This is a genomic window from Maribellus maritimus (genome assembly GCF_022267315.1).
GTDB lineage: Bacteria > Bacteroidota > Bacteroidia > Bacteroidales > Prolixibacteraceae > Draconibacterium > Draconibacterium maritimum.
Map to the genome: position 1 here is coordinate 1 of NZ_JAIKLE010000006.1, position 57671 is coordinate 57671.

The 57671-nt window shown below is 38.5% G+C and carries 49 protein-coding genes, 2 tRNA genes and 1 riboswitch (1 of these 52 running past the window's edge); of the genes, 25 read left to right on the top strand and 26 right to left on the bottom strand.

What is annotated here, in order from left to right:
* Positions 1-103 precede the first annotated feature (103 nt).
* From K5G00_RS07120 to K5G00_RS07130, 3 genes are all read right to left on the bottom strand, one after another.
* Entirely contained in the window at positions 104-1009 is a 906-nt protein-coding gene (locus K5G00_RS07120) for a glycyl-radical enzyme activating protein (RefSeq protein WP_238765446.1), read from the bottom strand.
* Positions 1010-1187: 178 nt separating this feature from the next.
* A complete protein-coding gene (gene hypD, locus K5G00_RS07125) occupies positions 1188-3644 on the bottom strand; it encodes a trans-4-hydroxy-L-proline dehydratase (RefSeq protein ID WP_238765447.1) in 2457 nt (818 codons plus the stop codon).
* A 226-nt stretch (positions 3645-3870) separates the two neighbouring features.
* Positions 3871-5244 (bottom strand): transglutaminase-like domain-containing protein, encoded by a 1374-nt coding sequence (locus K5G00_RS07130; protein ID WP_238765448.1) that lies wholly within the window; start codon positions 5242-5244, stop codon positions 3871-3873.
* 186 nt (positions 5245-5430) lie between these two features.
* Here K5G00_RS07130 and K5G00_RS07135 point away from each other — a divergent pair, with 186 nt between their 5' ends.
* The 7 genes from K5G00_RS07135 to K5G00_RS07165 all read left to right on the top strand — a co-directional run bounded on the left by K5G00_RS07135 (position 5431) and on the right by K5G00_RS07165 (position 11215).
* Positions 5431-6732, top strand: coding sequence for a pyridoxal phosphate-dependent aminotransferase (locus tag K5G00_RS07135; RefSeq protein WP_238765449.1), 1302 nt, complete (start codon positions 5431-5433; stop codon positions 6730-6732).
* Between the two features lie 43 nt (positions 6733-6775).
* Entirely contained in the window at positions 6776-7183 is a 408-nt protein-coding gene (locus K5G00_RS07140) for a DoxX family protein (RefSeq protein WP_238765450.1), read from the top strand.
* 263 nt (positions 7184-7446) lie between these two features.
* Positions 7447-7884 (top strand): thioredoxin family protein, encoded by a 438-nt coding sequence (locus tag K5G00_RS07145; RefSeq protein ID WP_238765451.1) that lies wholly within the window; start codon positions 7447-7449, stop codon positions 7882-7884.
* Between the two features lie 6 nt (positions 7885-7890).
* On the top strand, positions 7891-8874 hold the full coding sequence (locus K5G00_RS07150) for an FAD:protein FMN transferase (protein ID WP_238765452.1): 984 nt from the start codon (positions 7891-7893) through the stop codon (positions 8872-8874).
* Positions 8871-9080 (top strand): DUF4266 domain-containing protein, encoded by a 210-nt coding sequence (locus tag K5G00_RS07155; RefSeq protein WP_238765453.1) that lies wholly within the window; start codon positions 8871-8873, stop codon positions 9078-9080. The genes K5G00_RS07150 and K5G00_RS07155 overlap by 4 nt, the downstream gene beginning before the upstream one ends.
* 9 nt (positions 9081-9089) lie before the next feature.
* Positions 9090-10565 carry a DUF3570 domain-containing protein gene (locus tag K5G00_RS07160; protein ID WP_238765454.1) on the top strand — a complete coding sequence of 492 codons (1476 nt, stop codon included), beginning with the start codon at positions 9090-9092 and terminating at the stop codon, positions 10563-10565.
* A 41-nt stretch (positions 10566-10606) separates the two neighbouring features.
* The gene (locus tag K5G00_RS07165) at positions 10607-11215 is read left to right on the top strand and encodes a methyltransferase family protein (RefSeq protein ID WP_238765455.1); all 609 of its coding nucleotides are present in this window, start codon (positions 10607-10609) and stop codon (positions 11213-11215) included.
* On the opposite strand, the gene K5G00_RS07170 is transcribed toward K5G00_RS07165, so the two are convergent.
* From K5G00_RS07170 to K5G00_RS07215, 10 genes are all read right to left on the bottom strand, one after another.
* Entirely contained in the window at positions 11205-11804 is a 600-nt protein-coding gene (locus K5G00_RS07170; RefSeq protein WP_238765456.1) for a hypothetical protein, read from the bottom strand. The genes K5G00_RS07165 and K5G00_RS07170 overlap by 11 nt on opposite strands.
* Positions 11779-12405 (bottom strand): outer membrane beta-barrel protein, encoded by a 627-nt coding sequence (locus tag K5G00_RS07175; RefSeq protein ID WP_238765457.1) that lies wholly within the window; start codon positions 12403-12405, stop codon positions 11779-11781. Before K5G00_RS07175 ends, K5G00_RS07170 begins: the two co-directional genes overlap by 26 nt.
* An 8-nt stretch (positions 12406-12413) precedes the next feature.
* Entirely contained in the window at positions 12414-12938 is a 525-nt protein-coding gene (locus K5G00_RS07180; RefSeq protein WP_238765458.1) for a hypothetical protein, read from the bottom strand.
* A 17-nt stretch (positions 12939-12955) separates the two neighbouring features.
* Positions 12956-13405: a hypothetical protein gene (locus K5G00_RS07185; protein ID WP_238765459.1), complete on the bottom strand. Its 450-nt coding sequence runs from the start codon at positions 13403-13405 to the stop codon at positions 12956-12958.
* A 31-nt stretch (positions 13406-13436) separates the two neighbouring features.
* Positions 13437-14153: an SIMPL domain-containing protein gene (locus K5G00_RS07190; protein WP_238765460.1), complete on the bottom strand. Its 717-nt coding sequence runs from the start codon at positions 14151-14153 to the stop codon at positions 13437-13439.
* 75 nt (positions 14154-14228) lie between these two features.
* Positions 14229-14900, bottom strand: coding sequence for a DUF2461 domain-containing protein (locus tag K5G00_RS07195; RefSeq protein ID WP_238765461.1), 672 nt, complete (start codon positions 14898-14900; stop codon positions 14229-14231).
* The gene (locus K5G00_RS07200; RefSeq protein WP_238765462.1) at positions 14900-15763 is read right to left on the bottom strand and encodes a TolB-like translocation protein; all 864 of its coding nucleotides are present in this window, start codon (positions 15761-15763) and stop codon (positions 14900-14902) included. Before K5G00_RS07200 ends, K5G00_RS07195 begins: the two co-directional genes overlap by 1 nt.
* 71 nt (positions 15764-15834) lie before the next feature.
* On the bottom strand, positions 15835-16689 hold the full coding sequence (locus K5G00_RS07205; protein ID WP_238765463.1) for a helix-turn-helix domain-containing protein: 855 nt from the start codon (positions 16687-16689) through the stop codon (positions 15835-15837).
* Positions 16690-16770: 81 nt separating this feature from the next.
* Positions 16771-17430: a 3,4-dihydroxy-2-butanone-4-phosphate synthase gene (gene ribB / locus K5G00_RS07210; RefSeq protein WP_238765464.1), complete on the bottom strand. Its 660-nt coding sequence runs from the start codon at positions 17428-17430 to the stop codon at positions 16771-16773.
* 76 nt (positions 17431-17506) lie between these two features.
* A riboswitch (FMN riboswitch) is annotated at positions 17507-17626 on the bottom strand.
* Positions 17627-17675: 49 nt separating this feature from the next.
* Positions 17676-19322 (bottom strand): amidohydrolase, encoded by a 1647-nt coding sequence (locus K5G00_RS07215; RefSeq protein ID WP_238765611.1) that lies wholly within the window; start codon positions 19320-19322, stop codon positions 17676-17678.
* 227 nt (positions 19323-19549) lie between these two features.
* Here K5G00_RS07215 and K5G00_RS07220 point away from each other — a divergent pair, with 227 nt between their 5' ends.
* The 16 genes from K5G00_RS07220 (at position 19550) to K5G00_RS07290 (ending at position 35692) form a co-directional block, all read left to right on the top strand.
* The gene (locus K5G00_RS07220; RefSeq protein WP_238765465.1) at positions 19550-19885 is read left to right on the top strand and encodes a hypothetical protein; all 336 of its coding nucleotides are present in this window, start codon (positions 19550-19552) and stop codon (positions 19883-19885) included.
* 98 nt (positions 19886-19983) lie between these two features.
* Positions 19984-21261, top strand: coding sequence for a glutamyl-tRNA reductase (gene hemA, locus K5G00_RS07225; protein ID WP_238765466.1), 1278 nt, complete (start codon positions 19984-19986; stop codon positions 21259-21261).
* Positions 21258-22184 carry a hydroxymethylbilane synthase gene (hemC, locus tag K5G00_RS07230; RefSeq protein WP_238765467.1) on the top strand — a complete coding sequence of 309 codons (927 nt, stop codon included), beginning with the start codon at positions 21258-21260 and terminating at the stop codon, positions 22182-22184. Before hemA ends, hemC begins: the two co-directional genes overlap by 4 nt.
* Positions 22184-22951, top strand: coding sequence for a uroporphyrinogen-III synthase (locus K5G00_RS07235; protein ID WP_238765468.1), 768 nt, complete (start codon positions 22184-22186; stop codon positions 22949-22951). The genes hemC and K5G00_RS07235 overlap by 1 nt, the downstream gene beginning before the upstream one ends.
* An 18-nt stretch (positions 22952-22969) precedes the next feature.
* Positions 22970-23938, top strand: coding sequence for a porphobilinogen synthase (gene hemB / locus K5G00_RS07240; protein ID WP_238765469.1), 969 nt, complete (start codon positions 22970-22972; stop codon positions 23936-23938).
* A gap of 71 nt (positions 23939-24009) precedes the next feature.
* Positions 24010-25305, top strand: a complete 1296-nt coding sequence (gene hemL, locus K5G00_RS07245) for a glutamate-1-semialdehyde 2,1-aminomutase (RefSeq protein WP_238765470.1) — start codon at positions 24010-24012, stop codon at positions 25303-25305.
* 3 nt (positions 25306-25308) lie between these two features.
* Positions 25309-26355, top strand: coding sequence for a uroporphyrinogen decarboxylase (hemE, locus tag K5G00_RS07250; protein ID WP_238765471.1), 1047 nt, complete (start codon positions 25309-25311; stop codon positions 26353-26355).
* Positions 26356-26472: 117 nt separating this feature from the next.
* Positions 26473-26787 (top strand): DUF6787 family protein, encoded by a 315-nt coding sequence (locus K5G00_RS30165; protein WP_394800859.1) that lies wholly within the window; start codon positions 26473-26475, stop codon positions 26785-26787.
* Positions 26774-27676, top strand: coding sequence for an oxygen-dependent coproporphyrinogen oxidase (gene hemF, locus K5G00_RS07255; RefSeq protein WP_238765472.1), 903 nt, complete (start codon positions 26774-26776; stop codon positions 27674-27676). The genes K5G00_RS30165 and hemF overlap by 14 nt, the downstream gene beginning before the upstream one ends.
* 146 nt (positions 27677-27822) lie before the next feature.
* Complete coding sequence (locus K5G00_RS07260; protein ID WP_238765473.1) at positions 27823-28161, top strand: hypothetical protein; 339 nt, start codon at positions 27823-27825, stop codon at positions 28159-28161.
* Between the two features lie 63 nt (positions 28162-28224).
* A complete protein-coding gene (locus tag K5G00_RS07265) occupies positions 28225-30327 on the top strand; it encodes a TonB-dependent receptor (RefSeq protein WP_238765474.1) in 2103 nt (700 codons plus the stop codon).
* Positions 30328-30338: 11 nt separating this feature from the next.
* A complete protein-coding gene (locus tag K5G00_RS07270; RefSeq protein ID WP_238765475.1) occupies positions 30339-31601 on the top strand; it encodes an MFS transporter in 1263 nt (420 codons plus the stop codon).
* Positions 31602-31611: 10 nt separating this feature from the next.
* Positions 31612-32988: an oxygen-independent coproporphyrinogen III oxidase gene (gene hemN / locus K5G00_RS07275; protein ID WP_238765476.1), complete on the top strand. Its 1377-nt coding sequence runs from the start codon at positions 31612-31614 to the stop codon at positions 32986-32988.
* Position 32989: 1 nt separating this feature from the next.
* Complete coding sequence (hemG, locus tag K5G00_RS07280) at positions 32990-34354, top strand: protoporphyrinogen oxidase (protein ID WP_238765477.1); 1365 nt, start codon at positions 32990-32992, stop codon at positions 34352-34354.
* Positions 34351-35373, top strand: coding sequence for a ferrochelatase (gene hemH, locus K5G00_RS07285; protein WP_238765478.1), 1023 nt, complete (start codon positions 34351-34353; stop codon positions 35371-35373). The genes hemG and hemH overlap by 4 nt, the downstream gene beginning before the upstream one ends.
* A 10-nt stretch (positions 35374-35383) precedes the next feature.
* On the top strand, positions 35384-35692 hold the full coding sequence (locus K5G00_RS07290) for a hypothetical protein (RefSeq protein ID WP_238765479.1): 309 nt from the start codon (positions 35384-35386) through the stop codon (positions 35690-35692).
* Between the two features lie 22 nt (positions 35693-35714).
* Here the strand turns inward: K5G00_RS07290 and K5G00_RS07295 are convergent, their stop codons facing one another.
* The 6 genes from K5G00_RS07295 to K5G00_RS07320 all read right to left on the bottom strand — a co-directional run bounded on the left by K5G00_RS07295 (position 35715) and on the right by K5G00_RS07320 (position 42960).
* Complete coding sequence (locus K5G00_RS07295) at positions 35715-38156, bottom strand: glycoside hydrolase family 2 TIM barrel-domain containing protein (protein ID WP_238765480.1); 2442 nt, start codon at positions 38154-38156, stop codon at positions 35715-35717.
* 31 nt (positions 38157-38187) lie between these two features.
* Positions 38188-39552 (bottom strand): NAD-dependent succinate-semialdehyde dehydrogenase, encoded by a 1365-nt coding sequence (locus tag K5G00_RS07300; RefSeq protein ID WP_238765481.1) that lies wholly within the window; start codon positions 39550-39552, stop codon positions 38188-38190.
* 132 nt (positions 39553-39684) lie between these two features.
* On the bottom strand, positions 39685-40071 hold the full coding sequence (locus K5G00_RS07305; protein ID WP_238765482.1) for a hypothetical protein: 387 nt from the start codon (positions 40069-40071) through the stop codon (positions 39685-39687).
* Positions 40072-40648: 577 nt separating this feature from the next.
* Positions 40649-42316, bottom strand: a complete 1668-nt coding sequence (locus K5G00_RS07310) for a capsule assembly Wzi family protein (protein WP_238765483.1) — start codon at positions 42314-42316, stop codon at positions 40649-40651.
* A gap of 324 nt (positions 42317-42640) precedes the next feature.
* Positions 42641-42712, bottom strand: a tRNA-Arg gene (locus K5G00_RS07315).
* Between the two features lie 175 nt (positions 42713-42887).
* Positions 42888-42960 (bottom strand) — tRNA-Met (locus K5G00_RS07320).
* Positions 42961-43145: 185 nt separating this feature from the next.
* On the opposite strand from K5G00_RS07320, the gene K5G00_RS07325 reads away from it, so the two are divergent.
* Entirely contained in the window at positions 43146-44489 is a 1344-nt protein-coding gene (locus tag K5G00_RS07325) for a Gfo/Idh/MocA family protein (RefSeq protein ID WP_238765484.1), read from the top strand.
* Between the two features lie 36 nt (positions 44490-44525).
* Here the strand turns inward: K5G00_RS07325 and K5G00_RS07330 are convergent, their stop codons facing one another.
* Positions 44526-46613 carry an alpha-galactosidase gene (locus K5G00_RS07330; RefSeq protein ID WP_238765485.1) on the bottom strand — a complete coding sequence of 696 codons (2088 nt, stop codon included), beginning with the start codon at positions 46611-46613 and terminating at the stop codon, positions 44526-44528.
* A gap of 65 nt (positions 46614-46678) precedes the next feature.
* Positions 46679-47983, bottom strand: coding sequence for a S28 family serine protease (locus tag K5G00_RS07335; protein ID WP_238765486.1), 1305 nt, complete (start codon positions 47981-47983; stop codon positions 46679-46681).
* Between the two features lie 97 nt (positions 47984-48080).
* Here K5G00_RS07335 and K5G00_RS07340 point away from each other — a divergent pair, with 97 nt between their 5' ends.
* A complete protein-coding gene (locus K5G00_RS07340; RefSeq protein ID WP_238765487.1) occupies positions 48081-48656 on the top strand; it encodes a peptidylprolyl isomerase in 576 nt (191 codons plus the stop codon).
* A 46-nt stretch (positions 48657-48702) separates the two neighbouring features.
* Here K5G00_RS07340 and K5G00_RS07345 read toward each other — a convergent pair whose 3' ends face one another.
* The 5 genes from K5G00_RS07345 to K5G00_RS07365 all read right to left on the bottom strand — a co-directional run.
* On the bottom strand, positions 48703-50094 hold the full coding sequence (locus K5G00_RS07345; RefSeq protein WP_238765488.1) for a RagB/SusD family nutrient uptake outer membrane protein: 1392 nt from the start codon (positions 50092-50094) through the stop codon (positions 48703-48705).
* Positions 50095-50175: 81 nt separating this feature from the next.
* On the bottom strand, positions 50176-53211 hold the full coding sequence (locus K5G00_RS07350; RefSeq protein ID WP_238765489.1) for a SusC/RagA family TonB-linked outer membrane protein: 3036 nt from the start codon (positions 53209-53211) through the stop codon (positions 50176-50178).
* Between the two features lie 445 nt (positions 53212-53656).
* Positions 53657-54418 (bottom strand): hypothetical protein, encoded by a 762-nt coding sequence (locus K5G00_RS07355; protein ID WP_238765490.1) that lies wholly within the window; start codon positions 54416-54418, stop codon positions 53657-53659.
* An 18-nt stretch (positions 54419-54436) separates the two neighbouring features.
* Positions 54437-56020, bottom strand: a complete 1584-nt coding sequence (locus K5G00_RS07360) for a RagB/SusD family nutrient uptake outer membrane protein (protein WP_238765491.1) — start codon at positions 56018-56020, stop codon at positions 54437-54439.
* Positions 56021-56032: 12 nt separating this feature from the next.
* A protein-coding gene (locus K5G00_RS07365; RefSeq protein ID WP_238765492.1) for a SusC/RagA family TonB-linked outer membrane protein crosses the window boundary here: on the bottom strand, positions 56033-57671 show its 3' portion. The gene runs 1517 nt beyond the window's last position; 1639 of the gene's 3156 nt are visible here — the last part of the coding sequence; the start codon falls outside the window, past its right edge; its stop codon occupies positions 56033-56035.

Genomic DNA, 57671 nt, shown 5'->3' on the forward strand with positions numbered 1-57671 from the left:
CTGTCCAAAAAGGATTTTGTATTCGGGTAGGTATCTGAGAAATTTTTCAAATACTCAACTCTTCAAATACATAATCAGACTTTTGGGACAGCCTCTTTTATTTTTAACCCCCAACTTCAACTTCCAAACTGAAAGAATTAAATATCTCAATTGCTTTTTGAATTTCCTGCTCTGAAGGTTCATCCATTTCACCGGCATTGTAATCCAGTTCCAGCTTTTGGTATTTTCCGGTAGCAATATTGTGGTACGGTAAAAGGTTAATCATTGGCTTATCACCCGGTAATTCTGAAATAAACTCAGCCATTTTTTTTATCTCGTTTTCATCGGTATTTACATTTTTTATAAATGGAATACGAATGTTAATGTTTGCACCTGTTTCAGCCAACAACTTCAGGTTTTTAAGAATAAGTTGATTGTCAACGCCGGTCCATTTTTTATGTTGAACAGGATCCATTAATTTCAAATCGAAAAGAAAAAGGTCGGTGCGTTGGGCAGCTTCAAGCAGTGTTTCTGTTTTAGTAAAACCACAGGTATCCACCGCACGGTGCAGCCCCTTTTCACCACACGCATCCAGCATTTTTATCAGAAATTCCGGGTGCATCGTTGGTTCGCCACCAGAAAAAGTAACACCACCACCCGACTGGTCGATGTGAACCCGCTCTTTTTCAATAATTTTTAGAAGCTCGTTTGTTTCATATATTTTTCCCGACATTTCGATGGCTTTTGTTGGGCAGGCATCGGCGCATAATCCGCAAAGTGTACATTTTTCCCCGTTGGTTATAATACCTTCCGGGGTTAATGTCAGCGCATTCTCCGGGCAAACTTCAATACAATCCTGTGCGCCAATACATTTCGAAGCCGTGTATAGCTTCTGTACTTTTGGCGATTGGCTTTCCGGATTGTGGCACCAGGCACAACGCAGCGGACAGCCTTTCATAAAAATAGTAATCCGGATACCAGGGCCGTCGTTTATAGAGTAGCGACGTACATCAAATATTAATGGAATCATTTTTTGTGATGATATTTTAGTAGTGAACAATAAGAATGGAAGCATCAAAATGCAAATTCCAAAAAACAATTAAATCCCAACAGTCAAAATCCAATGTCAAAGCCATTCAGTTAAGTTTTGAGTTTTTTGGCTTTTGGAATTTTTCTCATTAACCACTACGCTGTGCTAATTATCCAATTTAAAATCCTTCATTTTCTGTCCGGTCGATGATTTCCTGTTGAAGATCAGCATTCATATCGTTAAAATAATCGCTGTAACCAGCCATTCGAACCATCAAATCTTTATAATCTTCCGGGCATGCTTGTGCTGCAAGCAGTGTTGCTGTATCCACAATGTTGAACTGAATGTGGTGACCCCCCAAAGTAAAATAGCTTCGGATGAGGTGCCCCAGTTTTTCCACATCTTTTTCACGTTTTAATAAACTTGGAACAAAACGCAGGTTCAGCAAGGTTCCACCCGATTTTACCTGGTCGAGTTTTCCCAGCGAACGGATAACATTTGTAGGTCCATGGGTATCGCAACCATGTGATGGCGAGGTTCCGTCGGAAATTGATTTTCCGGAAAAACGTCCGTTGGGAGTAGCACCTAAAACTTTTCCAAAATATACATGGCAAGTGGTCGAAAGCATGTTTAAATGATACTGCCCACCTTTTACGTTGGGTTTTCCGTCGATGGCAGCCAATAAATCGTCGTAGACACGTAAGGCAATAGAATCGGCAATTTCGTCATCGTTACCAAAAAATGGCGTACGGTTTATGATACGTTGCCGCAGCGCTTCTTCTCCGTCGTAATTTTTTGAAATGGCATTCAGCAGGATTTCCATGCTAAATGTCTTGTCCTCAAAAACATGTTTTTTCAGAACTGAAAGACTGTCGGTAATCGTACCTAAGCCGGTACATTGAATATAGCTTGTGTTGTAGCGTGGTCCTCCGTTGTAGTAATCTTTTCCTTTTGAAATACAATCTTCGATAACTACTGAAAGAAAGGGTGCCGGTGCATATTTCGCAAACATCTGGTCGATGTAGTTGCTAACTCTTACTTTTTGGTCGACCACAAAATTTAATTGTTTCAAAAACGCATCATATAATTCTTCATAGTTTTTAAATTCACGGGGATCTCCGGTTTGAATCCCTGCCACCTTCCCGGTAAGCGGATCGATCCCGTTATTCAGCGTAATTTCCAGTACTTTAGGAACATTTAAATAACCGGTCAGCAAATAGGCTTCTTTTCCAAAAGCGCCTACTTCGATACAACCGCTACACCCTCCTTCGCGGGCATCCTGTAATGATTTTCCCTGGCGCATCAGTTCCTGGATATAAATATCCGGGTTAAAAACGGAAGGATAACCGTGTCCCTGTCGGATCACTTTGCAAGCAGCATTCAGAAAATGATCGGGTGTTTTGGCACTGATATGCACCGAGTTTCCGGGCTGAAGAATATGCAAATCTTCTATGATTTCAAGCATGATGTAGGAAACTTCACTTACTCCATTTGACCCGTCGGCTTTTACTCCACCTATATTGATGTTGGTAAAATCGTTAAATGTTCCGCTTTCGCGGGCGGTAATTCCCACTTTTGGCGGGGCAGGATGGTTGTTCACCTTTATCCAGAAACAACTGATGAGTTCTTTGGCTTCATCTCGGGTAAGTGTTCCTTCGGCAACTTCTTTTTCATAAAAAGGTTGCAGGTGCTGATCAAAATGTCCCGGGTTCATCGCGTCCCAGCCATTCAATTCGGTTACGGTTCCCAAATGTACAAACCAGTACATTTGAATGGCTTCCCAAACATTTCGCGGGGCATGTGCCGGTACCCTACGACATACTTCAGCTATCTTTTTTAATTCCTCAATACGTTTAGGATTGGTTTCTTTTTCCACCATTTCCTCTGCCAAAGCAGCATGGCGTTCAGCAAAAACAATGGCTGCATCGCACGAAATATCCATCGCTTTTAGTTCTTCCAGCTTGTCGGTGGCTTCCGGGTCGTTCATAAAATCGAGCCGCTGAATATGTTCGTTGATTTCTTTTTTGAAATCGAGCATTCCTTTCCGGTATATTTTCCCGTCGAGCGCAGTGTGTCCGGGAGCACGTTGTTCCATAAATTCCGTGAAAACTCCCGCTTCATAGGCAGCCTGCCATTCTTTTGGTACATGGCTAAAAATTCGTTCGCGCATGGTGCGCCCTTTCCAGTAAGGAATAACTTCATGTTCGTAGGTGTCAATATCTTCCTGTGAAATGGTATAACGCTGCTGATCGCGGGTATTCAAAACATGAAAATCATCCACGCTGTGGCAGGTGAGTTCCGGGAAGGTGGGAACCGATTTTGGCGATGGGCCGCGTTCTGCAACAATCAGTTCATCAGCGCCGATATAAATGGTTTTTTGTTTGCAAATTTCCAGAAAATTCAGGGCACGCATCACCGGTGCCGAATATTTTCCTTCGTTTTCTTTATAAAATTTGGTGGTAATTAAGGCTCTTTCAATGGAAAGTGATTCCTGTGTTTCTACGCTTTGTTTGCGTAAACGACGGATTCTTTCGTTCATTCCCGGTTCGGTTTTTTTATCCGGATTATAAAAATTCCCTTCTGCACCAGCCAGGCGTTCCGGGGTTTTTGTGGTTTTTATTTTTGTGAAAGTCATTTTCGTAATATATGATTTGAAAATAAATATGCCATTAAAGCATACGAAAGAAATGAAAAATGGATAAAGGATTTGTTTGGGAAAAAAGACTAAGCATAAAACATCCGGCAGCTGTAAAGACAGCGGTAAGCTCCTGGTAAATTCGATTTATGCGGTTTTAAAACCATTGATTTCTTTTTGAAATAACACCGTAAAAATAAATAAAATTTTGATATCTGATTTCTTGTCAAAAATTGTTATTGTGCTCATCTACAACCTTCGGAACAGAAAATGTATCAAGAATTGCGTTTGCCATTTTTTCTGAGATTATTTTGGCTCCTGGATAAAAAATTACTGTGGTAGTGTCATTTATTCCCGTTCGGTTAAAAACTTTAAACAAAGATGTGTAGCGGTAATTCGAATATTTTATACCGGAATACGTTAGGTATAAATTGATTTCTTTGGTTTCATAAGGAGCAAAATTTAACAAATACTTTTCTTTTTCAATATTTATTTCCACGTCGGAAGCGTAGTTTAAATAGAACATTTCTGATGTAAAAAAAGGAGTATTGTTTTTTATCAATATTTTAACGGGATAGGAAGAATATATTCCTACTTTTTCAGTAAAAGGAAAAATTTGAATGGTAAAATTTTGTGTTGAAACATTTTGTTGAGCTGTTATCTGAGCCGATACAACGGGTAATTCTTCACTTTCTATTTCTACATCGCCAAAAAAAGGAAGAAATTCCCACGTAGTTGAAAACATTTCTGAAACGGTATGGTGTTGTGCCAATTTAATGTGGCTTTGGTCAATATATCCGAATTGCCTGAAAGTGGCATCAAAAGGAACCCATCCTGTATTTTCAAAAAATACTTCAACCCAGGCATGATAATTAAAGCCGAACTCACCCTTGGCAATGCCCGAAACCAGACGGGAAGGAATATAAACCGATCGCAGCATGGAAAGATAGAGAACGGATATTTCATCGCAATCACCAAATTTTGTATTAAAAACCGTGGACGCTGATTCAATTGTTTCAAAACCTGTTCTCAAATAATCTATATTTTCATAAATCCAGTACCCAATATTAAAAACAGCATTGTATAATTCTGTTTCATGTCTGACAAGTTCCAAGGCTGTTTTTTCAATTGTTTTTTTTTGATTGATAATATCGTCAAATCTCAGGAAGTTTTTTAAACTGTCAGGAATATCTATTACCGGAAAAGGAGTGCTTTTAACAGGATACAGATAGTTGTTCGTTTTAATTCTGGCGTCGTACGAAACCGAGTAATTACTGTGTAATTTTTTCCAGGTATACTGTCCTTTTAAAATATCGGTAAAATCTGCTTCGGGGTGTGAATGGTAATGAATTGAAATTACTTTTTGTCTTTCGTCACTTTTGGGAACAAACAGATATTTAACTCGTAAACTTTTAAGGTTTCCTTTTTTCAACGTATTGATCTCTGTACTCATAAGCATATCAATGGAGAGGTTGTTTTGAGAAGTTTCGAATGGATTTTGAGAGGATGCAAATATTGAGAAAAGAGTAAAAAGAAAAAGCAAATTCATTTTTCCAAAAGAGACTGCCGGTGTATAGGTTTGATAAATTTGGTAGCTCATAGTTTTATTAGTAATGCAAAGTAGGATACAAAAAACTTGCCGAATATTCTAATATTCAATGTTTTCAGAAACAATTATACCAAAAAATATTTTATGGTTAATTTTTTGAAAAAATACAAAATAGAATGGGATAAAAGTAATAGGTTGCTTAATTTGTATTTGTGCAGAAACTAATATTTCAAAATTATGGGAGAAATTCGTAAAAGCAACCACTTTGTTAACCTGAATTTGAATGTTCGCGGATTAAGCCAATCGGCAACACTGGTTATTAATGAACGCAGTAACGAGTTGATTCAACAGGGAAAAAAAGTTTATAAGCTTGGATTAGGTCAATCTCCTTTTCCGGTGCCAAAAATTGTTCAGGAAGCTTTACAACGAAATGCATATCAAAAGGATTACCTGCCTGTAAAAGGTTTGATGAAACTGCGCGAAGCCATAGCGGCTTTTAATTACCGGCACGAAGGCACACTCTGTTCGCCGGAGGACATTATGATTGGTCCGGGTTCAAAAGAACTGATTTTTATTTTGCAACTGGTGTATTACGGCGAGTTAATAATTCCTACACCGAGTTGGGTTTCCTATTCTCCACAGGCCAGAATAGCGGGGCGCCATGTTACATGGGTTCCCACATCGGAAGTAAGTAACTGGCGGCTGAGTCCCGAAAAACTGGATTTGATTTGCCGTTCTGATCCCGACCGCCCGAGAGTTGTTATTCTGAATTATCCTTCCAATCCAACGGGTTCAACTTATCCGGAAGAACGGTTAAAAAAATTGGCTGAAGTGGCACGGAAATACAACCTGATTTTGATATCCGATGAAATTTATGGTTTGCTCGATCATGAAGGGAACCATATTTCCATATCTCGATACTATCCTGAAGGGACAATTATTAGCAGCGGATTAAGCAAATGGGCCGGTGCAGGTGGTTGGCGGTTGGGAACTTTTACCTTTCCTGAAAATTTACGCTGGCTGCAAAATGCTATGGCTATTGTAGCTTCAGAAACATTTACATCAACAAGTGCACCAATTCAGTATGCGGCGATTACGGCGTTTGAGGAGCATAAAGAGATTGATGAGTATTTGGTTTATTCGCGGAAAATTTTGAAAGCACTTGGAAATTATATGACCGATCGTTTACGGGCGATCAATATTACATTACCTTCTCCAAAAGGCGGATTTTATTTATTTCCGAATTTTAACTTTTATCGTGAAAAACTGGCTTCAAAAGGCATTTTAACTTCGTTTGAATTATGTGAGGCGGTGCTCAAAGATACCGGAGTTGCATTTTTACCCGGAATGGATTTTGGCCGCCAACCAGAAGAATTAACCTGTCGGATGGCTTACGTTGATTTTGATGGCGAAATGGTTTTGGATAAAGCAATGAACGATTTTAAGGATAAACCAATTGATAATGAATTTTTAAAAAGCTATTGCCCAAAAATGATAAAATCAATCGATCTTTTGGAAGAGTGGCTTGAGAACCTTTAGCAGCTTTTTATGTTTTTATTTTTAAATACAAAAAACAAATAAAATGAGTTCACGACAGGGATACAGCACCGGACTGCTGATTTTGAGACTAACAATGGGGATATTAATGATTTTGCATGGATATGGCAAAGTTGTTAATGGCGTGGAAGGAATATCAAACAGTTTAATTGAAAAAGGCTTGCCTGGTTTTATTGCTTATGGGGTTTATGTAGGAGAGGTGATAGCACCTTTGTTAATGATTGTGGGATATCGAACGCGACTTGCAGCGATGGTATTCTCATTTAATATGCTTGTTGCGGCTTTACTTGCCCATCCAAACGATATTTTTGCACTTACCGAAAGAGGAACCTGGGCCATTGAAACACTCGGACTTTTCTTTTTAGGTGGCCTAACATTGGTATTTACAGGTGGTGGTAAATTTGCCGTTTCAACCAGAAGTTGGTGGGATTGATTACTCAAACTGTAATTTCAGAAACGAGCGGGTTCTTAAATTTTTGAAAATTTGTCTGTCTGCAGCTCCAAGGGTTGGGTAACGTTGACAATATTATTTCTTCTTGTATATTTTGTTAATTTAGTTTAAAATAAAAGAAAAAATCATCTTTTTACCCAATTGTGAATAACAAAATAACAATTGATTCGTTTTTTAGCTGATTCAACTACAACAAATGACCACTTTTTATAATTGAACTGAAGTTTAATTTAAATAGAAACAGTGTGAAAAAGTTAATTTTGATTGCTTCTGCAATTTTTGTTGTAAGCACTATCCATGCCCAGAAATGGGAAACCAATTTTGAAACAGCAAAAAAGCGAGCTTCTGAAGAGGGGAAAAATATTTTGCTTGTTTTTTCTGGCTCCGACTGGTGTATTCCGTGTATGAAACTGGAAAAAGAAATTTGGGAGTCAAAGGATTTTATAAAAGATTCAGAAGAGCATTTTGTTTTGCTTCGGGCCGATTTTCCAAAACGGAAAGCCAACAAGCTTTCGAAAGAACAGCAGGAGCAGAATAATCGTTTAGCGGAGACCTACAACAAAAAAGGTCTTTTCCCCATGGTTGAAGTTCTTGATAAAAATGGGAATGTGCTCGGAACAACAGGCTATAAAAATGTTAGCCCGAAGGATTACATTGTAATGTTACATTCATTTGAAAAGTAATTGGTTGTGAAACCTTTCTTTTATTTGGTGTTTTTCCTTTTTCCGGTTCTTCTTTCGTCTCAGGAAAAATATACCAGGGTTTTGAAATTAATGGGAAGCCGTTTTGATATTACGGTGGTAGCTGATAGTGAAACCAAAGGAAATAAATATATTGATTTGGCAGTTGCTGAAATAAGCCGGATTGAGAAGATGATTTCCTCGTGGGATACTCTTTCTGAGACAGCAAAAATTGTAGAGAATGCTGGTATTCAGCCTGTAACGGTAGATAAGGAATTATGTGATTTAATTGGCCGCGCCATCAAAATTTCGGAACTTACCAGCGGAGCTTTCGATATTAGTTATGCTTCAATGGACCGGATTTGGAAATTTGACGGTTCGATGAAGGAACGACCAACTAAAGAAGAAGTAGCTGCTTCTGTTTCAAAAGTCGGTTACAAAAATATTATCCTTGACCCGAAAAATCAAACGGTGTTTCTGAAAAACAAAGGAATGCGAATCGGTTTTGGGGCACTTGGCAAAGGTTATGCAGCCGATAAAGCCAAACAACTTTTAATTTCAAAAGGCGTGAAAGCAGGAATCATCAATGCTTCAGGCGACTTAACTACCTGGGGAATACAACCCGACAAAACTCCCTGGATGGTGGGAATAACCAACCCGTTGAATAAAAACAAGGTATTTTCCTGGTTTCCTCTTGATAACAGTTCTGTGGTTACTTCGGGGAATTACGAGAAATATGTCGAATTCAACGGGATAAAATATACTCATATCATCGACCCGAGAACAGGATGGCCGGTAAGTGGGCTCACCAGCGTTAGTATTTTTGCTCCAAAAGCCGAACTGGCAGATGCTTTGGCCACCTCTGTTTTTGTAATGGGAAAAGAAACAGGCCTGGATTTTATTAATCAATTGCCGGGTGTAGAATGCGTCATTGTCGATGATCAGGGAAAAATCTATAATTCAGAAAACATAAAATTAAATTCAACAAAATGAAAAAAATTGTTCCAATCCTTTTTACTCTTTTTTTACTGACATCCTGTGCAACAGTAAAAGAGTATGAAAAGGTTTATGTTAATGATGCCGATATGAAATTGGCCGCAAATTCAAACGAACGTTTTGAAACAAATTTTCAGGTTTACCGCGAAGGAGCTGCCGGTGCGAACGGTGGAAAAACCGGCGGCGGCTGTGGTTGTAATTAGTATTTTGTTATGAAAAAAATATTATTCACGGTCCTTTTTGTTTTTGGAGGTTTTGTGCTGTGTTTGGCGCAAAATCAGGATTCGACAAAAGTGTACAAGAAAAAAGTACTCGAAAACGCAGAGGTTGATTTTTTAATGAGTCTTTATCAGCAAGATGGAGAGCATTCTGCAGTTGGCGGGGGAGTGGGAACTGAAAAACTGACCGACGGAACACCTACAATTGTAATCAGTCTGCCTTTGAATGATGATGACGTGTTAACCATTGATGCAGGAATTTCGGCTTACACTTCTGCTTCTTCGAGTAACATAAATCCGTTCAACAGCAGCGGGGCATCACGTGGTGGGGAAGATGATGATGATGACGAGCACGAAGAAGAAGAAGATAATGATGATTTTCAACCCGGTACTTCCGGTACTCCTACCGGGACGCCCTGGCTTGCTTCATCAGGAGCCTCACGAAGCGATGAACTGATTTCTTTACATATTGATTACAGCCACAGTTCCGATTCGAGGAATTTTATCTGGGGTTCCAATGTTTCTTTTTCAAATGAATACGATTACACCTCGGTTGGTTTTGGTGGCAACATAACGGGTTTATTTAATGAAAAAAATACCGAACTGGGCTTAAAAGGAACAGTGTATCTTGACCAATGGAAACCTATTTACCCCACCGAACTTCATGAATATGCTATTTATGGCAATAACTTTTTAAATCAGGGATATTTTTCGGGTGTCGATGTAATTAGTCAGAACGGAACGATCTCTGCAAATTATCATCCCGATGATTTTACTGCATTTACAAATAAGGAACGCAATTCATATTCTGTGTCATTTTTTCTGTCTCAAATTTTGAGTAAACGCTTGCAGGCCGCTTTATTTTTCGATCTGGTAAAACAGGAGGGTTTGCTTTCCACACCTTATCACCGGATTTATTTTGCCGATAAAGCGAATTACTATATTGGTGAAGCTAATTATATTCCGGTTTATACAACACCACAAAACCGCGGTGTTTACCAACTGGCAGATGATATTGAGCGTCTGCCGTCAACTCGATTTAAAATTCCAATTGGGGCGAGGGTGAATTATTACATCAACGAAACATTTGTGTTGAGAACATATTACCGGTATTATACCGACGACTGGGGATTAGAAGCTCATACTGCAAACATTGATTTGCCTGTCCGGTTTGGGCCAAAATTTTCAATTACGCCATCGTACAGGTTTTACACACAAAACGCGGTGAAGTATTATTCGCCCTACGAAACGCATTTGTCAACTGAACAATATTATACTTCCGATCCTGACCTGGCGAAATTTAACAGTAATCAGTATAGTGTTGCCCTGAATTACAATGATATTTTTAACGATTTTAAAATTAGCAGGCTGGGTTTAAAAAATGCAAATATAAAATATAGTCATTATGAGCGAAGCGATGGGTTAAGAGCAAATATTGTTTCGGTAGGATTTAAGTTCATTTTTAAATAAACCTCATTAACTTAGCCGAAAATCAATGATTATCGGCCAAAATGATTTTTTTCGACAGTCTACCATTTGTCAGTTTTTGGGTTCTTGCCGGAATGTTAGCGGGACGAATTCTGATGCTGAAAAAGCAGGGAGTTCAGGTAAGCTCAAAAGATGGGAAAAAGAACAAAACAGCAATGTTCCTTTTCCCTGTTTTTGTTATCATTTTTTTGCTCTGGTTTGTTGAAATCATAAAACCAGCATTTCAACTCTCCTTTTCTATTCTTCCCGAAATACTAACCAACGATATTTTTGAAAATATTTTTCTGAAAATTTCAGGTAGTGTGATAATTATTTTTTCTCTGATTCTTTTGGCAGTAACACTCATTCATTTTAATACCTCGTTGCGTTTTGGTTTAGATAAAAATAACCACGGGAAACTGGTTACAAAAGGCGTATTTTCTATTTCCCGTAACCCGTTTTTTCTTTCACTTGATATTTATTTTATTGGAATTACGTTGATTTTTCCAACAATGTTTTTCGTTGGATTTGCCCTGCTTGTTTTGGTTGGCATTCATTCTTTCATTCTGCGTGAAGAAAAATTTATGCTAGAAGTGTACAAGGAAGAATATGAAAAGTATATAAAAAAAGTAAGCAGATATTTCAATTTTTAAAAAAATGATAATCTTTTTTCAACCGGTAATCAAATCTTCCATATGAGATTTTAGTGCTATTCCCGACAGAATCGGTTGCGGTAAAACCAAAAGTTCCCGAAAAAATTGCCATAGTAAGGGAATCGTTTATTTGTATGTTTTTAATGTACAATTGGCCAATTCCTTTATATTTATACGAATCCGGATCACATTCTTCAATATAATAACCCGTATTCTCAGCGCCATCAAGTTCTGTTTTTACCCCCTTTAACAGCGGTAAGTCTTCAAAATCGGTTATACCAAGATTCTTTAAATGAAATTCGAGCCATGCACTTTTATTCCCGGTGTCTCCTGAAAAACGGATAACGACACTATCCTCTTCCGGCCATACATAAAAAGAAGGCGTGTTTATATAACCATAAAGCCCCCACGTTTGAACCGACTCCCAAATTTTGTCGTTTACAAAAGCTCCGGCTACATTATTCCCGCTTTCTGTATATTTAGGAAGACGAGGATCGACAGGATCGGGAACAAATACGCCGTCGCATGCAATGATGGTAACAGCAATCCAGCCAATTAAAATACTATTTATGTAAAATGATTTTCTCATTTAACAATTTGAATTTAATTCCCAACGAAAAGCAAACATTGTGTAAATCCTTCATTTTCCCGTGAAAGTTTCCCATCTCATCAATTAAAACATAATTCAGCATGGGACTTAACCCGTAGGTTACGCGCGAATAAATGCTGAATCTTCGGTTGTCGAAGGCACTAATTCCTGCTACCAAACCAGAGTCAAAATGATTATAGGTTTTCATGCCTTGTTTTATGTTGGTCGATAATAATGTACTTAATTCAACTCCTCCCTGCAACGACAGAAACGGAACAGGTGAATAATTCACCAAAATAGGGAATGCCAGGTAATTAAAACGAAAAAAATAATCGTTACTGAAATTCTGCTGATAGCCTTTTTGTGTAAAAATAAACTCGTTAATAAGCGATAATTTGCTAAAATTCTTTACAGGAAAGTACTGAATGCCAAACCCGAAATGATAAGCTTCGATTGAATTTTGGTTTCCAAGCAAAACATCACTTTTTACATTACAAAAATTAGCACCTGCCTGAATGGCTACCTGGGCGTTCGATTTTGTTGCCGCCAAGGTAAATAGGCCATATACAAACAATACTTTTAGAAAAGAGCGAATATTCATACCTTATTTTACAACTGTTCGATACCCGAAATATTGATTCCAGTAAAACAATCGTCCGCGCAGTTATTTTCAACATAACCACAAGTTGATATCATGCCATCATTATCGGTCTCAAAAAATGCTTTTACATCATCTTTTTTAGTAAGCCATTCTGTGCGGGCTTTTTCGTAAATCTCATCCAGGGTTATCGTTTCAGCCGCTGGTGTATCGGTGTGGGAATTTATTTTATCTCCGCTTTCTGCCCATTCCAGGTCTTCCTCCGGAATCTCCGCCAGCAACTCTTCACTTGCTGTCATTTTAAAAGAACGTGCGGTTACTTCCCCTTCGGTAACAGTAACGGTCGTTTCCCATGAAGCGCCAACCCAGGTGCTACCAATTACTGTATAGCGGTAGGAATTACCCGTGACTTTTTTAAAATTCAGCCACTCTTTATAACTCTTATCAAATGCGTTTTCAAAGTAAAGTTCGTCTTCTTGACAGGAAAATAGTACAATGCTCAGTAATACTGTAAAAAAATAAAATTGAATTTTCATAGCTGTATTTTAAAGTTTTATTCTTCCCGTTTATATTTAATTTCAACAACAGGAGAAACGTTTGTGTCTGTTATAATTAAACTAGAACTATCAACAAGAGAATAAGAAACAATTATTGTATCGGCTTCTTCAGGTAACGGAGACGAATAAATAACAAATGTACTGTCGGTGCGCTCGAAATAGTCTTCGTTTTTTATTCCGGTAGCCACACTTGGATCATAAAGTATTTTTCCGTTGTTTGGCAGCCCAAGTTCATCATCAACATAATTAGAGAAGAAACTCAGCTGTTGTCCGGCGCTTATGTTTTCCCAATCCGAGTCACCGGTTTTACTTCCTGTTTCTTTCCAGTTTAGCACGTAATTGTACTGTTCCGGATCAATGATGAGTTCGTCTTCATCGTTGTTATTTGTCAAACACGATGAAAGGAACAAAAGTGATAAGAAAAGAGGCAGATAGTTTTTAAGCATAATACATATTTTAGTGAATTTAATTGACTTCTTACTCAATTTCGAACCGTACCAGTATGGAGTATTCCAGTTTTATTTTTTCAAATTCAATGTCAGGTTGTTTTAACTCCATTTCATCAGAATAGCCATATCCTCTGACGGCTATATTTGATATACCGGCAACTTTACCCTGAAGAGCATTATAGATATGGTTATTTTGTTCCTGGATATAAATTGCTTTTCCAATTTTCTGATCGATTGCGCCGGTTAATGAAACCGCCTTTTCTTTTGCTGCTTTAATCGCCATCACTTTTACTTCGGTTTTGAATTCCTGTATTTTGGAATGGTCAATTTTTTCAACGGAAATATTTGATAATCCTAAAGTTTCAAGATCCCTGATTACCTGGCCGGCTGTATTGGCGCTTTCTACTTTTAACTGGTATTCTTTAACTGAGTTGATTTCGGTTCCTTTTAGCCAGTATTTTTGAAAGTTACTTGCCATGTCTCTGATTGTAAGTTGTTCTGATACATCGATTCCTATTTTTGAAAGCGCCTGAATCATCGATTTTTCCAGTTTCTGAAGGTCTTCTTTTCCTTTGAAGTCCTTTTCATTTACAACAATTTTCAGATAAATCTCATCAGGAACAATTTCCATTTCTGCGTTTCCGGTAACTTCAATATAGTTTTGGTCGATAAAATTTTTCTCTCCGGGCTGAGCAAAAGAGGAAATCGAAAAAACTACAAAAGCAATCAAAATTATTTTTTTCATCGTATTCTGTTTTATCATCTTTTTTATGACGACAAATATTGCTTTTGAGTTGCGTTATGTTAAAATAAATAGAGTTTAAAGAATGGCTTCAAGCCAGAAATGATAAAGCCGGGCATTTTCTGCAAAAGCTTTTTCCAGTGTATCTTTTAAATTAACAGAGAAGAACACAGTGTCTATATCTTTTTCGCAACCTAAATACAGACTTTTTTTCTGAAACCATTCCTGGAATTTCTCCGGGAGAGAATTTGTAACGGGGCGTTTGTAGTTCTCTCCTCCCGGAATAAACAGGTTTTGGGTGTTGTAGCTGGCAATAATCGGTTCGAATTTTTCCGGATGCGTGAGAATGTAGCTTCTTATTTTTTCCATATTTTGCGGGGTAGCCGAATAAAAACCCATTCCGTAACCATATTTTTCAGGAGTAAAATAGAAATAGAATTCAGGAACATTGCCCCAGATTTTCGTCGGTCGTTTGAACGATATCCATTGTTCTGTTCTGAACGGCGATTTATCAGCCGAGAAACGGGTGTCGCGGTATATCTTCGAAATGGTTTTGTTTATTGCCGGCGAAGTTTCAATTTCTGCATCCATACTTTTTAGCGGCAGTTGTAAATCGCTTACCAATTGCCTCAATGGGGTCAGGAGGTTTTCTTCGTATATCTGTCGGTTCAGTTCAAACCATTCTTTATTGTTGTTGGCCGCCAGGTCTTTCAGAAACTGAATTCCTGTTTTTGTAAATCCGTTAAACATTATTGTATTACTCCTTTTGTTTCTGTGCGGTAAACATTATCATTTTTGTAAATAAATAAGAACTTTCCGTCGGGCGAAATGTCAAAAGAATCATCCACCTCAGAAGAATTAAAACGCTTTCCAAAATTAAGCGGTTTCGCCCAACCTTTGTTATTCCTGTACGAAATAAATGCGTCGTAACTATTTTTGCTGTTTTCAACTTCTGTTGAGGTTATTATAAATTTTCCGGCGGGATCAACAAACGGATTGGTTACGCTGCAATTTCCTTCAAAAGGTACATTCTCTTTTGCGGGTTCTGAATAAACACCATTCAAATAATCCGATTTATAAATACTTCCTTTGTTGGTTTTTAAGTCCCAGGCGCAAAAGTAAATGGTTCCTTCGTTGGTTATGCTCGGGTGAAATTCTAAAATATCCGGGTTTGTAATGTCGATTATTTTTTTGGCATTCACCCATTTGTTCCCCGCTTTTTCCATGCGCCGGATACTATATTGTTTGATGTCTTTTTCCCCTTTGCTCGAAGAAAAATACAAGTATTTGCCATCAGGAGAAAAAGCAGGTTCCACTGCAAAACAGTCTCTGGAGAAAGAAGCAACTTCGGGTTTCGACCAGCCACTTTCCATTTTTTTTACATGCATTATTTTGCATTCAGGCCACGTACCGGTAGCAAAAAAGACTTCATCCCCCACAGGAGAAACAGCCAGCGAATATTCTTTTGTATTTTCCAGCGAAATGATGCCAGGTGCAAAAAGCTCAATTTTATCTCCGGGAGAGGGAAATCCAAAATAGTCAAAACTGTTTTTTTGTGCCGATGCAGACAGTGCTATCGAAAAGAACAAAATCAATAAAAGGGTAGTTTTCATCGTTTTTGTATACAAAATTACGCTTGTTTAAAAAAGAAATCAGACAAAAATTGGGGGTTAAATGGTACTTTTCAAGGATTTATAACATTTTTATATGAATGTGGAGTGTGCCCAATCTTGTTTTTAAATGCCCTTACAAAATAAGAATTATCCTGAAAGTTTAATTTCCAGGCTATTTCAGACACCGATAAATCAGAATACAGCAGTAATCTTTTGGCTTCAAGAAATATACGATTTTGAATAAAATCTTTTGCTGAAATTCCAAAATGTTGTTTTATCACGCTGTTTAAATGGCCGGCAGTTATATTCAGTTTACCGGCATAAAAACTTACTGAATGCTGGTTTTGAAAATATTGGTTGACCAGTTTACGAAATTCAAAAATATATTTACAAACAGCCGGCTCCGACACGGAATTTAATTGGATAAACCGGCGATTTAGCCAAACTAAAACCTGATACAACAAGGCCCGCAATATGTGGTTGTCTTTTTCCTGTTGCCCGACAATTTCTTCTTCAATATTTTTTAAAATGGTTTTGAGATAGTCAAAATCAGGACTATCCAGCGAAAGAACAGGTTCGTGACCGGTGGCATTAAAATAGGATAGACGTTGTACAAACTCCGAATCGTTAAAAAAAGTTCCCAAAAATTCCTCTTCAAAAATTAAAACCAATCCTTTTGGGGTTTTGCCAATTTCCCATTTGCGAACCTGCATCGGGGAAGAAAAATATATGTTTCCTGGTTTAATGTTGTAACGGAACTCATCAAGCAAAAATTCCCCAACTCCTTCTGTAATTAGTGTAATATCGTAATACGACAATACATGCGGTTTACCTTCCGAAATATATTTTTCAAGGTTTTCGAGCCTTATCAGATCGATAAGCAGCTCGGAGCCATATTTGGTTTTAAAAAAGTCGTATTGGTCCATTTTCCGGTCTTCAAAATCTATCCGAATTTAAAAACTTAAGTCTTAGTAAAGTGGAAATGTAACCAGAAAATAATTAAAAATTTATTGTTCATTATCGACTTCATTTGTTGATTGAGTTCGGTATTGAATAATATCTTCAATGGTAACCACCGACATATCATGTTTTTCTGCAAAATCAATAATTTCAGGTAGTCTGGCCATCGTTCCGTCCTGATTTGTCAATTCGCATAAAACAGCCGTGTCGCCAAGCCCACTAAGCTTTACCAAATCCACACTTCCTTCGGTATGTCCTCTTCTTTCAAATACACCTTTTTCGCATGCTGTTAAGGGAAAAACATGTCCGGGATGCGCTAAGTCAGATGGTTTTGCATTTTTTGCTATCGCTGTTTTTATGGTGTGAATCCGGTCTTTTGCCGAAACGCCTGTCGTTACGCCTTCTTTGGCTTCAATAGAAATGGTAAATGCCGTCTGATTTTTGCTGCTGTTGTGTTCTACCATTTGCCGCAATTGCAGGCTTTTGCTTTTTTCGGGAGTGAGGCACAAACATACAATACCGCTGCATTCGCGTATCATCAGTGCCATGTTGGCTTCGGTCATTCTTTCTGCAGAAAAAATAATGTCGCCTTCATTTTCCCTGTCTTCATCATCGACAAGTAAAATTCCTTTTCCGCTTTTTAATTTGTTGATTGCATTTTCTACACGTTCCTTGTAATCGCGTCCGAAGTTGTTGATGGTTTTCATTTTGCCTTTTATTAATCAGATAAAAATAACCTTCAGGGCAAAATGCGCCATAATACTCCCAGGAATATGGTGGTATTATTTTCTTCTCTCATCCAGACTTTCACTGTCGGTTTTGGAATTTCACCAAATCAGTCCTAAAAAGGAGTCGCGGACTTTTACCGCCGGTAGGGAATTACGCCCTGCCCCGAAGAAAACAGTGCAAAATTAATTTTCTTTTGTTAAAAGCAGATAGGATTATTGGTTAATTATTTCAAATTAAAAACCTTTTCCCCATTCACCCAGGTACTTTCAATTTTTGTGTTTAAAATTTCTTCAGGAGAGGCTTCCATTAAATCAGTATCCAGAATAATAAAATCAGCATATTTACCGGGTTCAAGGCTACCTTTTTTGTTTTCTTCAAACGAGGCTTTTGCCCCCCAAATTGTCATGGAACGAAGTGTTTGTTTCCGGGTAAGTCCTTCGTTGAGTTGCCAGCCACCCAGCGGCCTTCCGGTGTGGTCAGTACGGAAAAGCGATGCATAAAAAGTATAAAGCGGTTCAATATTTTCTACCGGGAAATCGGTTCCGTTTGGTAACCAGCCATTTTGTTGTAGTAAGGTTTGATAAGCATACGCACCTCTTAGCCGCCATTCGCCAAGTCGTTTGCCGGCCCAGTACATATCGGAGGTACAATGTGTTGCCTGAATAGAAGGAACAACCGAGTATTCAGCAAATTTTTGGAAATCGTCGGGATGAATGATTTGTGCATGTTCAATGCGCCAACGACGATCGTTTTTGCCTTTTAGAAATTCTGCATACGTATTCAACATTAAACGGTTGGCACTGTCGCCAATACAATGAGTGGCAACAATAAAATTGTTGTCGTAAGCCAGTTGGCAAATTTTATCATAATATTCCTGCGATTCAATTTGAAGCCCGCTGTTGCCGAAATCATCAAAATAGTCTTCGAGTAACAATGCGCCGCGCGAACCAAGCGCGCCGTCAGCAAAAATTTTTATGGTATTTACAGTCAGTCGATCACCCTGTTTTGGCCCGTTTTTTACAAAATTTTCAAAATTTTCATCTGTTGGATTTAGCATGGCATTTATTCGCATTTTTAGGCTGCCTTTATTTTGCATTTCCTCCATCAGCGATATTGTTGATTTTGACAAACCGGCATCGGTAACTGAAGTGAGTCCCGCAGCAAAACAATTTTTTTGCGCTTCGAGCAACCCTTTTTGTTGTTGTTCCGAAGTGATTTCAGGGATGTATTCTCCAACAAGCCCCATGGCATTGTCAATTAAAATTCCGGTAGGTTCACCGTTTTTAACTATAACCTGGCCACCGGAAACTTTTGAATCGGCAGTAACACCTGCAATTTCCAGTGTTTTTGAATTGCACCAGCCGGCATGCCCGTCTACACGTACGAGGTAAACCGGAATGTCGGGGAATAATTCATCAAGACGAGTTTTGTCAGGGAACGATTTTTCGGGCCAGTCATTCTGATCCCAGCTGCGGCCTAAAATCCAATCTCCGCCAAATTTGTCGTGGTGTTGTTGCAGTCGCTCATAAATTTCTTCCTGCGTTTCAGTTCCGCGTAAATCGGCATATTGCATCAGGTTCGTGGCGTATCCGTTAAAATGGCAATGGGCATCGTTAAAGCCGGGATAAATATATTTGCCTTCTGCATCAATAACTTCTTTACCTGAAAATTCTGAGAGAATAGTGTCATGCGTTCCAACAGCGACAATTTTTCCGTCTTTAATAGCAATACTTTCTGCGGTTGAAAAGTTGTCGTCTACGGTGTAAATTTTTGCACCTGTTACAATTAAATCAACTTGTTTTTTATTTGAGCATGAAATCATCGAAATCAGAATAATAAAATGGATAAATAACACCGGCCATTTGTACATCACGTGTAATTTTTTGATGAAAGAAACAAAATTAAATTAAATTACGGGAATTTGTTTTAGCAAATGATTGTATTAAACATTATTGAAAATATGCTGTTGATATAAATCAGTGAACGGAATGATATTTTTCGAAAATGCCTAAAAACAAGTGTTAAAATATATGTTGGACAAATCTTTACGTTATATTTTTTTACTTTAGCGTTTCGTAAAAACAGAATAAAAGCAAAATGTTTACAATCGGTATTTTTTCTACACACATTCCCTACATCGCTTTTGTGCTGTTTTATGCCTATTTTTTTGTTTCAGGAGTTCAAAAAGCAGTTGACGGGGAAATTCCGCTTACTGATAAATGTGCATTTATTTCTGAAATTCAGGCTGAGCAGGATATCCTTAATCAAGATTCCTCAAACGATACATATAACTACAAAGCCTTTGTCGTTTCGGATTTTGAAAGATTTATTTTTAAACGAAAAATAAAATACAGGATAAAAACCACCAAGTTTTTTCATTCTATTGCAATTTTTACTTCCCTTTTCGAGCGGCCGCCCCCCTTTGTTAGTTAACTTTTCTTAAACAAAGAAAGGGATTTGTCGTTATCCCTAAATGATGATGACAATCTGGTTGATTTTCATTTTTAAACATTTACAAAATTAATTTTACAATGATAGGCCTTGCAGGTATCAATCATAAAACTTCGCCGATTGAAATCAGGGAGCAGTTTTCGATCTCAAAGGAAGAAATCATACCTTTTTCAGAACTTCTTCAGGATGATACTGGTATTTCCGACATAGTTGTACTATCCACTTGCAACAGAACGGAAATTTATTTTTCGCAGATGAAATACGATAATGTAACGGCATCTAAGTTGATTTACAGAACGTTGAAGAAGTTTAAAGGGATTGAAAACAAATATTGGCATTTGTTTTACAATTACGGCAATTCGGAGGCGGTTCGGCATTTATTTGAAGTATCATCCGGAATTGATTCCATGATTATCGGTGAGGATCAAATTATCGGACAAATAAAGGAAGCCTACCAGTACTGCACCGATGCCGCTCTTACCGACGCTGTTCTGATGCGTTTGTTTCAAAAGTCGTTTGAAGCAGGCAAAAGGGTTCGTTCAGAGACTAAAATAAAAATGGGGACCACGTCAATCAGTAGTGCTGCGGTTCAGAAATGTTTTCAACTGTACGACAGTCTGAATGATAAAAGGGTTTTGATGATTGGAGCCGGCGATACCGGAAGATTGGTACTGCAACATTTGAATAAGAGTGGTGTAAAAAGAATTACGGTGTCAAATCGTACCGAGGAGAAAGCAAAAAGACTGGCAGAACGGTACAGATGCGCAATGCTTCCTTTTGACCAAATGGGAAATCATCTTTTTTTGTATGATATTATTATCGTTGCAACGGGGTCATCTGTTCCGCTGGTGACACGCGAGATGATTACTGACTCGCAGGAGAAAAGAGAAAATAAACCACAGGTTTTTGTTGATATTTCGGTTCCCCGGAATATTGAGAAAAATGTTGAAGAAATGGAAAATATTCAGCTGTTTACTATTGATGCGTTGCAAAAAACGGTAGATACAAATGTGGAGAAAAGGATGCATAGCGTTTCTTCGGCAAGGGAAATTATTGATGAAATTGTTGACGAATTTTCGGAATGGCTGTCAAGTCGCTCTTTACGTCCGGCGATAAAAATGATTACCGAAATAATGCAAAAAGTTTCAAACGAAGAGCTTTTGACTTATTATAAAGCAGATACCGAAGAAAAACAACTGGCAATTAATGAATTCTCCACTCACCTGACTCAAAAATATACACGTCTTTTTATTAAAAACCTGAAAGAGATAACCGAGAACGGAAAGAATACTGAATCATTACAAATCATAAATAAGTTGTTTAATTTTGTTTATGAACATGAAGAAATAGAGGAATGATTAAAAAAAGTATTCGGATTGGCACCCGTGGAAGTAAACTCGCATTGTACCAGGCCAATCTTACAAAAAAAATATTATTGGAAACCTTTCCGAAAACCAATGTTGAAATTGTAATTATAAAAACAAAAGGAGACAAAATTCTTGATGTTGCACTTTCAAAAATTGGTGATAAAGGATTATTTACAAAAGAAATTGAAACGGCACTGATTGACGGAGAGGTAGATATTGCCGTTCACAGTTTGAAAGATCTACCAACGAATCTTCCTGACGGACTTAAATTGGGGGCTGTTTTAAAACGTGCTGAATTTCGTGATGCATTAGTATCCAAAGACGGACGTAAATTAAACGAGCTTACTTCAGGCGATACCATTGCCACTTCCAGTTTGCGCAGAAAAGCAGGATTGCTGCGTATCAATAAAAATTTTAAAATTGTTGATATCAGGGGAAACGTTGAAACCCGGTTGAAAAAAATGGAAGAGGGATACTGTGATGCCATGATTATGGCAGCCGCAGGTTTGCAACGCCTTGAACTTGATAAATACATCACTGAAATTTTGGATCCGGAAGTTTTAATTCCGGCTACCAGTCAGGGAGTGATTGCCATTGAATCGAGAATTGATGACGCAGAAATTGATGCCTGTTTAAAAGAAATCAATCATGCAGAAACCTGGGACGCGATTCAGGTGGAAAGAAGCTTTCTTCATAGTATTGAAGGAGGTTGTCAGGTTCCCGTAGGTTGTTATACCAAAACTGAAGGTGAAACAATATCCATCATCGGTTTTGTTGCAGCGGTTGATGGCTCCGAATTCCTGCTCGGTAAAGAATCAGGACGGGTGGACGAGGGCAAGGTTATAGGTGAAAAACTATCTAAAAAACTGATTGACAAGGGAGCCGCAAGAATATTGGCAAACATAAGGCGATAATGAATCATCTGCTGAAAAATAAGCTGTTTATTTCTACACGGCCTAAAGGACAATCAGATGAGCTAAATCGTCTGTTAAAAGAAGCCGGTGCCGAAACAGTAGAAATGCCACTTATTGAGATTCGCCCTGCAAGTTTATCAGAAAAAGAGAATGATATTCTGGAACAACTGGAACAGTTTCAGTGGCTTGTTTTTACGAGTCCCAATGGTGTTCGGTACTTTTTTGAGGTACTTGAAAAGAGAGGAATAGCAAATCTTCCCGAAAAGATTCAAATAGCAGTAATTGGCCAAAAAACAGAAGAAGAACTAAATTTTTTTGGTTATTCGCCTGCTTTTGTTAATCCCGGAAACACAGGCGAACACTTTGCTGCAGCATTATTGAAAAAAGTAGAAAACAATTCATGCCAGCCACGGATTTTGCTGACACTTGGTAATCTTGCACGTGCGGTTATTCAGGATGAATTAAGCAGGGTCGCAGCATGTATGCGGCTAAATGTGTATAAAACAGTAATCCCTGATTTAACAGATGAAAAAACTGTTCAACTTATTAAAGACAACCGCTACGAAATGCTTATTTTCACCAGTCCGTCGGCTATTCAAAATTTTATGAAACGATTTAACGACATTTCCGCAAAAAATATTCGGCTTGCCTGTATTGGGGAAACCACAGCAAGCGAGGCACGAAAACAGGGTATTCAACCGTTGGTTGTAGCAAAAAATGCTTCGGCACAGGGAATCGTCGAATCAATAATTCAATATTATTCTTAAAACACAAAAATTACAGATATGCATTATCCGGTAACAAGACTTCGTCGTCTGCGCAGAAACGCTGCCTTAAGAGACATGGTACGCGAAACCATATTAACCCGTCACGATTTAATAATGCCTTTATTTGTTTGTCCGGGCAAAGGGGTTAATAATCCTATTTCTTCCATGCCCGGCAACTCTCAGCTTTCGGTCGATTTTTTGGTTGAAAAAGGCAAAGAATTATTTGATCAGGGAGTACAATCAGTGTTGCTTTTTGGTATCCCGGAATCAAAAGATGAAACAGGAGAAGTAGCCTGTCAGCACAATGGTATTGTACAGCAAGCTACACGGGCGCTAAAAGAAGAAGTGCCTGATCTGTATCTGATTGCCGACATTTGCAACTGCGAATACACTACTCATGGTCATTGCGGAACCATTGTGGATGGCGATGTTGATAATGATCAGACCCTGGAGACCTTGGCTAAACAATCAGTTTCGCTTGCAGAAGCCGGAATTGATATGGTAGCACCCAGTGATATGATGGACGGTCGTGTGGGAGCAATCCGCACAGCACTCGATAACAACGGGTTTCACAACCTTCCCATCATGGCTTATTCAGCAAAATATGCATCAGCATTTTATGGTCCGTTTCGCGAGGCTGCTGAAAGTGCTCCGCAATTTGGCGACCGTAAAACTTACCAGATGGATCCCGCCAATGGTGATGAAGCACTTCGTGAGGTAGCCCTCGATATTCAGGAAGGAGCAGACATTGTAATGGTGAAACCGGCCCTGAATTATATGGATATTATTCACCGTGTGAAAACCAGTTTTAATATGCCGGTTGCAGCTTATAATGTAAGTGGTGAGTTTTCCATGGTAAAAGCTGCGGCTGCAAAAGGATGGATTGATGAAAAACGAATTGTACACGAACTGCTTACCGGATTAAAACGTGCCGGAGCCGATTTGATTATTTCCTACCATACGCAGGATATTATACAGGATTTATAAAAATTTACTTTCGTCATCCCGTGAATATTTTAGTTGTTCTTCGGGAGATGAGGTTTAAAAATTTATTAGAAATGACATACGAAAAAAGTATAGAAGCGTTTGCAGAAGCACAAAAACATATTCCCGGAGGAGTAAATTCGCCGGTGCGTTCTTTTAAAAGTGTAGGTGGAAATCCGCCTTTTATAGCCAGTGCCAAAGGTTCGAGGGTTACTGATATTGACGGGAATGAATATATTGATTATGTAGGCTCATGGGGACCTATGATTTTAGGGCATTCGCATCCAAAAGTAGTGGAGGCAATTCAAAAAACTGCGGTTCTGGGAGCCAGTTTTGGCGCGCCCACATTGCTTGAAACAGAAATTGCCAAACAAATCAAAAAGATGGTTCCTTCCGTCGACAGTGTCCGAATGGTGAACTCGGGAACAGAAGCGACAATGAGTGCCTTGCGACTGGCCCGTGGTTATACTAACCGCGATTTGGTTATTAAATTTGAAGGATGTTACCATGGTCATAACGACAGTTTTCTGATTGAAGCCGGTTCGGGTGCCCTCACGTTTGGTGTGCCCAACACACCGGGTGTTACCAGAGGAACTGCACATGATACACTTACGGCTAAGTTTAATGATCTTGCCTCGGTACAACGTTTATTTGAAGAAAATAAAGGAAAAATTGCTGCTGTAATTCTGGAACCGATTACCGGAAATATGGGCGTAATTGTTCCTGATGAAGAATTTATTAAAGGAGTAAGAAATCTGTGCGACGAAAATCAGACCGTATTGATTTTTGATGAGGTGATGACCGGATTCCGGGTGGCCAAAGGTTGTGCACAGGAAGTACTTGGTATAAAGCCTGATTTAACCACTTTTGGAAAAATTATCGGTGGTGGCTTGCCGGTAGGTGCCTATGGTGGCAAACAAGAAATTATGGAAATGCTGGCGCCGCAGGGCCCTGTTTATCAGGCAGGAACATTGTCGGGAAATCCATTGGCAATGGCGGCAGGTTTAACCACTTTACGTTTACTCGACCAGGCTCAGGATTTTTATGAAGATCTTGAAAAATCTTCGGCTTTGCTGGAGGAAGGCCTTCAGAATAATTTGAAAGAGTTAAAGTTTAAAGGTGTAATCAACAGAGTGGGCTCTATGTTTACGTTGTTTTTTACAGAAGAGGAAAGTGTAAAATCCTTGTCCGATGTAAATAAATGTGATACATCGTTGTTTGCACGTTATTTTAAAATTTCACTTGATAGCGGCATTTATCTCGCACCTTCACAATATGAAGCCGGATTTGTTTCAGCAGCGCATACCAATGAAGACATTCGGAAAACGATAGAAGCAAGTTATAGTGCATTAAAGCAACTTAAGGGGTAAAATATGGATAACAAAACAGAACCAATATTATTACAAACGCTTAGGGGAAAAGCAACTTCACGGCCACCCTTTTGGTTTATGCGTCAGGCTGGACGGGTTTTGCCCAACTATTTAAAGTTGAAGGAAAATTATACTTTCTGGCAAATGATGCAAAATCCAAAAGTTGCAGCCGAAGTTACTTTAATGCCGGTATACGATCTGGGTGTGGATGCCGCCATTTTGTTCAGTGATATTCTGGTGATTCCTTATGCACTGGGAATGGGACTTGATTTTACAGATGCCGGACCTGTTTTTGAAAAGCCGCTGGCACAGCGAAGTAATCCTTTGGAAGGTTTGAATCCTGATCCCTCGAAACTTGAATATATTTACAAAGTTGTTGATGAAATCATAAAAACGCGGCCGGAGAATACGCCCTTGATTGGTTTTTGTGGCGCGCCACTTACGGTATTGTTGTTTATGTTGCAGGGATTGGGACGAAAAGGTGATTTTCCGGATGCTGTAAAATTTATCTACCAAAATAAAGAAGCCACAAAAAAGCTGGTGGAAGAACTCACTGAGCTGTCGGTTATTTATGCACAGGAACAAATCAACCATGGAGTGGAAGTGTTTCAGTTGTTCGACACACACGCCGGTTTGATTCCTTTCGATTTGTACAAAGAGCTGTTTTTACCGGCAACAGAAAAAATAGCTGAAGCAGTACGCGCGAAAGATGTACCTTTTATTTTCTTCCCCAAAGGACTCGGATGTGGTATTGGAGCCATCACACCGGAATACTGCGATTTTCTGAGTATTGACTGGCAAACGTCGCTACAAACTGCGCGTAAACTGGTGCATCAGGAGGTAGGTTTACAAGGTAATATTGATCCACGTTTGTTATTTGCCCCTCAGCAGGAAATGGAAAAAACACTGGAAAGCTACATTGAGTTTGGTCGCAAAAATCAAAACTGGATTTTTAACCTTGGGCACGGGTTTATTCCGGGTCTGCCCTACGAAAATGCCAAGTTCCTCGCCGACTGGGTGAAAAATACAGACTGGAAACGAAACAGCTGATTTTTGCTTTTTTTAAGAAACAATACTACCTGAGGACTGTTAAGTACAACGTTGTTTCGTATGTATTTCAGAAAATACAGACAAGGAAACATTGTGAAACAGACAAAACAGTTTACTATGTTACATCGGTTTAAGGAAAAATGGAATATAAAATCTAATTTTCAGCTTATTGTTATTCTTTTTGTTTTCTCGATCACCGGGAGCGCTGCACTCGTTGTACGGAAATTTATATTTCACCTTGTAGGCATTCAACAAGATACTTCCCTACTGATTAAAGTTCCGCTTTATTTAATCGTTTTAATACCCAGTTACCAGCTTTTGCTGTTGGTTATAGGAACATTATTGGGTCAGTATCGGTTTTTTCTGGCATATGAAAAGAAAACCGTTGGGCGTTTAATTAAGAGAAGTAAAAAAAGCCATGAAAAAAATTGACAAAATTGCCGCCACATATTCTGAACTCCAAAAAAAAATGTGTCAGATTTTGGAATCCGCTGACGATGGAGGAAAGTTTAACTCCATTCCCTGGAAAAAAGAGATTGGTGGAGGAGAATCTCAATTGATGGAAGACGGTAAAATTATTGAAAAAGGAGCAGTTAATTTTTCCTTTGTGAGGGGAAAATTTTCGCCCGGGATGGAGCAGTTGCTGGGCGAAAAAGCCGGAGAATATGCGGCGACCGGAATTTCTTCTATTTTGCATCCGCAGAATCCCGGGGTGCCTGTTATTCATATGAATGTACGCTACTTTGCACTTGACAACGGCGTTTCCTGGTTTGGAGGAGGAATTGATTTGACACCTCATATTATTCATCCCGAAGATGCCGTCTCTTTTCATCGCACATTAAAAGAAATTTGCGACCGCTACGACCATAAATTTTACCCCGACTTTAAAAAATGGGCCGATGATTATTTCTTCCTTCCACACCGCAATGAAACAAGAGGTATTGGCGGTATTTTTTTTGATCGTTTAAAACCCGGAGAACAAAATAGTTTCGAAAGTCTGCTAAATTTTACCATCGACCTCGCTAATGTTTACCCTGAAATTTATGCTGGATTTATGCGTAAGTACGGCTCTAAACCTTTTTCCGAAAGGGAAAAAAAATGGCAAAATTTGCGCAGGGGGAGGTATGTGGAGTTTAATCTGATTTATGATCGCGGAACCAGGTTCGGCCTTGAATCGGGAGGAAATGCTGAATCTATTTTGGCCAGTCTCCCCGCCGATGCTTCCTGGAAAACCAATTATATTCCTCCAAAGGATGGTTTTGAAGAAAACACACTTCATTTGTTAAGAAAAAATATCGACTGGATTAATTTTACTGCGTAATAATGTTCTTTTATGAACAATTGATTTAAATCAATCCGCATGTTGTTTTATTTTGTATTTAAAATATGCGCAATAACATATAAAGAGAAAATTATAAAAAGGTATTTTTTTTACTTTAGCGCATTCAAATCCGGAATAAGAGGAGAATGTTTACAATAGGAATTTTTTCTACACATATACCTTACATTGCTTTTGTACTTTTTTATGCCTACTTTTTTGTAGCAGGAATAAATAAAGCTGTCTCAGGAGAAATTCCTTCCGGAGAGGATTTTCACAAAACAGAGATTTACGCCTCAGATAATTTTATGGATCAGGATATTGATACGTATCATTATTTCTGTAAGGAATCTGATTTTTGCAAAACATTTAAAGATGAAGATTCTCTTCTCAAACGAAAGATAAATTATCCGGAGTATTCTTTAGCAAAAATTGCAATTGAATATTATTTAATTCATTTCAACAAGCCTCCTCCGGTTTTAGTTTGATTCGTTTTTTTGTTTAGTTTTCCCTGGTTGAGGAATTTATATCCAATTTTACATATTTAAATAATGAAAAAGATAATACTATCCATAGTAATCTATTCTCTTTTTACCGCTTTTGCACAAGCACAGAATTTGAGAGTTATAACAGATACAACTAATACCCCTGATATTTTAATTGACGAGATCACTGTAAAATCACCTAAGGAATTACCATTAGTAAGAGAAATTCCTACATCTATATCGTTACTACCAGCAAGGAAATTAGAGAACGATGAGATTCATTCATTGACAGATATTTCTTCCAAAGTACCCAACTTTTTTATGCTCGATTACGGTTCAAAACTACAATCTTCTGTATTTGTTCGCGGAATTGGCTCAAGGCTTGGTTCTCCTTCTGTTGGACTATATGTAGATAATGTTCCTTATTTTGAAAAAACTACATTTGGGTTTGATTTTTTTGATATTGAACGTGTTGAAGTTTTGAGAGGACCTCAGGGAACTTTATATGGCCGAAATACTATGGGTGGTATTATTAATGTATTTAGCAAGTCTCCGCTTGTATACGATGAAACAAATATTTCAGTAACCGCTGGTACCCACGGTTATTACAATGTAAATGTGAACCATTATAACAGAGTAGATGACAAATTTGGTTATTCAATAAGCGGAAATTATTTGAATCAAAACGGTTACTTTACCAATAATTTTTCGGGAGATCCTGCGGATGATAAATATTCAGCAAGTGGGAGAGCAAGGTTGGTTTGGAGAATTTCTGATAACTTAATGCTTGAAAATACCGCGAATTATGAAAAAAGTGAACAATATGGATTCCCTTACGCTTTGTATAACGACTCAACTAATCGCGCTGTTGGGATAAGCTATGATCAGGAAAGTTCCTATAAAAGGGATCTTTTTTCTGACGGACTTGTCTTAAAATATCAGAATGATGTTTTCCAATTTGTTTCAACATCCAGTTATCAGTTTTACGACGGGTTGATGGCTGTTGACCAGGATTTCACCAAAAACAAAATATACTTTTTTGAAATAGGAGACAGACAAAACATGGTTTCGCAGGAACTGATGTTAAAGTCATTGTCACCGTCGAAATACAAGTGGCTTTTTGGTGCGTATGGATTTTATCAGACGATGAAACAGCAAACGCAAGGCGATATTTATACTTCAAAAGTTAATCAGGATATTCGAAGTGATTTTAATATATCCGGATATGCATTGTTTCACCAGTCGACCTTCGATGATTTTCTTGTGGAAAATTTATCGCTAACTGCAGGAATAAGATTTGACGTTGAAAAAGATGACTTGGATTATACGTTCGACCAGGCAGTTGGAGATAACCCGGTATCCAATCTTGCAACTGAAGATTATTCAGAAAATTTTACGGAAATACTGCCTAAAGTTGCGTTGAAATATGCTTTTAACAACTCGTTAAATACCTATGCAACAGTTTCCAAAGGATATAAATCAGGTGGTTTTAATACGAACACCTCGATCGTTCTGGAAGAAGATCGCTCTTTTGACTCAGAAAAGAGTTGGAATTATGAGTTGGGTTTAAAATCTTCTTTAGCCGGCAACCGCTTATTTGTTGACGCTGCTTTGTTTTATATCGATTGGCAGGACCAACAAATTGATGTTCCCGTACCAGGTGGCCGTGGTAATATGAAAAAAAATGCAGGTGAATCGGTTAGCAAGGGAGCCGAGCTTTTTGTAAAAGGGTTACTGGCTGATAATCTGGAAGCAACGCTGGGATATGGTTATACCCATGCTACTTTTGCCGACTACGTGGTTTCAGAAGAGCTTAATTATAATGATAACTTTATACCTTATGTCCCCAGGCATACCATAAATGCAAGCTTGTACAAGACATTCGAATTTAAAAATGGATTTTTGGAGAAATTAATTGCAAATTTAAGCTATAAAGGAGTAGGAAAACATTATTGGTCGCTTGATAATTCAGTTTACCAGGACTATTACGGGCTTCTTGATGCGAAGTTATCTTTTGTAACCGGAAAATTTCGTTTTGAAATTTGGGGAAAGAATATTTTTGATACTTCCTATAATACTTACTATTTTGAAATTTCGTCTTTACACAATTCCTATGTCCAAATGGGCAAACCGGCAAGTTTGGGTGTAAATTTGAAAGTAGCTTTTTAATTGAATAAAAAATGGGAAAAAAAGAAATCAATAAGTACTTTACGCTGCTGAGTCTTTATCTGGCGCAATCGATTCCGATGAGTTTTTTCTCCACAGTGATTCCCGTAATCATGCGAATGGAAAATTATTCACTCGAATCCATCGGTTACCTTCAACTCATAAAATTACCCTGGATAGTTAAATTTTTGTGGGCTCCGATTGTCGACAGGACGAGTCACTCCTCAAAAAGGTACCGGCGCTGGATATTGTCTTCGGAACTGTTTTATGCGGCTATAATAGTTTCCATTGGTTTTTTTGATTTGCAGACCGATTTTTCCACAATAATTATTTTAATGGTAATTGCCTTTACAGCATCGGCCACACAAGACATCGCTACCGATGCTTTTGCCATTCTTGTATTAAAAGAAAAGGAAAGAAGTATCGGAAACAGCATGCAGTCGGCCGGTAGCTTTATCGGAACATTAGTGGGGAGTGGCGTTTTGTTAATTATCTATCACTACAGGGGGTGGATGCCGTTGCTGCACTGTCTTGGTGTGTTTGTTTTGATTTCTCTAATTCCGGTGATGTTTTTTAAAAATCATAGCAAAAAAGAAATTGATAAGTCAAGAAAAAACATCTCACCTCTGGAGTTTGTATATTTTTTTAAACAAAAAAGAATTGGCGGACACATTTTATTGCTTTTCCTGTTTTACGCCGGAATAATTGGCATTTTAACCATGATAAAGCCCTATCTGGTTGATTTGGGCTACGAAGTAAAAAGAATAGGTTTTATTTCCGGTATTTTTGGAACAGCTTGCGGCGCGTTAATGACCATCCCGGCAGGGATATTTATCCGAAAAAAAGGAGTATTACGTTCTGTGTGGGTTTTTCCTGTTTTGAATGTGATGGTGGCCGTTTATTTTATTTTTCTTACCTACACGAATCATCAGTTGTATTTGATTTATATTGGAGTTGCGTTGCTTTGGAGTGCTTATGCAATGTCTTCGGTTTTTGTGTATACACTCGGAATGCAGGTGGTTAGAAAAGGAAGAGAAGGAACAGATTTTACCATCCAGATTGTAGTTACTCATTTAAGCAGTCTGGTTATAGCCATATTAAGCGGAAAAATAGCCGACACGATAGATTATCGTGGGCTTTTTGCTATTGAATTAGGAATTGGATTATTAATTTTGATCCTGTTGCCGTTTTTATTTAGAAAAGAATTCTATAATACTGAGGAACGTTGTCCCGTTATAGAAGCCGGGGCTGAATTTCCTGACAAAACAATAAATTAATACAAATCGAATGAAGATTCCGAAAAATCTGATAGATAAATATAATGTGCCGGTACCGAGATATACCAGTTATCCACCGGCTAATTTCTTTTCAACAGAATTTGATAATAAGGAATATATCCGGGCAATTGAGTTTTCAAATAACGAATGGCCCGAGAATATTTCGATTTATTTACACATTCCGTTTTGCCCCAAAATTTGTTACTACTGCGGATGTAATACACATTTAACACGCGATAAAGATAAAATGCGGGTGTATGTTGAAGCATTAAAAAAAGAGATTTTGATGGTGAAAAAGTACCTTTCATCAAACCGGAAAGTGGCGCAGGTACATTGGGGTGGAGGTACACCAAATTCTTTGCCTGTTGAAATGATGGAAGAAATTATGGGTGTGTTGCACTCTAATTTTTCATTTATTACGAACCCCGAAATTGCAATGGAATGTCACCCCGCTATGCTCGATTCTGCCTATATTGATGCGTTGGTAAAAAGTGGGTTTAACCGAATGAGTTTGGGGATACAGGATTTTAATCTGAAGGTACTTGAGAATGTAAATCGGGATCCTTCTGAAATTCCGGTTGAAGAACTTGTTCAACTTATTCGCAGTCGCGGAGATATTGGCGTAAATCTTGATTTTATTTACGGTTTGCCCTATCAGGATGTAAAATCATTTTCAGAAACAATAGAACAGGCAGTTAAAATTTCGCCCGATCGTTTGGTGACATTTTCATATGCACACGTACCGTGGATTAAAAAAGCACAGAAAATCCTTGAAGTTCGCGGACTTCCTGAAGCCGATGAAAAATTGGCCATGTTTGAAGCTGCTTATAAAATTCTAACACAAAATGGATATAAACCCATCGGCCTCGATCATTATGCAAAAGCTGATGATGAGTTAAATATTGCACTTGAGAACAGAACTTTACACCGGAATTTTCAGGGCTACTGCACTCGTGAAACAACCGGACAGGTTTATGCGTTTGGAGCTACAGGAATTAGTCAGTTGGAAAGCGCTTATGCACAAAATGCAAAAGACACCAACAAGTACGTAGAACAAATTGAAAGTGGGAATTTTTTTATTGAAAAAGGCTATAAACTAAATAAAAGGGAGAAGATAATAAAACATGTCATAAACGAAATCATGTGTAATTACTATCTTTCATGGAAAGAGGCCGCTCAAAAATTTGAAGTTTCAGAAGATGAGTTGAAAAACGTTGTTGAATTAAAGGATAGCAACTTAGATAGTTTTGCGGAAGACGGGCTTTTAAATTTTAACCCGGATGAAATTGCGGTAACTGATTCAGGAAGATTTTTTGTTCGAAATATTGCTGCAAGCTTAGACCCCAATCTAAAGAATGCGGCGCAGAAATTTTCAAAATCGTTGTAAAATGAGCGAAAATAAAATTCAGAAAGTAGCTGTTGTAGGCGCGGGATTAACCGGATTAACTACCGCCTATTATTTAAAAAAAGCAGGCATCGGTGTTCAGGTTTTTGAAAAAGCAGATCGCGCCGGAGGTGTTATCAAAACATACAACAAAGATGGTTTTACATTTGAAGCCGGACCAAATACAGGTGTTCTCGGACAACCTGAAGCAACAGAATTACTTGAAAATTTGCACGGCGACTGTGAACTGGAAATCGCCGATGAAGCAGCAAAAGCCCGGTGGATTTGGAAGTCCGGTAAATGGGAACCTCTTCCTTCTGGATTAATTGGCGGGATAACAACACCTTTGTTTACATTTGCCGACAAGTTGCGGTTATTGGGTGAACCCTTCAGAAAAAGGGGAACAAATCCGAACGAAACATTAAAAGAATTGGTGCTTCGCCGTATGGGAAAAAGTTTTCTTGATTATGCTGTTGATCCGTTTATCCTGGGAATTTATTCCGGCGATCCGGCGAAGCTGGTTCCAAAGTATGCTTTGCCCAAATTATACAGATTGGAGCAGGACTACGGAAGTTTTATCGGGGGCACTGTAAAAAAAGCTCGTCAACCCAAAACCGATTGGGAAAAAAAAGCTACAAGAGAAATATTTTCAGTAAAGGGTGGTTTGGAAAACTTGATAAAAGCATTGGTAAAAAATGTCGGGAAGGATAACATCGTCTTTAATTGTGATTCTATTTCTTTTGAAAAAACAGAAAAAGGATACAAAGTAAACAACCGAAATGAAGTATTTTCAAACGTAATCTCAACGGTTGGTGCTTATGAATTAAGCCATCTTTTTCCGTTTGCCGACATTGAAAAAATAATTCAGATAAATCAGTTGGAGTATGCCAAAGTAGTTCAGGTTTCATTAGGTTTTAGAGAGTGGAAAGGAGTTGATTTAAAATCATTTGGAGGGTTAGTACCATTTAAAGAAAACAGGGATTTGCTTGGAGCGCTTTTTTTATCTTCTTTTTTAAAAAACAGGGCGCCTCAAAACGGAGCGTTACTTTCAACATTTCTGGGGGGTATAAGAAAACCTGAAATGGTTGAACTGAATGACGGTCAAATTGTTGATATCGTCAAAAAGGAAATAGTAGAAATGATGGGCTTGAAACAGTTTGACCCTGATATGCTGAAAATTTTTCGTTATCAGCATGCCATTCCGCAATATGGAATTGAATCGGAACAAAAGCTAAAAGCAATCGACCAGCTGGAAAAAATGAATCCGGGATTGATTTTGGCGGGAAATATACGTGACGGAATTGGAATGGCCGACCGAATTAAACAGGGAAAAATGTTGGCAACTCAGATAATCAGTCAAAGTAAATGAAAAAAGGAAAAACAGCTGTATTATTGATGAATGTTGGAAGTCCCGATGAACCAACAGTTCCTGCTGTACGGAAATATCTTACTGAATTTTTGAATGATAAAAGGGTAATCGACCTTCCGTGGTTGTTGAGAAAATTTTTAGTAAATGTGATTATTATTCCTTTCCGTGTAAAAAATTCAACGGGATTATACAAGCAGCTTTGGACAAAAAAAGGGTCTCCGTTAATTTATTATTCTGAAGAATTAAAACAAAAACTACAGGTACAACTCGGAAGTTTATTTGAAGTTTTTGTTGGAATGCGTTACGGAAATCCGAGTTATAAAAAGGCACTTTCAGAAATAAAAAAGAAAGGCTTTGAGAAAATTGTTTTGGTTCCGCTTTACCCGCAGCATGCGATGTCGACTACAGAAACTTCTTTGGTTGCGGCTGAAAAGGAGATAAAAGAACAGGGAATTCATGCCGAAATATTTGAGGTTGAACAGTTCTACGACAACCCGAAATTTGTCGATGCTTTTGCTGAACAAGTACGAAAATATAATTTATCCGATTTTGACCATATCATTTTTTCGTATCACGGCCTTCCTAACCGTCATGTTGAAAAATGCCACCCGGGGATTAAAGTGGAAAACTGTTCCTGCAGAAATGCTCTTCCGGAACATGGAAAATTTTGTTATCATGCTACTTCTTACGAAACTACGCGACTAATTGCTTCAAAACTCAATCTGAAAGAGTCAGATTATACCGTTAGTTTTCAATCGAGGTTGTCAAACAATTGGCTTACTCCGTTTACTGATGCTGTTTTGCAGGAGAAACTGGAGGAAGGGAAGAAGAATATATTGGTTTTGGCGCCTTCGTTTGTTACGGATTGTTTGGAAACCATTCTGGAAATTGGTGTGGAATATGGCGAGGAGTTTAAGCAAAAAGGAGGGAATAAAGTTCAATTGGTGGAAAGTTTAAATACCGGTGATAGATGGGTGGAAATTCTTGCGGAGATGGTTATTTCGCAACTGAACACTTAAAATTGTTTTGATGCATTTTGCAGCCATTAATATTTTTAACGATATGCTCAGCTTTGAGTGGCGCATAACCTATACCTGTATTGCCACTTTTATTATTAATTTACCTTTTGGTTATGTTCGGGGCGGATTTCGCAAACTTTCATTTTGGTGGTTTGTAGCAATTCACGCACCGGTTCCGTTGGTTATTTTAATTCGGAAATTTCATGATTTGCATTTAACCTGGAGTTTGGCTCCGTTCCTTTTGGGTAGTTTCTTTCTCGGACAGTATGCCGGCAGAAAACTATACAAATTAAAACCATGGAGGAAACAAAAAGAATAGTTTTCTGACAAGTATTCAGGATTTATATTTTTACCACTCCAACGCTTGCGTTTCCCGTTTTTAATCCTTCGGATTTTGCTGAAACAGAGATTTCGCCACCGTCTTTTTCCAAACGAAGTATCAGCTGGCATTTTCCTCTGAAACTTTTCACGTGTGGTTGTCTAAAACTTTTCATGTCCTTCGGATTTCCGTTTGCCACTGCCTGCAGTTTTCCATTTCCTTGTATTTCAAAATCAACAGGAATTTCTGCATTTGGAACAACAATTCCGTTTTTGTCCACCACTTCAATATTAAAATAAGCTAAGTCGTTTTTGTTGATATTAATCGTATTTTGTTCAGGTGTGATTTTTACAGCAAACGGTTTTTCAGCAGTTTTTAAAGTTTGTCGAACAACTTCTTTTCCCGCTTTAAAACCAATGGCTGTCAACTCTCCTTCTGTATAAGGAACCTCAAATCTTGCTGTCAAGCTTGTTGCCTCCGACACTTTTTTTGTTCCAATTTCTTTTCCGTTTAATTCCAGCCGAACCTGGTCGCAGCGTGAGTAAACAGAAACCTGCAGGGGTTTATCTTCATTGCCTTGCCAGGTCCAGCTTTTCCATTCTCCGGGCCAACCCCATTTGCTTATTATTTCTTTGCGCCCTTCAGGTACAGGCGTATGAACCATTATTTCCAAATTGCTATTTCGCCAAACAACATCGCGGAAATACATTTGTGGTTTTTTATACCCGAGGATGCTAATGTCACCGCAGTAAGCGTTAAACCACGGCCAGGGAGGTAAAAACTGGATATCGGAATTATCCAGCTTTGTATGTCCAATGCCGGATTCACCAAGGTAATCCATTCCGGTCCACACAAAATCGCCAATTATATATGGATGTTTTTCTACCATTTGCCAGTTTTCAAGCGCTTCCAGAGGAAATGATTCTGTTCCAATCATAATTCTTTCCGGATATTTCTTGTGGTCTGATTCATAGTCGTTCCAGCGGTAATTGTATCCATGTACATCCATTTGCGAGAAAGCAGGCGCCGTGTCTTCCCAATCGCGTCCGGGCTGATCCCAGAAATGGCAAATCGCCTGTGTTACCGGACGGGTTTTATCTAAAAGAAGTATTTTTTCTTTCAGGTTGTTGGCTATCTCCAGACCGGAGGAATCAGCCCGTTCATTGATTTCATTTCCAATGCTCCAGATAATTATTGAGGGGTGGTTTCTGTCGCGCAAAATCATGGACTCCAAATCTTTTTCCCACCAATCGTCGAAATAAAGGTTGTAGTCCTCAGGATTTTTTGGGCGTTGCCATTGGTCAAAAGCTTCATCCATGACCAGCATTCCTATTTCATCGCAGGCACCCAAAAAAGTTTGAGAAGGAGGATTGTGTGCGGTACGAATGGCATTAAAACCATTTTCCTTCATGATTTTTATCCGGCGGTATTCCGCTGTTTTAAAAGTTGCCGAACCTAGTGGGCCGTTGTCGTGATGCAGACAACCTCCCTTTAACAAAACACTGTTCCCATTTAGTAAGAATCCTTTTTCAGGAGAAAACTCAATGGTTCTGATCCCAAATTTTTGTCTGGTTTCATCAATCAGTTTATTTCCCTTAAAAAGTTGAACAGTCAGTGTATAAAGCTGTGGTTCTTCCGGCGACCATAAGCGCGGATTTTGGACTTCTAATTTATTTTGAAAAACAGTATTTTTTCCAGGGTTTAAATCAGTTCCTTTTTCATATTCTGCGGAGATAAGGCCCAACGGGTTTAAAATCTGCGTCCTGATTGTATAGTTTTCCGCATTGTGTGTTGTGTTTGTAATTCCGGTTTCCACATTTACAAAAGCCTTTTCTTTCGATACTTCAGGCGTTGTAACATAAACACCCCATAAATCAATATGGACCGGATTGGTTTTAATTAGGCTTACATTCCTGTAAATTCCCGAACCGCTGTACCAACGTGAATTTTTTCCTTCATTTTTAACTTGAACAGCAAGAACATTATCTTCACCCGCCGGATTCAGGAAGTCGGTTAAATCGTATGAAAAAGCAGTATAGCCATAAGGATGATTTCCAAGGTGTTTTCCGTTTATCCAGAAATCGGCGTTCATATAAACACCGTCGAAAAGTATTTTTATGATTTTGCCCTCATCCTTTTTATTTAAAGTAAAATGTTTCCGGTACCAGGCATTTTCTCCAACAACGTGTCCTGTTGAAGCACCTCCGGCACTTTTTTCCGAAAATGGCCCCATTTGTTTTACTCCCTCGTTTTCAGGAAGGTCTTCAATGCTGTAATCGTGAGGAAGATCGAGGATGCGCCAGGCTGAATCGTTGAAACTAACAGCTTGTCCGTTTTGCACATCAGAACGAATAAATTTCCAGTCGCAGTTAAACGGCGTTTCCCGGTTTATTTCATTTTCCTCTTTTGAACAGGAGACAAGCAGAATCAGAATTGCAGTTATACAATGATAAGATAGTTTCATTGAATTTAGGTTTGGTTTTTTGGAGACAAATTTATTTAACGACTACGGTTTTTGCATTCATAAATTCTTTAATACCATGTACCGAAAGTTCGCGGCCAAAACCACTTTCTTTTATGCCTCCGAATGGCAGACGAGGATCTGATCTTACGAAGTCGTTAACAAAACAACAACCTGCTTCCAGTTGGGTTTCTGCAATTGTTTCACCCTTTTTCGCATCTTTTGTGAATATTGCTGCGCCAAGGCCAAAAACAGTATCGTTGGCCACTTTTATCGCTTCTTCTTCATTTTTCACACGGATTACTGAAGCAACGGGGCCAAACAATTCTTCGTCGTAAGCAGGCATTCCGGCTTGTACATTTTCCAGGATGGTTGGAGGATAAAATGCTCCTTTACGGTGAGGAATTTCTCCGCCCAGGATAACCTCAGCTCCTTTACTGACAGATTTAACCACCTGTTGGTGTAATTCATCTCTTAAATCAACGCGGGCAAGAGGGCCCATCGTAGAATCGGAATCCGTCGGGTCGCCAAAATATGCATTGTTCATTTCGTGTGTAAAATGTTCAAGGAATTCCGGATAAACATCATCAACTACGATAAACCGCTTTGCTCCAATACAGCTTTGTCCGGCATTTAATAGTCTTCCGGAAGCGCATATTTTAGCGGCTTTTTCCAGGTTTGCATCTTTTAATATCAGGTAGGGATCACTTCCCCCTAATTCCAATACACATTTTTTTAACTCACTTCCGGCAATGGCGGCTACACTTTTTCCGGCAGGCGTACTTCCGGTTAAACTAACTCCTTTAATTGCCTGGTGTCTGATAACTTTTTCTACCTGGTTACTTCCAATCAGTATTGTGCGAAATACATTTTCGGGGAATCCTGCATCGCGAACCAATTCTTCAATGGCCATTGCGCATCCGGGCACATTACTTGCATGTTTTAAAACTGCAGTGTTGCCTGCCATCAATGTGGGAGCCAAAAAACGAAACACCTGCCAGAAAGGAAAATTCCAGGGCATTACTGCCAATATAGTTCCCAGTGGTTGATAAGATACATATGATTTTGAAGCTTCGGTTTTTATAATTTCATTTTCCAGAAAGCTTTCGGCATTTTGAGCATAATAATCACAAACCCAGGCACATTTTTCAATTTCAGCAATTCCTTCTTTTAAAACTTTACCCATTTCAAGTGCCATTAAACGAGCCAGTTCCTCTTTTTTTGTCTTGAGAAGACTTGAAAGATTTTGCATTCTCCGCCCCCTGTGCACAAACGATGTACTTCGCCAATGGTGCCAGGTTTTATCTACAGAATTGATAATTTTCTCAACTCCTTTTTCGGAATAACTTTCGTAGGTTTGAAGGGATTCACCGGTTACCGGGTTTACTGATTTCATCATTGTTGCGGCTATTTTTCGAAAAAACTAAATTACAAAAAAATACAGCGCGATGAAACCTTATTGATTTTTGAAGCAGAGGTTATAACTAATATTGGATAATAATTATGATTAAAACTTGGAGTTGCAAAAAATTTAACGAATGAGCCATTTGGTGGCTGCTTCCTCCGAAGAGAAGCTTTCAAATTTTAAGCTTGTCCCCCGTTGTTTAAGTCCAAGTGAAAAGACAGTTGAATTAACTACTTCCAGGGGAGTTGAGGTTACTATGGCGCATTTTCGTTCCATATTAATTGGTTTGGTGTAATCATTTAGAAAATCGCAAAATTTACCAACGTTTTCCATAAAGTTGATGAATTTAGCTCCTCTGATATCGATTAGTGAGTTGTAATTCTCATTAAACTTGTCAGATTGAATCCTGGTTTTTTCATGTTGAATTACCATATTAAGGTCTACTTCTCCCTGGATAATGTCATAATTAATTTTTAATTCATGATCGATTTTATATCTGAAAATTGCATTCATTCTATTTTCAAGAAAATTGAGGTTTGTACTTTATAAGAAAAATGATGGTAGCAAAAAACAATCGGTGAATGTAAGGCTTTTATTGTTAAAATCTATTGAGAATCAGAATTCTGTCAATGAATTTAATATTGTGGTGGTAAATACGGGAACTTGGTTTCTAATATGCCAACATCTGAAAAATAATTATTAACTTCATCCTCAAAATTACTTTATCATCTAACTGACTTTAAGTGCTTTTTTGGACGCAAATAATCAAAGACATAGAGCGGCGTACAGTCCAATTCTCATCATAATGGTTTGCGCAATTCTGAATCAAATTGAACTCGTATGCCGCTTTTTTTAGTTTTGATGACAATCAGAATCTTTCTTATCTTTCAAAAATCCTTTTTTGAAAGATAATCATTTTTACTTTTTTAAAAAAGTTATTGAATATATCAGAGTTTATTCAATGATAAGCAGACAGGACTTTAATTTCCATAATTATAGGAAACCAAGAAATATTATCCCGTGACCCTTTTTATAATTGATTAATCCAACTGGACTTTTTGAGCGGCAACAATTCGAAAGTTGATTTTTTTTACCATCTTTTTGTCAAGCTGATTCCGGCGCCAATAGAATTGTACAGCAGTTTACCCTGATCTATTGCCAGTTGAATTCCGAGCTCAAAACCACTGTTTAACTCCCGTTGGCTTTCAAGGTAAGCAGAAAATTGATGAAGTTTTGGAAAGTAAGGGGGCTCGTAATAATAAATAACACTTCCCAATCCTCTTTCTCCTCTGCTTGTGCGGTAAGTCCCGTAGTTTAAAGAGTAAGTCAGCAAGCCCTTGCAAAACCAATTTTTAAGTTGAAACTCTGTTCCTCCGTGAAAAGCAATAATTCTATTGTTTGGAAAATATTGAGTTGATGTGGTTGGATACCCGCTTTTTATATGTTTTTCCGGAGTAAATAAGGGATTACCTAAATTTTCTCCGTTATATGCCCAGCCATTGAGGTAGAGGAAATTGTTGTAATAATTTTCTGCTCCCGAAGCTCTTGGTTTAGAGTCAATTTCTCCTCCCTGACTTTTTGAATACAAGAATTCAAATAGAAATTTGTTCCAATAAAAGTTGCCTGATTTAGCTTTTTCATTTTTTATACTTAATCCCCACAACCCATCTTTTGCATTGGCTAGTGTGGCAAGGGCTCCAACATCATAAAAAAACTGATGGTAGCCGTTCACCAATGTTTGACCAACTTGCCATTCTATTCCTTGGTCGATGCTGCCTATATGGTTTCCAACTTTTGAAGTTGGGATGCTACCAGTTCCGTATTTTTTACCAATAACTACATATTTTAAGGTGTTGAATTCAGACAATTCCCATCCCGGAAAGATTTCCTTTTCATAACCCCACACAACCATATGGTTGACTCCACCGTAAAGTTTTATCCTCCAGGTAGGTTTTCCTACACGACCATATGCACTTAACTGGTGCAAATAGGCATCTGTCTCAGAAATCAATACAGTATTGTCTTCTTTTTTGTTTAATGTTTGCTTGTCCATCCAGCCATGGGCAACATTTCCTTTTATTGCTATAACTCCTTTGGTTAAAGGCACATTCCAGTAATTGGGAATTCCGGCTTTGATTTTAGGAACTCCTAATGTGTTACCAGAAAGGGAGAAAGCCCCGGAAGAAAGGGTTGAATCAACATAACCAACTTGCTCACGAAAACGGCCACCTTTTAGTTCAAAAATACTTAACCTTACTTTGGCATAAGCTTCAATCAGAATAAATTTCGAATTATTGCCCGCATTGACGCGTCCCTCAAAACCTGTGCCCCAGTCCATTAGTTTTTGCCGTGTGCCAGCTTGGTAGTCTTTAAAAGCTCCACCAATTAATGAAACCGAAATGCCTTCAGACGGAATGCTGCCATGTCGCATGCTACGCATCCAAAAAGGAACTACTCCATTTGTGGTTCCAAATGCTCCCGCACTTAGAAATGCGCTGTAATTTTTTTCTTTCTGATGGGTTTTAAAATTCCCCTGAGGGAATTTGTTTTTAAATTCTTTTGATTCACCAGCTATTCTTGATAACGAAACAGAAGTCTCCAAATAGTTATCAGTATTTATGGTGTAAGAATCATTCGACGAAAATTTTGGTTTACTACTTTCCACAATTATCGAATCCGATTCAATATTCTTTTTCTGAGCTTGTCCACTGAAAAACAGTATCGACAGTCCAAACGCCAATAAAATTACTTTTATCATTTGTTACGGTTTTTTTGAATATTACGGTTAATCAAAATTTATTTTTTGTTTATCTTTTTTGTTTTGTTAAGTTTTATGATTGATTATCAAGTTACAGCTTCACAAAGACTTTCACAATAATTTGGTATCTTAATATGGAACAATGATAAGACAACAAGGTTTGCGGAGAAGATTAAAACTTTATGTTACAGGTTATCCAGAATATATTAACTATCCAATTTTGAGAATGGATTTAAGTTAAACAGGATTGGGCAAATATTAAGGTAGTTATGATGCAAAAAAGCGCTGCCGTTATGTTGTCTTGCCGCGCTTTTTCATGTTCTGTAGTCCCACCGGGAATCGAACCCAGATCTACAGTTTAGGAAACTGCTATTCTATCCGTTGAACTATGGGACCTAAATTCATTTCGGGTGTGCAAAAATAGAGAAAAACCCCTTTCTCCCCAAATCATTCAAAAAATAATAGATAAATGTTTATGAATTAACTTCCCAATCTATAAAAAACCGACTGAAATATATAGGAAAAGGATTATATAGAAAATAAAAAGCCGGCTAAAAGCCGGCTTTCCAAGTAGCGGGGGCAGGACTTGAACCTACGACCTTTGGGTTATGAGCCCAACGAGCTGCCAACTGCTCCACCCCGCAATATATCTTTATTTCAATGAAATTTCCTCGTAACGGGTTGCAAATATAATAGCTTTTATGGAATCTGCAAAACTTTGATCCAGAATATTTAATTTATGAAAAACAATTTTTTCTAAAATACTTCAATTCCCAATTTTTTTTACGAAATTTAAAATTTTTGATATAAACACTAAATCTAATATGTTATGAGTTCAAATCAATCCAGAAGAAAGTTTATTAAAGATTCAGCAACTACTGCTGCCGCAGCGTTGGCGGTGCCAAGTATAATTCCGGCTGAGGCTTTTGGTGCAAATGATCGGATTAATGCTGCCGTTTTGGGTATTAATGGTCGTGGGAAAAGTCATATCCAGGGATTTATGGTTCAGGACAATGTAGAAGTAACAACACTTTGTGATCCGGATATGAATCTTTTAAAACAACGACAAAAAGATTTTAAGGATAAGTACAACAAAGATGTTGCATTGGAACAGGATCTTCGTCGTGTAATGGATAACAAAGACATTGATGTAATTAGTATTGCTACACCTAACCACTGGCATTCATTAGCCGTAATCTGGGCTTGCCAGGCTGGAAAAGACGCCTACGTTGAAAAGCCAGGTTCTCACAACATTTGGGAAGGCCGTAAAATGGTTGAAGCTGCTGAAAAATACGATCGTATTGTTCAGCATGGTGTTCAGTTGCGCAGTTCACCGGCAGTTAATGAAGCCATTGGTTTGTTAAGAGACGGATACATTGGCCGCGTATATATGGCACGTGGATTAGTTTTCCGCTGGCGTCCAAGTATTGGCGATGCAGGTTTTGAGCCAGTTCCCGATGGAATTGATTATGATCTTTGGACTGGTCCGGCAATGAAAAGACCTTTCACAAGAAATTTAGTTCACTATAACTGGCACTGGACATTCGAATATGGAAATGGAGATGTAGGTAATCAGGGAATTCATGAAACTGATTTGTGTATGTGGGGACTGGATGTTGGTTTGCCTACTAAAATTACTTCAATGGGTGGTAAGTTTCTTTGGGACGATGCAAAAGAAGTACCGGAAGTTCTCACTTCTGTTTATCATTATCCTGAAGAAGATAAAATTATTCAATTTGAAGTTCGTCCGTGGTGTACAAACACGGAAGAAGGAGTTACTGTTGGAAACATCTTTTATGGCGACAAAGGTGTTCTCGTAGTTGACGGGTATGATAGTTATAAGACATATTTAGGTCAGAAAAGAGAACCCGGTAAATCAGGCAGCGACGGAGCGATGTCCGGATCGGAATATGACAGAGGTGCCGGTGGTACCGACGGACATTTTGCAAACTTTATTAAAGCCGTTCGTGCCCATGATAAAACCATTTTGAACGGACCGGTCGAAACGGCTCATCTTTCTTCAGGATTGGCGCATTTAGGCAACATCGCTTATCGTTTAGGACGTGTGTTGACTTTTGACCCGGATTCTGAGCGATTTGTAAATGACGCTGAAGCTGATAAGTTGCTGAAAAGAAATTATCGGCCTCCTTATGTAATCCCGGAAAATGTATAGTATTAATAAAGATGCCTCGGAAACGGGGCATTTTTATTATAATCCATCTGATTCTTTTCCTCCCAATGTTAAATTTTCGGGTGGGTATTCATTGTTTTCAGAGAAATAAAATAACCTCGACTGATGTGGTTCAAGGGTAATTTTTATTTCTGCCAATCGACCAAAAGGCATTGGAACTTCGGGATACCAGCCATAAACAAATGTGTCATCTTTTTCAATTAAATCTGCAATATTGAAAGTTCGCTCAACCGGACCTTCTTTATCATTGAAAAAAAGTACTCCCCAACTTCGATTTTGTTTATATACCCTAACAGCCACTTTTATTTCATCTTCATCAGGCCAAAACGGCAAATATGCATTTTGCTGTCTTTTGTTTGGTTCTAAAAATCGGAAAAATCGTATTTTTTTATTATCCAGCTTTTCTAATTCTTCGTTTGTTCCAATGGCGCCACCTAAAATTCCCTGCCACAATGCCAAGCTTAAAATTCCATTTTCTGATAAATTACCACCGGAATCAGAAAGAAAAATTTCACCTGGGCTGTTTTGCCAAAAAATATTATTAAAATAATGAGAGTAATACGACTCTTTAATCATATTCTGAATACCGGGAGCGCTCCATTCTTCAGGGTTTTGAAGCGTTTTGTTGATTCTAACGATATCAGCGTATCCAATGGATGCACCATAAGGAGACCTGTCCATCATCCACATGCTACCCATGCCAATTTCTTCTCTTATTAATTGTAATACATCGTGGAATACCTGTACAGATGTTTTTCCCGGTTTTGCCCTTTTTATATCCCACGAATCAATTAATCCCCAGTCCATAAAAGCAGTTTCGTAAAAAATGTATCCGCTTTTTCTCAATTCGCCAAACACTTTTCTCAAATATTTTTGAAATCCCGGATGACTGCCGTCAAGCGCATAAAATGTTCCCTCACCATCAATATTGCGGGGAATTGGCTTATCCTGATAATTTTTGATTGTCCAGTCCGGATGCTGGCTAAAAAGTTTACTATCTTCGGCAACAACAAAGGGAGCAATCCAGATTCCCGCCCGATAACCATCTTTAAAAATTTCGCGGGCGGCTCTGTCAAGGCCTCCCGGCCAGTTTTCATTTGGCTCCAGCCAATCACCAATTTTGCAATACCCCTTGTTGATAATAACAGAATGTAACGGGATGGGTGGTTTTAAATTATCCAGGTATTCTATCTTTGTTTGGATTTTTTCAAATGAATTTGCCTCATTTGTTTTACTGATCCAATGGTAACTGGTAATGGAACTTTGACGCGCGTTTGTTCCCTCACTGATTTTCCAGGCCAATTCCAGCATCGTTTCATATGCCCGGTTGCCGGTATAAAAATAAAGTTCAGGAAGTTTTATGTATTCATTATCAATTCTGATATCTTCAAGCAACATCCCCGATTCAAAAAATATTTTTTCATCGTCAATAACCTGGCTTCCCAGTCCTTTCTGATGAATACGGTTGTATATTGTGCTTCTGTGCAAAAAACGTGAGTGATCAATATTCCCGATGGCAATGGTTTCATTTTTCCCCAGAAATGCAAAACTTAAATAACTATCATGACTCCAAGTCGCTTCATTCATTAAAATATTTCCGGATAAACCTTCAAGACGGGGAATAGGAAATACTCCACATTCGTTTCCTGTTCCATAGCCTTGTTTGAAAAATCGGTTTACTCCAAAAACTTCAGCTTGCGAAATAGGATGAAACCATCTTGGAGCCCTCGAAAATCCGCTTAATTCTGCACCAATAGATATAGAATCGCTATTTGTTTTTAAATCAAGCATAAGAAAGCCTTCAGGTAACTCATACACAATTCTTTTCCCTTTTGGAGAGTCTCCCAGAAAAACATTTCTTGGCATAACTCCCTGCCCGTTAATAGAAGGCCTACAGTTTTTTAGTATAATTTCCGAAGAAATTAAATCGTAACTCCCATTCTCGTATATTATCCAGCGGGGTCGGGAAAGTTTAAAACCCTTTTCCTTCTTCTTATCGGTTTCATTTGCCAAAACCTTTTTAAATGGAAAAATAAGGGCACTTCCAAGAGCTACGGTGCCTGAAATATGGAGAAAATCCCGCCTTTTCAGATTGTTCCCGGTCATAGTTAGGTACAAAATTAGAAGTTTAAAATTACAATCTTAAACAACAAAACAGAAGCTTTTACCAATTAATTTATATCAATATCAAAGCCCAGGCTTTTTTCCAGCATATTTCGTACCAATTTTTGTTGTTTTTCCGGCAAATTTTGAATTCTGGATGAATGACTGCCGCCAGGCTTAGCAACTTTTAGAAGATTTTCTTTTCGAGGAATCTGAAATGAAGATGCAAACCACGGATCAAACTGTCCGTAAATAAAAAGTATATTCTTATCTGTAGTTTTAATAAACTTTTTTACTTCCAGGGCCGTTTTTTGCTTATACTTAATTTTCAAACCGGAAGGGAGAAATATTTTTTCAAGATAATTTCTTGCTGACTTTATTGTGAGAAACTTTTTTAATGGTTTGATATCGTAAGCATAATAACCAAGTTCGCGGGCCGCCTGCACATAAAACGATTTTATTCCCTCCATCGCTTCAACAGAAAAGTAAGATGGTTCAGATACGTTCATCATGTAGTCATAAAATTCTCGGGGATCGGCATCTGATGCAGGAATCTTATCTGGCGACCTTCCGTATTGCCAGAGCGCAAAAGGAAACTCCAGCACCCAGTAGTCGAAAACCTCGTTAATCGGAATTCGATAGGTGAAATTTTTCTGCTTGGAATACTCTATCAACTTAGGAACGATCTCTTTTCTTGCCTTTAGCATTGCAATCTGAAAATCTTCAATCCTTTTTCGTTGTTCCGCTGTCCCGGGTTTTGTCTTCAAAAATTTTCTATGTCGTTTGTCTTCTACTGCAAAATTCAACGGAGCCACATAAGCAACAGTTAAATCTACATCTTCAGGATAATAGGTTCGGTGATAAACCGCTGTTTGCCCGCCTTTACTTATGCCTGTATTTATCCATTTGTTCTTATAATATTTTCGAAACAATTCAACAATACAATGATGGTCGCCAGCTGCATTTTTAACAGTCAAATAATCCCAGTTCAGCGAATCGGGCCACGACTGGCCAAAATAGCGATGTTCTATACAGATCTGACTGGCATTCAACATCGGGCTCAATTCATTTAGATAGCGCGGACTGGCTGCGTAGTTAGCCGTATATCCTTCGGTAATTAGCACAACCGGAGTATTTTTGCCCTTGTCAGCAATAAAAACCCGTTGAAGAAAAAATCCTTTGGACGTGTCAGAATGATCGAGAGGTTGCCTCACCATAATTTTAAACGTTTCATCAAAAAAACTGTTTCCGGTAATTTTCTCCACACTTTGAATGGAAGATTGTGTGTTCAAAAAACTTTCAAGTTCTGTAGCCAGTGCAGTTGTACAAATTGAAAATGCAAGTAGAAATAAAAATAACTGAGCTGTTTTCATGTGTTTAAATTATGTAAAGAGGTGAATTTATAAAAGATTTTGTTTTTATTGTATCGTTTTTATGTGTTTATCTTTACAACTGACTAAATTCTCAGAAATGCGAAAAATATTATTTTTAGCGTTATTTAGCTTTTCTTTTTTTATTGGGGTTGCGCAGCCGCTTCCTCAAGTTATAATCGAGACTTCAATGGGGAATATTGTTGCAGAACTAGATACTTTAAATGCACCAATTACTGCAAAAAACTTTCTAAATCTGGTTAAAACCGGAGTGTTAAACAATGCCGTATTTTATCGTGTCGTACGTATGGATAATCAACCCAATAACAAAATAAAAATAGAAGTTGTCCAGGGTGGTTTATTTGATGATGAAAGAATTGCAAAATATCCGCCTATTCAACATGAAACAACAAAAATGACAGGGTTAAAACATTTAAACGGGACATTATCAATGGCGCGTTATGAACCCGGAACTGCTTCCACGGAATTTTCGATTTGTATTGGAGACCAGCCGGAGTTGGACTTTGGAGGTAAAAGAAACCCTGACGGGCAGGGATTTGCTGCTTTTGGGAGGGTACTTTCAGGAATGGATGTGGCAAAAAGAATACAAATGCAAAAAGACAATAAGCAGTATCTCGTTGAAACTGTACCCATTTACAGCATAAAAATATTATAGAGAAAGAGGCTGTCCTGACAGACAGCCCCTTAAAAACTAATTTTGTTTAAAGTGGATTTTGAACTAAATTATCATTTACATCCATTTCTCTTTGCGGAATAGGAAACAACAAACTTGAATCGTTCCAGGGGACAGTTTCTGTAATATCAATATTGCTGTACCCAATATTTTTACGCCATCTTTCGAGGTCATATAATGAATGTCCTTCAGCCATAAATTCACGGATGGTTTCTTCCTGAATTGCAGTAATTAACTCTTGTACAGAAAGATCTGATAACTCATCCAGTCCGGCCCTCAAACGAACAGTATTTAACATTGTTAGTGCTTCGTCTGTATCGGTGCCAATTTCGGCCAGGGCTTCGGCCCTGTTCAGATACATTTCGGCCAAACGAATAACGGGTGCATTATAATCGTTTTGAATGTGTTTGTTCGTCCACCAGGAATCATCCTGTTCAAAAAACCAGCCCAATCTCAGGTCATTTTCGCTGTATAGTGCAATTGTTGATGGTTTGATGATGATGTCTCCTCTTTCGTTGGGATTCCAGTAGTTGTTTAGCGATTCGTTATTCGAACCAAAATTATCGGTTGATGTATGGATAATTCCAAAAACCATTTCTGAAGTAAATGATTCTCCAAAAACTTTTGTTGGATCAGTGTCCAAAGTATAATTACCTGATTGAATTACCTGATTGGCATAACTCGCGGCATTTGAATAGTCTTTCATCTGCAGATAAATTCTTGACAAATAAGCGCGGCAACTGTATTTATTGGCTCTCCCGGCATCGCTTGTTTCGAGCAACAACGATTCTGCCTCTTTTAAATCAGCGATAGCCTGGCTATAAATCTCTTGAACTGATGAACGTGGCAGTTGTTCCGTAGCACTTTCCAAGTCGTTTGACGGAGTGTTTTTAATAACAATCCCCAGATCCGAAGATGAGCTTTCGCTGTATGGCAAACCGTAGCTGCGAACCATCTCAAAATACAAAACACCCCTGCAAAACAAAGCTTCACCTTTTATCCTGTCTTTCACTTCTTCAAATCCCGCTTCATCTAATCCATTGTCAACAGCTTCGATTACTTTATTACATCTGTTTACTCCGTCGTAACCGGCAATCCACATTCCAGAGACATCTGTATTATCGGGCTGGATATCTTTCTGACTCATTTCGGTATAACTTGTATATGAACCTTGCCAGTGAATGTACTGCGATTTTATTTCGGCATTTTGAATCACATTTGTACCCAGAAGATTTTCGTCCTGAAGTGCGTCGAAACAACCGGTAACAGCATTCTCGATACCGCTAAGTGTAGTAAGTGCCTGTTGGTCGCTAAGCGATTGCCAGGGATTTATTTCCAACCGGTCTTCGCAGGAAACGGTAAGAAAAAGTATACCAGTCAAAACCGGAATAATTCTATTTATATATTTATTTATTTTCATCTTATCTTTTTTTATAAAATTCAATGTTATTTGATTGAACTGTGAATGTTTTGAGTTCATAAATATTTCAATAAATGCGTTTTAAAACCCTATATTCACTCCAAAAATCAGACTTTTGGAAGGAGGTGCCTGAAAGAAGTCAATCCCTTGTCCCACATTCAGGGTTCCTTCGGAGGATACTTCCGGATCATGCCCGCGGTAATTGGTAAATGTCCAGAAATTATAGGCCGTTGTGTAAATCCGCACAGAATGGATATTTGCTTTTGTAAGAACCTGACTAGGAATATTATAGCCCAATGAAACCGTTTTTACCCTTACAAACGAACCATCCTCTACAAAACGAGAGGAATGCTGACGGTTGGTTGAGTCAAATAAAACGGCCTTGGGAATATTTGTAATGTCTCCTGGTTCCTGCCAACGATCCAATTGGTCTTTCAGGTTGTTAAAATACAATGCCATACTGTTGGCACAATACCTTCCCGCGTCAAAATAAATATCATTTCCCTGAACAAACTGGACCTGTACACTAAAATCAAAATTATTCCAGGCAAAATTGTTGGTAATTCCGCCGATGTAGTCGGGGTTTGGATCGCCAACTATCTGACGATAGTCGTTGCTGTAAGTGGTGGTTTTATTGCCATTCAGGTCATAGAACATTGATTCCCCCGTATCGGGATTTACTCCGGCAAATTTAACGGTGTAGTAAACACCAATAGGCTGACCTTCCATTGCCCGCGAAATGCTGTTTTCAATAATCTCTCCCTTCAGGTCGGTGATTTTATTTTTATTAAAAGAGATGTTAAAGTTCGTATTCCATCTGAATTTTCCTACGAAGTTTCTTGTGTTCAAAGCAAATTCCCAGCCTTTATTCTCCAATTCTCCCAGATTCTTTGCAATGGATGTAAAGCCTCCTGAAGCCGGAATCTGTACATCAAGTAAAAGATCAGTAGTTTTTTTGTAATAGTAGTCTGCTTCAAAATCGATTCGGTTTTTGAATAATCCCAGGTTGACTCCCAGGTCGAGCTGTGCTGTCTGTTCCCATTTTAAATCAGGGTTTGCTAACTGCGTGGGCGATAATCCGGGGCTTCCGCCATAATCGCTCCCATCCAAATCACCACCATATAAACCAAGTGCGGGGAAATTGGCTGCTACAGCATATCTTGGATCTGTTGAACTGGTGAGGAATTCAGCATTCCCGGTAAAACCGTAACTTGTGCGAATTTTTGCCAAACTAAGCCAATCCATGTCCCGCATAAAATTTTCGTCGCTTACAATCCACCCTAAAGATACTGCCGGGAAATTTGCATAACGATTATCGGCTCCAAACCGGGATGAACCGTCACGTCTCAAAGAAACCTCGAGAAGATATTTATCTAAATAGGAATAATTCAATCTGGCAAAATATGATTCGATAGCAAATTGACTAATTGATCCGCCCCCGTTTGTAATTTCAGCAGCATTATTTACGGTCCACAGGTCGTTATTCGGAAATTGTTCTCCGGTAACATTGCTTTGCTCCAGGCGGTTTTCCTGGAACGAGTATCCTGCTATAACAGATAATTGGTGCTTTTCATCAAAAACTTTGTCGTAGCTCAACGTATTTGTAGTAATCCAGTTGGTATTCCTGTAACTGAGAGCCTGACTTACACCATTGCTTCCACCACCATCTCCGGAATTTAGTCCCCAGAAAATTTTCTCAGACAAGTCGATATAGTCCAACGACCATTCGCTTTTGAATTTGATGTCGTCAAAAAACGTAAATTCGCCAAAGGTGGTTATTTGAGGGCGAACAGTAATTGCCTCATGGATATTTTCATCTACTTCGTTTAAAAGATTGTATGCAATGTTGTTGTTTGGGTTTACGCCTTTTCCCAAATAATATGTGCCTTCCGGTCCATACATTTCAGAACCGTCTCCATAAATGGGAACATTCGGATACTGGAGGATCCCTGACGTAGACATTGAAGCAACCGAGTTGTTGTTTGAAACTCTGTTATTAAAAGTTCGTGCTACACTGATGTTCGTTCCAATTTTAAAAAAATCAGAAACCTCGTGATCAATGTTTGTGCGAATATTGATTCGCTGAAAATCGTTTCCAATGGTATAACCTTCCTCTTCGCGATAACTTACACCGGTATAAAATTGCGTTCTTTCATTACCGCCGTTAGCGGAAAAATCGTATTGATTAATCAGGCCTTTTCTCGATACTGCATCCAGCCAGTCAGTATCGATTGCATCTTCCGGGTTTCCGAGTATATTTGCAACACCTGTTGAATTAAAATAAGCCTCGTTAAATAATTCTGTGTATTCGGAACCATTTAACGCATCCATAAAATTGGTGGCTTCCTGAAATCCCGAATAATAGTTCAGGTTAATTTGAGTTTTACCGCTCTTGCCGCGTTTTGTTGTAATCATAATAACACCATTAGAGGCTCTCGAACCATAAAGTGCAGCTGCTGATGCGTCTTTCAATACCTGGATATTCTCGATATCGTTTGGATTGAGTGTCGACAACGGGCTGGTTTGTGTATTGTTGCCGGCATATCCCATTTGATAGTCACCTTGCGGAATTCCATCAATAACAAAAAGAGGTTGGGAGCTCGCGGAGATGGAAGAGGTTCCACGGATGCGGATAGTATTAGCTTCACCTGAACGTGAACCTGTGTTGATTTGTAACCCGGCAGCTTGCCCTGAAAGAGCATTTTCAATACTTGTTACCGGCATTTTTTCCAATTCGGCAGAATTCACTTTTGTAACTGCATTGGTTATTGCCCGACGTTTTTGCGTTCCGTAAGCTACAACCATTACTTCGTCTACGCCCATCACTTCCATTTCAAGCTGAATATCGTGCCTTAAACCGGCAGTGACGGGTAATTCGGTTGTTTTCATACCAACAAAAGAAAACACAAGAACGGCATCATTGGGAACTGTCAATGCGTAATCCCCTTCAATACCGGTAATTGTTCCGATTGTAGTACCTTTAACACTCACCGAAACCCCGGGAATAGGTGAGTTGTCTTCTGCTGAAGTTACTTTCCCGGTAACTCGCTTTGTTTGGGCAAAAAGAGAACTTATCCCCATAAACAAAGCCATTACAATAAGGAGTAATTTTTTCATAGATAATAATTTATGTTAATACTTAGGTTTCGAACTTTATGTTTTGAGACAAAAAAACTCCCGCCGGGGAAACGGGAGTTTGATACCTGCCAGCCGGTCAGATATTCGCACTTTTACAAATTGTAATGCTGTTTTAACTATTTCTATGTGTAATTGAAGTGCCTTAAATAAATAATTTTTTCCCCTAACTCTATGTGAAGTGCTATTTTATGCCCCGAAACAACATTTTGATTTTTTGAATCAAACATAAATAAAGAACCTTTTGATAACACAAATAATCAACTAATGGTCAAAATAAAAGGCTGAAGGATAGTAAAGTATGTACAAACAAATTATTGCCAGGCTTTTTGTTATTGGTCGATAGTTTTTTGCATTTGGTAGTAAATTATGAACAAAAAAAGCCGTACCCCCAAGAGAGTACGGCCCTATAAAAAATATCGAATGGTTATGGTAATGTCAAGATTTCGGTAAAGGCTCCGTATGATCCTACATCCGGAATATAGTGCTCAATAGACATTGTTAATACTTTGCCGCTGACAGTTCCACTCCCAACAACAAACACATCGCCGTAATCTTCGCTAAACCAGGCAGCCTGATCAGCAACTGAAACATTATCACCATTTACAACGATAATAATATCATACCCTTCTTCGTATAAGTCTACAGCTTTATATACAGTAAGATTTTCACTTAAATCTGCTTTTAACAGTTCAATTGACCAGGCACCTTCAAAAGCTTCTGACGAGAAATCAGCTGTACCTGCCGCAATATAATCTATCTCGAAAAAGGCAGTAAATGTTGATGTATTAAACAGTTCCGAAACATTATCGCCTGTCAAGGTTAGTTTGAAAACATATGATTTTACTGGATTAAGTAACCCGGGATCAACCACGGGAACTATTTTTGCATATGCTACAAGTTCGCCATCTTCAAAAGTCACTGTATTGCTTTCAAGTGCAAAAATGCCGTCAATATCATCATTCATTTCAAGAACCACTTCAGCTGATGCGGGAGCTGACACACTGGACCTGACAATTGGTATTTCTACCGAGAAATTGTTATCGGCAGTGAGAAAATTTTCCGGTACAACAGAAGAGCTAAAAGCCACATAGGGGTTTTCAGGCTCGTAAATTGTTCCCATGTTTTCCTGATCGCAGGAAAGAAGAGCAACTGCCAAAATGATTATTATAGAAAATATTTTTTTCATACGACTAAATTTTTAAGTTTAATTATCCGCCCAAGGATTTTGATCTGTGGACTCATCCATACTTTTATTCCCGTCAAATTCCGATTGGGGAATAGACATCACGAAGTCAGGATATTCAGGGTCAAGCGTATTTCTGGTCAATAGTCTGTCGGGATGGTTACTTCCATCGAAGTTTCTGCTAAAACCTGTTTTTAAACGTTTAATATCCAATATCCTGCCAACTTCTCCCCACAGTTCAATTCTGCGCTGTAAAATAATTTCATCCAAAAGTGTTTCAGAACCTCCTGCCGGAGTTGTTGGACCGTTGGAATCATCTGTTGTTAATGTATTGGCATCAGTTAATGAAGAAATATCATAACCGGGATCGCGTTCTGCCATCAACTCTTCCAAAACGGTTCTTGCCTGAGAATACTTTGCCTGCATACACATCGCCTCAGCTTTGATAAGCATCATTTCTTCGTGACGCATAAAAATATAATCACCCAGGTTGTTTGTCGGGTCAGAAAATTGAAATTTAAACTGGTTGTAACTTAATTCCGGCCCAATTTCAACATCTACTTCCAGCGGCCCGTGCCACCATCTGTTTTTACGAACATCGTTGTCCGACATTTGATTGTAAAGCCATGAACTGATACATTTCCGCGCTGTTTCAGCATAGTTTCCATCTACACTTGCATCAATATGTCCAAAAAACGATTCTGTGGCATCAGCTTGTTCCGAGATAATCTGAACACCCCATAATACGGTACCGGCATTTGCATCATTAAATGCAAATCCTTTATCTAAATCATCCAGAGAAAGCATCGATGTACCACCGCTCATAGCTATGTCAGCAGCAGTTTCTGCAGAGGGCCAGTCATTTTTTTCAAGAGCAATATTGGCTTTTATTCCATTAGCCACATAATAATCGATGTGCGAATGATGATTGCGGGGAGCAGCAACCTCGGGATTTAATAATTGAAGTGCTTGCTCAATATCAGCGTCTATTTGTGTATAAACATCAGCAACAGTTCCCCGTGGTTTTCCTTCTGAAACATTGGTAGTAGGTTCTGTATAAATCGGAACTCCCGGAGCATTTTCGTTTCCCACATAAGTTTGCTGGTAAAAGCGAATAAGATTAAAGTATGCATAGGCACGCAGTGCATAAGCCTGACCCATAAGACTACTAATTTCGGAAGGCGCACCGGTCATTCCTTCTTCCGAGGCAATAATTGCATTTGCATTGGAAATAATAGTGTAGTAAAAGAACCAAACTGAATATGGGCGCCCACTTTTATGTGTATAATCAGACTTCACGTTATAAACGTAATCGTACCAAAACCAACCATTTCCTCCCTCATTTTGGGTCATATCTTCACCCATAAGGTTGTAAGCAAGAATAAATGCCATTGTACCGAATTCTTCGTCGGCCCAATCCTCCGACCATTCTTCTGCAACATACATGGCACGGTAAATTCCGTTCAGCGCTACATTTGCTTTTTCAACATCCGAAAATAATACGTCTCCGGAAGTACTATCTGTGGGATTTGTATCCAGTTCATCCTGGCAAGAAAAAATCGCCACAGAGAAAATCAATAATATAAGGATCTTATGTATTTTCATGGTATTATTGTTTTAAAATTTTAATTCAACTCCCAAAAGGCTTGTCCTTACAGGACTGTAAGAAAAGCTGGTGGATCCGGTAAAATTATGCTGCGGGTTCATCCCTTGTAAATGAGAAAACAAGGCAACATTGTCTAAGGCTACATATGCTCTAAGACTTTCTACTCCTATGGACTGGAGAACACTTTTAGGCAGGGTATAACCAAACGTAATATTTTTGATTGCAAAGTAAGACGCATCAATAAGCTGGGCGTCGGTTAACGGGCGTGAAAAACCAGTTCCGTTTTGTATTCTTGGAATATCAGTAACATCTCCTGGTTTTCTCCAGGCTCTTTCTATATTTGCTGCGTAATTTGTTCCGATGTAGGTTGGATTTAATAATCCGGTGTACACGCCATCTCTGATTTCACCGCCAACAGAAAAAGTTGTCATGACGGATAAATCAAAATTTTTGTAGATTGTAAAACTACTTCCAAATGCACCAAAAAAGTCCGGAATTCTGCTGCCTGAAATCTTTTTACTTTGAGATGCTTTTTGATAGTCGGAAGAAATATATGGTTCTCCGGGATTTCCGTTGTCGTCCGTATCATAAACCCAGTACAACTGAGCGCCGGTAGCAATGTCAACACCCGCTGACTGGGTGAGATAATAAGAGTTAATCTCTTCTCCTACACGTTGAATGAGGTTGCCATCAACAATCTGATCTGTTTCTCCGTCCAGAGCAACGATTTCATTTTTTAATGTTGTAAGATTTAGATTTGCACTCCAGTTAAAGTTATTTGAAGTAACCACACTTAAAGTTGTATTGAATTCAAGACCTGAGTTTAACATCTCACCCACATTGGCCCAGTAGCTGTCGAAACCAAGCGAAGTTGCGAGTGGCTTTTCCATTAACATATCAACGGTTCTTCGCTGATAGTATTCGATTCCAAATTCAACGCGATTCCATAAAATACCTTCAAGACCGACGTTAAAATTGTTGTTTTCCTCCCATTTTATTGAAGTATTTTCCAACGAAGAAAGTAAAGCTCCGTTTAAGTTGGCATTTGCCCAGTCAAGATTATAAAGCGACTGCCATCCGTAAAATGTACCAATCTTGTCGTTTCCCTGTTTCCCGTAACTGGCTTTTAGTTTCAGGTTGTCAACAAAAGACATGGTCTGCATAAAATCTTCTTCGCTAATTCTCCATGAGCCGCCAACCGACCAGAATTGTCCCCACCGGTAATCTTTATGAAAGCGGGAAGAACCATCAGTTCTGAAACTTGCTGACAGATAGTATTTGTCTGCAAAATCATAAGTTAAATTACTTAAGAATGATTCAATTGCATAGTTGTCCTCAAATGAAGTAAGCAATGAAATTGTTGAACCCGGAGCAAGTTCTTTGATTCCTGAATAAGGGAAGCCTGTTTTTTGCCCTTCCAGTTCGTTTACTACCAATTTATAAAACTCATGTCCGGCAAGTATACTGATGCTGTGTTTCCCAAAATCCTTCTCATATCTTAAAAGTTCATTTACGGTGTATGAAAGATCACGTTTATTAACTAAATCAAGCAATCCACCAACCGATGACGCGTTACCAAAATCAGGATTCCAGTAAACAGTCTGGTTTGTATTTATATAGTCGAAACCAACATTTGCCGATAACGATAAA

Coding starts and splice junctions, on each gene's coding strand:
- hemC (WP_238765467.1), top strand. CDS start 21,258: ATGATTAAAAAAAGTATTCGGATTGGCACCCGTGGAAGTAAACTCGCA.
- K5G00_RS07170 (WP_238765456.1), bottom strand. CDS start 11,804: ATGAGAAAATCATTTTACATAAATAGTATTTTAATTGGCTGGATTGCT.
- K5G00_RS07310 (WP_238765483.1), bottom strand. CDS start 42,316: ATGATAAAAGTAATTTTATTGGCGTTTGGACTGTCGATACTGTTTTTC.
- hemL (WP_238765470.1), top strand. CDS start 24,010: ATGACATACGAAAAAAGTATAGAAGCGTTTGCAGAAGCACAAAAACAT.
- K5G00_RS07140 (WP_238765450.1), top strand. CDS start 6,776: ATGAGTTCACGACAGGGATACAGCACCGGACTGCTGATTTTGAGACTA.
- hemN (WP_238765476.1), top strand. CDS start 31,612: ATGAAGATTCCGAAAAATCTGATAGATAAATATAATGTGCCGGTACCG.
- K5G00_RS07220 (WP_238765465.1), top strand. CDS start 19,550: ATGTTTACAATCGGTATTTTTTCTACACACATTCCCTACATCGCTTTT.
- K5G00_RS07335 (WP_238765486.1), bottom strand. CDS start 47,983: ATGAAAACAGCTCAGTTATTTTTATTTCTACTTGCATTTTCAATTTGT.
- K5G00_RS07185 (WP_238765459.1), bottom strand. CDS start 13,405: ATGCTTAAAAACTATCTGCCTCTTTTCTTATCACTTTTGTTCCTTTCA.
- K5G00_RS07340 (WP_238765487.1), top strand. CDS start 48,081: ATGCGAAAAATATTATTTTTAGCGTTATTTAGCTTTTCTTTTTTTATT.
- K5G00_RS07190 (WP_238765460.1), bottom strand. CDS start 14,153: ATGAAAAAAATAATTTTGATTGCTTTTGTAGTTTTTTCGATTTCCTCT.
- K5G00_RS07270 (WP_238765475.1), top strand. CDS start 30,339: ATGGGAAAAAAAGAAATCAATAAGTACTTTACGCTGCTGAGTCTTTAT.
- hemE (WP_238765471.1), top strand. CDS start 25,309: ATGGATAACAAAACAGAACCAATATTATTACAAACGCTTAGGGGAAAA.
- K5G00_RS07165 (WP_238765455.1), top strand. CDS start 10,607: ATGATTTTTTTCGACAGTCTACCATTTGTCAGTTTTTGGGTTCTTGCC.
- K5G00_RS07155 (WP_238765453.1), top strand. CDS start 8,871: ATGAAAAAAATTGTTCCAATCCTTTTTACTCTTTTTTTACTGACATCC.
- hemA (WP_238765466.1), top strand. CDS start 19,984: ATGATAGGCCTTGCAGGTATCAATCATAAAACTTCGCCGATTGAAATC.
- ribB (WP_238765464.1), bottom strand. CDS start 17,430: ATGAAAACCATCAACAACTTCGGACGCGATTACAAGGAACGTGTAGAA.
- hemH (WP_238765478.1), top strand. CDS start 34,351: ATGAAAAAAGGAAAAACAGCTGTATTATTGATGAATGTTGGAAGTCCC.
- K5G00_RS07160 (WP_238765454.1), top strand. CDS start 9,090: ATGAAAAAAATATTATTCACGGTCCTTTTTGTTTTTGGAGGTTTTGTG.
- K5G00_RS07350 (WP_238765489.1), bottom strand. CDS start 53,211: ATGAAAAAATTACTCCTTATTGTAATGGCTTTGTTTATGGGGATAAGT.
- hypD (WP_238765447.1), bottom strand. CDS start 3,644: ATGACTTTCACAAAAATAAAAACCACAAAAACCCCGGAACGCCTGGCT.
- K5G00_RS07260 (WP_238765473.1), top strand. CDS start 27,823: ATGTTTACAATAGGAATTTTTTCTACACATATACCTTACATTGCTTTT.
- K5G00_RS07300 (WP_238765481.1), bottom strand. CDS start 39,552: ATGATGAAATCAGTAAACCCGGTAACCGGTGAATCCCTTCAAACCTAC.
- K5G00_RS07265 (WP_238765474.1), top strand. CDS start 28,225: ATGAAAAAGATAATACTATCCATAGTAATCTATTCTCTTTTTACCGCT.
- K5G00_RS07195 (WP_238765461.1), bottom strand. CDS start 14,900: ATGTTTAACGGATTTACAAAAACAGGAATTCAGTTTCTGAAAGACCTG.
- K5G00_RS07130 (WP_238765448.1), bottom strand. CDS start 5,244: ATGAGCTACCAAATTTATCAAACCTATACACCGGCAGTCTCTTTTGGA.
- K5G00_RS07135 (WP_238765449.1), top strand. CDS start 5,431: ATGGGAGAAATTCGTAAAAGCAACCACTTTGTTAACCTGAATTTGAAT.
- K5G00_RS07200 (WP_238765462.1), bottom strand. CDS start 15,763: ATGAAAACTACCCTTTTATTGATTTTGTTCTTTTCGATAGCACTGTCT.
- K5G00_RS07215 (WP_238765611.1), bottom strand. CDS start 19,322: ATGTACAAATGGCCGGTGTTATTTATCCATTTTATTATTCTGATTTCG.
- K5G00_RS07180 (WP_238765458.1), bottom strand. CDS start 12,938: ATGAAAATTCAATTTTATTTTTTTACAGTATTACTGAGCATTGTACTA.
- K5G00_RS07330 (WP_238765485.1), bottom strand. CDS start 46,613: ATGACCGGGAACAATCTGAAAAGGCGGGATTTTCTCCATATTTCAGGC.
- K5G00_RS07295 (WP_238765480.1), bottom strand. CDS start 38,156: ATGAAACTATCTTATCATTGTATAACTGCAATTCTGATTCTGCTTGTC.
- K5G00_RS07205 (WP_238765463.1), bottom strand. CDS start 16,689: ATGGACCAATACGACTTTTTTAAAACCAAATATGGCTCCGAGCTGCTT.
- hemB (WP_238765469.1), top strand. CDS start 22,970: ATGCATTATCCGGTAACAAGACTTCGTCGTCTGCGCAGAAACGCTGCC.
- K5G00_RS07355 (WP_238765490.1), bottom strand. CDS start 54,418: ATGAAAAAAATATTTTCTATAATAATCATTTTGGCAGTTGCTCTTCTT.
- K5G00_RS30165 (WP_394800859.1), top strand. CDS start 26,473: ATGTTACATCGGTTTAAGGAAAAATGGAATATAAAATCTAATTTTCAG.
- K5G00_RS07360 (WP_238765491.1), bottom strand. CDS start 56,020: ATGAAAATACATAAGATCCTTATATTATTGATTTTCTCTGTGGCGATT.
- K5G00_RS07305 (WP_238765482.1), bottom strand. CDS start 40,071: ATGAATGCAATTTTCAGATATAAAATCGATCATGAATTAAAAATTAAT.
- K5G00_RS07345 (WP_238765488.1), bottom strand. CDS start 50,094: ATGAAAATAAATAAATATATAAATAGAATTATTCCGGTTTTGACTGGT.
- K5G00_RS07325 (WP_238765484.1), top strand. CDS start 43,146: ATGAGTTCAAATCAATCCAGAAGAAAGTTTATTAAAGATTCAGCAACT.
- K5G00_RS07290 (WP_238765479.1), top strand. CDS start 35,384: ATGCATTTTGCAGCCATTAATATTTTTAACGATATGCTCAGCTTTGAG.
- hemG (WP_238765477.1), top strand. CDS start 32,990: ATGAGCGAAAATAAAATTCAGAAAGTAGCTGTTGTAGGCGCGGGATTA.
- K5G00_RS07175 (WP_238765457.1), bottom strand. CDS start 12,405: ATGAATATTCGCTCTTTTCTAAAAGTATTGTTTGTATATGGCCTATTT.
- K5G00_RS07120 (WP_238765446.1), bottom strand. CDS start 1,009: ATGATTCCATTAATATTTGATGTACGTCGCTACTCTATAAACGACGGC.
- K5G00_RS07235 (WP_238765468.1), top strand. CDS start 22,184: ATGAATCATCTGCTGAAAAATAAGCTGTTTATTTCTACACGGCCTAAA.
- hemF (WP_238765472.1), top strand. CDS start 26,774: ATGAAAAAAATTGACAAAATTGCCGCCACATATTCTGAACTCCAAAAA.